General features: G+C 67.6%; 55 protein-coding genes and 2 pseudogenes. 27 read left to right on the top strand and 30 right to left on the bottom strand.

Going from position 1 to position 55,504, the window contains the following annotated elements:
* Nucleotides 1–724, top strand: a 724-nt coding sequence (locus A5673_RS18820) for an acyl-CoA dehydrogenase family protein (protein ID WP_255396650.1), incomplete at its 5' end; no start/stop codon positions are given.
* On the opposite strand, the gene A5673_RS18815 is transcribed toward A5673_RS18820, so the two are convergent.
* Genes A5673_RS18815 through A5673_RS18805 form a run of 3 tightly spaced genes read right to left on the bottom strand, consistent with a single transcriptional unit; the run spans nucleotide 725 to nucleotide 3,369 of the window.
* Entirely contained in the window at nucleotides 725–1,681 is a 957-nt protein-coding gene (locus A5673_RS18815; protein ID WP_068235651.1) for an LLM class F420-dependent oxidoreductase, read from the bottom strand.
* A gap of 12 nt (nucleotides 1,682–1,693) precedes the next feature.
* Nucleotides 1,694–2,437, bottom strand: a complete 744-nt coding sequence (locus A5673_RS18810; RefSeq protein WP_068235647.1) for a hypothetical protein — start codon at nucleotides 2,435–2,437, stop codon at nucleotides 1,694–1,696.
* 11 nt (nucleotides 2,438–2,448) lie between these two features.
* A complete protein-coding gene (locus tag A5673_RS18805) occupies nucleotides 2,449–3,369 on the bottom strand; it encodes an NAD(P)-dependent oxidoreductase (protein WP_068235642.1) in 921 nt (306 codons plus the stop codon).
* 182 nt (nucleotides 3,370–3,551) lie between these two features.
* Here A5673_RS18805 and A5673_RS18800 point away from each other — a divergent pair, with 182 nt between their 5' ends.
* The 6 genes and pseudogenes from A5673_RS18800 to A5673_RS18775 all read left to right on the top strand — a co-directional run bounded on the left by A5673_RS18800 (nucleotide 3,552) and on the right by A5673_RS18775 (nucleotide 9,233).
* A complete protein-coding gene (locus A5673_RS18800; RefSeq protein WP_068235639.1) occupies nucleotides 3,552–5,207 on the top strand; it encodes an OB-fold domain-containing protein in 1,656 nt (551 codons plus the stop codon).
* Nucleotides 5,204–6,100: an alpha/beta hydrolase gene (locus tag A5673_RS18795; protein WP_068235636.1), complete on the top strand. Its 897-nt coding sequence runs from the start codon at nucleotides 5,204–5,206 to the stop codon at nucleotides 6,098–6,100. Before A5673_RS18800 ends, A5673_RS18795 begins: the two co-directional genes overlap by 4 nt.
* Entirely contained in the window at nucleotides 6,097–6,912 is an 816-nt protein-coding gene (locus A5673_RS18790) for an NAD(P)-dependent oxidoreductase (protein ID WP_068235633.1), read from the top strand. The genes A5673_RS18795 and A5673_RS18790 overlap by 4 nt, the downstream gene beginning before the upstream one ends.
* Before the next feature lie 38 nt (nucleotides 6,913–6,950).
* Nucleotides 6,951–7,719: pseudogene (locus tag A5673_RS18785) on the top strand (NAD(P)-dependent oxidoreductase).
* Between the two features lie 105 nt (nucleotides 7,720–7,824).
* Entirely contained in the window at nucleotides 7,825–9,030 is a 1,206-nt protein-coding gene (locus tag A5673_RS18780) for a cytochrome P450 (RefSeq protein ID WP_068235629.1), read from the top strand.
* 11 nt (nucleotides 9,031–9,041) lie between these two features.
* A complete protein-coding gene (locus tag A5673_RS18775) occupies nucleotides 9,042–9,233 on the top strand; it encodes a ferredoxin (RefSeq protein WP_068235625.1) in 192 nt (63 codons plus the stop codon).
* Nucleotides 9,234–9,236: 3 nt separating this feature from the next.
* On the opposite strand, the gene A5673_RS18770 is transcribed toward A5673_RS18775, so the two are convergent.
* The 8 genes from A5673_RS18770 to A5673_RS18735 all read right to left on the bottom strand — a co-directional run bounded on the left by A5673_RS18770 (nucleotide 9,237) and on the right by A5673_RS18735 (nucleotide 16,176).
* Nucleotides 9,237–9,542 (bottom strand): DUF1330 domain-containing protein, encoded by a 306-nt coding sequence (locus A5673_RS18770; protein WP_068235622.1) that lies wholly within the window; start codon nucleotides 9,540–9,542, stop codon nucleotides 9,237–9,239.
* Complete coding sequence (locus A5673_RS18765; protein ID WP_068235619.1) at nucleotides 9,542–9,742, bottom strand: ferredoxin; 201 nt, start codon at nucleotides 9,740–9,742, stop codon at nucleotides 9,542–9,544. Before A5673_RS18765 ends, A5673_RS18770 begins: the two co-directional genes overlap by 1 nt.
* Nucleotides 9,739–10,989 (bottom strand): cytochrome P450, encoded by a 1,251-nt coding sequence (locus A5673_RS18760; protein ID WP_068235667.1) that lies wholly within the window; start codon nucleotides 10,987–10,989, stop codon nucleotides 9,739–9,741. The genes A5673_RS18765 and A5673_RS18760 overlap by 4 nt, the downstream gene beginning before the upstream one ends.
* A gap of 140 nt (nucleotides 10,990–11,129) precedes the next feature.
* Entirely contained in the window at nucleotides 11,130–11,645 is a 516-nt protein-coding gene (locus tag A5673_RS18755) for a hypothetical protein (RefSeq protein WP_068235616.1), read from the bottom strand.
* Nucleotides 11,642–12,256, bottom strand: coding sequence for a TetR/AcrR family transcriptional regulator (locus tag A5673_RS18750; protein ID WP_068235613.1), 615 nt, complete (start codon nucleotides 12,254–12,256; stop codon nucleotides 11,642–11,644). Before A5673_RS18750 ends, A5673_RS18755 begins: the two co-directional genes overlap by 4 nt.
* A 97-nt stretch (nucleotides 12,257–12,353) precedes the next feature.
* Nucleotides 12,354–13,499 carry a thiolase family protein gene (locus A5673_RS18745; protein ID WP_068235664.1) on the bottom strand — a complete coding sequence of 382 codons (1,146 nt, stop codon included), beginning with the start codon at nucleotides 13,497–13,499 and terminating at the stop codon, nucleotides 12,354–12,356.
* 105 nt (nucleotides 13,500–13,604) lie between these two features.
* Nucleotides 13,605–14,771 carry an acyl-CoA dehydrogenase family protein gene (locus A5673_RS18740; protein WP_068235610.1) on the bottom strand — a complete coding sequence of 389 codons (1,167 nt, stop codon included), beginning with the start codon at nucleotides 14,769–14,771 and terminating at the stop codon, nucleotides 13,605–13,607.
* Between the two features lie 106 nt (nucleotides 14,772–14,877).
* Nucleotides 14,878–16,176: an amidohydrolase family protein gene (locus tag A5673_RS18735; RefSeq protein ID WP_068235606.1), complete on the bottom strand. Its 1,299-nt coding sequence runs from the start codon at nucleotides 16,174–16,176 to the stop codon at nucleotides 14,878–14,880.
* Nucleotides 16,177–16,607: 431 nt separating this feature from the next.
* Between A5673_RS18735 and A5673_RS18730 the strand changes: the two genes are divergently transcribed.
* The 8 genes from A5673_RS18730 to A5673_RS18695 are packed head-to-tail and all read left to right on the top strand — an operon-like array spanning nucleotide 16,608 to nucleotide 22,593.
* Complete coding sequence (locus tag A5673_RS18730) at nucleotides 16,608–17,141, top strand: carboxymuconolactone decarboxylase family protein (RefSeq protein ID WP_068235603.1); 534 nt, start codon at nucleotides 16,608–16,610, stop codon at nucleotides 17,139–17,141.
* Between the two features lie 4 nt (nucleotides 17,142–17,145).
* A complete protein-coding gene (locus tag A5673_RS18725; RefSeq protein ID WP_068235600.1) occupies nucleotides 17,146–18,438 on the top strand; it encodes an SRPBCC family protein in 1,293 nt (430 codons plus the stop codon).
* A complete protein-coding gene (locus A5673_RS18720; protein WP_068235597.1) occupies nucleotides 18,419–18,745 on the top strand; it encodes a hypothetical protein in 327 nt (108 codons plus the stop codon). Before A5673_RS18725 ends, A5673_RS18720 begins: the two co-directional genes overlap by 20 nt.
* Before the next feature lie 3 nt (nucleotides 18,746–18,748).
* Nucleotides 18,749–19,981, top strand: coding sequence for an amidohydrolase family protein (locus A5673_RS18715; RefSeq protein ID WP_068235594.1), 1,233 nt, complete (start codon nucleotides 18,749–18,751; stop codon nucleotides 19,979–19,981).
* Nucleotides 19,953–20,387, top strand: coding sequence for a nuclear transport factor 2 family protein (locus A5673_RS18710; protein WP_068235591.1), 435 nt, complete (start codon nucleotides 19,953–19,955; stop codon nucleotides 20,385–20,387). Before A5673_RS18715 ends, A5673_RS18710 begins: the two co-directional genes overlap by 29 nt.
* Nucleotides 20,388–20,397: 10 nt before the next feature.
* A complete protein-coding gene (locus A5673_RS18705) occupies nucleotides 20,398–21,495 on the top strand; it encodes an acyl-CoA dehydrogenase family protein (RefSeq protein ID WP_068235588.1) in 1,098 nt (365 codons plus the stop codon).
* Nucleotides 21,496–21,520: 25 nt separating this feature from the next.
* Nucleotides 21,521–22,294: an acyl-CoA dehydrogenase family protein gene (locus A5673_RS18700; protein WP_068235661.1), complete on the top strand. Its 774-nt coding sequence runs from the start codon at nucleotides 21,521–21,523 to the stop codon at nucleotides 22,292–22,294.
* Between the two features lie 35 nt (nucleotides 22,295–22,329).
* Entirely contained in the window at nucleotides 22,330–22,593 is a 264-nt protein-coding gene (locus tag A5673_RS18695) for a DUF4190 domain-containing protein (RefSeq protein WP_068235585.1), read from the top strand.
* Here the strand turns inward: A5673_RS18695 and A5673_RS18690 are convergent.
* Nucleotides 22,590–23,765, bottom strand: coding sequence for an acyl-CoA dehydrogenase family protein (locus tag A5673_RS18690; RefSeq protein WP_068235582.1), 1,176 nt, complete (start codon nucleotides 23,763–23,765; stop codon nucleotides 22,590–22,592). The two genes, A5673_RS18695 and A5673_RS18690, sit on opposite strands and share 4 nt — an antisense overlap.
* A 218-nt stretch (nucleotides 23,766–23,983) precedes the next feature.
* Between A5673_RS18690 and A5673_RS18685 the strand changes: the two genes are divergently transcribed.
* The 4 genes from A5673_RS18685 to A5673_RS18670 all read left to right on the top strand — a co-directional run bounded on the left by A5673_RS18685 (nucleotide 23,984) and on the right by A5673_RS18670 (nucleotide 27,765).
* Complete coding sequence (locus A5673_RS18685) at nucleotides 23,984–24,634, top strand: TetR/AcrR family transcriptional regulator (RefSeq protein WP_068235579.1); 651 nt, start codon at nucleotides 23,984–23,986, stop codon at nucleotides 24,632–24,634.
* A 210-nt stretch (nucleotides 24,635–24,844) separates the two neighbouring features.
* Nucleotides 24,845–26,047: a cytochrome P450 gene (locus A5673_RS18680; RefSeq protein ID WP_068235576.1), complete on the top strand. Its 1,203-nt coding sequence runs from the start codon at nucleotides 24,845–24,847 to the stop codon at nucleotides 26,045–26,047.
* Between the two features lie 27 nt (nucleotides 26,048–26,074).
* Nucleotides 26,075–26,923 (top strand): mycofactocin-coupled SDR family oxidoreductase, encoded by an 849-nt coding sequence (locus A5673_RS18675; protein ID WP_068235573.1) that lies wholly within the window; start codon nucleotides 26,075–26,077, stop codon nucleotides 26,921–26,923.
* An 11-nt stretch (nucleotides 26,924–26,934) separates the two neighbouring features.
* The gene (locus A5673_RS18670; RefSeq protein ID WP_068235570.1) at nucleotides 26,935–27,765 is read left to right on the top strand and encodes an SDR family NAD(P)-dependent oxidoreductase; all 831 of its coding nucleotides are present in this window, start codon (nucleotides 26,935–26,937) and stop codon (nucleotides 27,763–27,765) included.
* Here the strand turns inward: A5673_RS18670 and A5673_RS18665 are convergent.
* The 10 genes from A5673_RS18665 to A5673_RS18620 all read right to left on the bottom strand — a co-directional run bounded on the left by A5673_RS18665 (nucleotide 27,698) and on the right by A5673_RS18620 (nucleotide 38,255).
* The gene (locus tag A5673_RS18665; RefSeq protein ID WP_068235568.1) at nucleotides 27,698–28,168 is read right to left on the bottom strand and encodes a hypothetical protein; all 471 of its coding nucleotides are present in this window, start codon (nucleotides 28,166–28,168) and stop codon (nucleotides 27,698–27,700) included. The two genes, A5673_RS18670 and A5673_RS18665, sit on opposite strands and share 68 nt — an antisense overlap.
* A gap of 50 nt (nucleotides 28,169–28,218) precedes the next feature.
* On the bottom strand, nucleotides 28,219–30,654 hold the full coding sequence (locus A5673_RS18660; RefSeq protein WP_369806500.1) for a CaiB/BaiF CoA transferase family protein: 2,436 nt from the start codon (nucleotides 30,652–30,654) through the stop codon (nucleotides 28,219–28,221).
* Nucleotides 30,654–31,637, bottom strand: a complete 984-nt coding sequence (locus tag A5673_RS18655) for an enoyl-CoA hydratase/isomerase family protein (protein WP_068235566.1) — start codon at nucleotides 31,635–31,637, stop codon at nucleotides 30,654–30,656. Before A5673_RS18655 ends, A5673_RS18660 begins: the two co-directional genes overlap by 1 nt.
* Before the next feature lie 72 nt (nucleotides 31,638–31,709).
* Nucleotides 31,710–32,828: a Xaa-Pro peptidase family protein gene (locus A5673_RS18650; protein ID WP_068235563.1), complete on the bottom strand. Its 1,119-nt coding sequence runs from the start codon at nucleotides 32,826–32,828 to the stop codon at nucleotides 31,710–31,712.
* The gene (locus A5673_RS18645; RefSeq protein WP_082958831.1) at nucleotides 32,818–33,987 is read right to left on the bottom strand and encodes a Xaa-Pro peptidase family protein; all 1,170 of its coding nucleotides are present in this window, start codon (nucleotides 33,985–33,987) and stop codon (nucleotides 32,818–32,820) included. The genes A5673_RS18650 and A5673_RS18645 overlap by 11 nt, the downstream gene beginning before the upstream one ends.
* A gap of 59 nt (nucleotides 33,988–34,046) precedes the next feature.
* On the bottom strand, nucleotides 34,047–35,219 hold the full coding sequence (locus A5673_RS18640; protein ID WP_068235557.1) for an amidohydrolase family protein: 1,173 nt from the start codon (nucleotides 35,217–35,219) through the stop codon (nucleotides 34,047–34,049).
* Nucleotides 35,220–35,268: 49 nt separating this feature from the next.
* The gene (locus A5673_RS18635) at nucleotides 35,269–36,513 is read right to left on the bottom strand and encodes a cytochrome P450 (protein WP_068235554.1); all 1,245 of its coding nucleotides are present in this window, start codon (nucleotides 36,511–36,513) and stop codon (nucleotides 35,269–35,271) included.
* 1 nt (nucleotide 36,514) lies between these two features.
* The gene (locus A5673_RS18630; RefSeq protein ID WP_068235551.1) at nucleotides 36,515–36,709 is read right to left on the bottom strand and encodes a ferredoxin; all 195 of its coding nucleotides are present in this window, start codon (nucleotides 36,707–36,709) and stop codon (nucleotides 36,515–36,517) included.
* A 10-nt stretch (nucleotides 36,710–36,719) separates the two neighbouring features.
* Entirely contained in the window at nucleotides 36,720–37,385 is a 666-nt protein-coding gene (locus A5673_RS18625) for a TetR family transcriptional regulator (RefSeq protein ID WP_068235548.1), read from the bottom strand.
* A 57-nt stretch (nucleotides 37,386–37,442) separates the two neighbouring features.
* Nucleotides 37,443–38,255, bottom strand: coding sequence for an SDR family NAD(P)-dependent oxidoreductase (locus A5673_RS18620; protein ID WP_068235545.1), 813 nt, complete (start codon nucleotides 38,253–38,255; stop codon nucleotides 37,443–37,445).
* Between the two features lie 141 nt (nucleotides 38,256–38,396).
* Between A5673_RS18620 and A5673_RS18615 the strand changes: the two genes are divergently transcribed.
* From A5673_RS18615 to A5673_RS18600, 4 genes are all read left to right on the top strand, one after another.
* Nucleotides 38,397–39,164 carry an SDR family oxidoreductase gene (locus A5673_RS18615; RefSeq protein WP_068235542.1) on the top strand — a complete coding sequence of 256 codons (768 nt, stop codon included), beginning with the start codon at nucleotides 38,397–38,399 and terminating at the stop codon, nucleotides 39,162–39,164.
* A gap of 30 nt (nucleotides 39,165–39,194) precedes the next feature.
* Nucleotides 39,195–39,938: an SDR family NAD(P)-dependent oxidoreductase gene (locus A5673_RS18610; RefSeq protein WP_068235539.1), complete on the top strand. Its 744-nt coding sequence runs from the start codon at nucleotides 39,195–39,197 to the stop codon at nucleotides 39,936–39,938.
* Between the two features lie 7 nt (nucleotides 39,939–39,945).
* Nucleotides 39,946–40,809 carry an ABC transporter substrate-binding protein gene (locus tag A5673_RS18605; protein ID WP_068235536.1) on the top strand — a complete coding sequence of 288 codons (864 nt, stop codon included), beginning with the start codon at nucleotides 39,946–39,948 and terminating at the stop codon, nucleotides 40,807–40,809.
* Nucleotides 40,810–40,891: 82 nt separating this feature from the next.
* Complete coding sequence (locus A5673_RS18600; protein ID WP_068235533.1) at nucleotides 40,892–42,532, top strand: multicopper oxidase family protein; 1,641 nt, start codon at nucleotides 40,892–40,894, stop codon at nucleotides 42,530–42,532.
* Between the two features lie 2 nt (nucleotides 42,533–42,534).
* Here the strand turns inward: A5673_RS18600 and A5673_RS18595 are convergent, their stop codons facing one another.
* From A5673_RS18595 to A5673_RS18560, 8 genes and pseudogenes are all read right to left on the bottom strand, one after another.
* Entirely contained in the window at nucleotides 42,535–43,356 is an 822-nt protein-coding gene (locus A5673_RS18595; protein ID WP_068235530.1) for an alpha/beta fold hydrolase, read from the bottom strand.
* Nucleotides 43,356–44,348, bottom strand: a complete 993-nt coding sequence (locus A5673_RS18590) for a cyclase family protein (protein WP_068235527.1) — start codon at nucleotides 44,346–44,348, stop codon at nucleotides 43,356–43,358. Before A5673_RS18590 ends, A5673_RS18595 begins: the two co-directional genes overlap by 1 nt.
* Nucleotides 44,336–45,160 (bottom strand): coniferyl-alcohol dehydrogenase, encoded by an 825-nt coding sequence (locus A5673_RS18585; RefSeq protein WP_068235655.1) that lies wholly within the window; start codon nucleotides 45,158–45,160, stop codon nucleotides 44,336–44,338. Before A5673_RS18585 ends, A5673_RS18590 begins: the two co-directional genes overlap by 13 nt.
* 28 nt (nucleotides 45,161–45,188) lie before the next feature.
* Complete coding sequence (locus A5673_RS18580; protein ID WP_068235525.1) at nucleotides 45,189–46,490, bottom strand: LLM class flavin-dependent oxidoreductase; 1,302 nt, start codon at nucleotides 46,488–46,490, stop codon at nucleotides 45,189–45,191.
* Between the two features lie 3 nt (nucleotides 46,491–46,493).
* Nucleotides 46,494–48,243: pseudogene (locus A5673_RS18575) on the bottom strand (FAD-binding protein).
* Nucleotides 48,240–49,157: a 3-carboxyethylcatechol 2,3-dioxygenase gene (locus A5673_RS18570; protein WP_068235519.1), complete on the bottom strand. Its 918-nt coding sequence runs from the start codon at nucleotides 49,155–49,157 to the stop codon at nucleotides 48,240–48,242. Before A5673_RS18570 ends, A5673_RS18575 begins: the two are co-directional and overlap by 4 nt.
* Complete coding sequence (locus A5673_RS18565; protein ID WP_068235516.1) at nucleotides 49,105–50,820, bottom strand: bifunctional 3-(3-hydroxy-phenyl)propionate/3-hydroxycinnamic acid hydroxylase; 1,716 nt, start codon at nucleotides 50,818–50,820, stop codon at nucleotides 49,105–49,107. The genes A5673_RS18570 and A5673_RS18565 overlap by 53 nt, the downstream gene beginning before the upstream one ends.
* Nucleotides 50,820–51,683, bottom strand: coding sequence for an alpha/beta fold hydrolase (locus A5673_RS18560; RefSeq protein ID WP_068235513.1), 864 nt, complete (start codon nucleotides 51,681–51,683; stop codon nucleotides 50,820–50,822). Before A5673_RS18560 ends, A5673_RS18565 begins: the two co-directional genes overlap by 1 nt.
* A gap of 126 nt (nucleotides 51,684–51,809) precedes the next feature.
* On the opposite strand from A5673_RS18560, the gene A5673_RS18555 reads away from it, so the two are divergent.
* From A5673_RS18555 to A5673_RS18540, 4 genes are all read left to right on the top strand, one after another.
* On the top strand, nucleotides 51,810–52,487 hold the full coding sequence (locus A5673_RS18555; protein ID WP_068235510.1) for an IclR family transcriptional regulator: 678 nt from the start codon (nucleotides 51,810–51,812) through the stop codon (nucleotides 52,485–52,487).
* 14 nt (nucleotides 52,488–52,501) lie between these two features.
* Nucleotides 52,502–54,118 (top strand): FAD-binding protein, encoded by a 1,617-nt coding sequence (locus A5673_RS18550; RefSeq protein ID WP_068235506.1) that lies wholly within the window; start codon nucleotides 52,502–52,504, stop codon nucleotides 54,116–54,118.
* 4 nt (nucleotides 54,119–54,122) lie between these two features.
* On the top strand, nucleotides 54,123–55,079 hold the full coding sequence (locus tag A5673_RS18545) for a dipeptidase (RefSeq protein ID WP_068235504.1): 957 nt from the start codon (nucleotides 54,123–54,125) through the stop codon (nucleotides 55,077–55,079).
* Nucleotides 55,080–55,160: 81 nt separating this feature from the next.
* The coding region (locus tag A5673_RS18540; protein ID WP_156748371.1) for a DUF222 domain-containing protein at nucleotides 55,161–55,504 on the top strand (344 nt) is incomplete at its 3' end.

Raw genomic sequence — 55,504 nt, 5'->3', positions numbered from 1 at the left:
ATCGTGGGCGCCGGATGTCCAGATCTTCTGCCCGTTGACGATGAACTCACCGTCGACCAACTCGGCCTTCGTCCGCACCGACCCGACCGCCCCCAGGCACAAGGGGATCAGCGCGCTGCTCGTCCCCACCGATACGCCTGGCATGGTCCGCCGCCCGTTCGCGTCGGTCTATGACCGCGACGAGCTGGACTTCAACGAGGTCTTCTTCGATGACGTCCGGGTGCCCGCGGAAAACCTTGTCGGCCCGCTCAACGGCGGGTGGCAGGTCGCCAACGGCTCGCTCGGCCACGAGCGGACCCTGATGTGGATGGCCTTCGCCAACCGGCTCGAGCAGCTACTCGAGGACTACCTTCCGGCGGACGAGGTGAATCGGGACCGCTACGCCACGATCGTGATGGACTACCACGCGCTGCGGCTGCTCGGCTCGGCGGCGCTCGGGCGAGCCGCCCGCGGCGAGGTGGACGTTGCGGCCTTGTCGGTGCTCAAGGTCTTCGGTTCGGAGGCCGAACAGTGCGCACTCAGGCACGCGCTGGACGCCGCCGGGGTCGGCGGGTTGCGCGACGAAGCGTTGACCGCCCCGTACAACCCTTACGCCCCCGACCTGTTCACCGCGAGCTGGTTCGCCCGCTACATCAGCAGTTACGCGGGCACCATCGCCGGCGGCACTTCCGAGATTCAGCGCAACATCATCGCCCAGCGTGTCCTGGGTCTGCCGTCGCGCTGATCAGAGAGCCGGGCACAGCGAGGACAGGAACTCCTGGGTCCGAAGCCGCGACTTGGTCCGTTCGGTTGCGTCCTTGCCCAACGGGACAATTCGTGTCGCCAGGTCGGTGGCGCCGGCGTCGCGGTAGCGGCGCAGTCGGGTGAGGATCGCCGACTCGTCGCCGGCCGCCATGGTGTCGCCGACGTCCTCGGCGTCGCCGTGCGCCAGCAGTCGCACGTAGTTCGGGGAGAAATCCGCGTGGCCGAGCACCTCGCTGGCATAGGCGCGGGCATCGCCCGTCTCGTTCTTCGAGCAGAGCGCGACGGGCACGCCCGCGACGATGCGTGGCGCGGGCTTCCCGGCCCGTCCCGCGGCCGCGCTGATGCGCGGAACGATGTGGTCACCGATCGCCCGCTCGTCCGCCATCCAGAGAACGGTGCCGCCGGCTCGCTCGCCCGCGAGGCGCAACATGGTCGGCCCGAGCGCAGCCAACAAGACCGGGGTCTCGAACGTGTCCGTGACATCCACCGGCGCATGAACGCAATAGCTTTCATTGTCGATGTCGACGGTGCCCGGTCCGGCGAACGCCGCCTCGAGCACGTCGAGGTAGTCGCTCATCAACCGCGCCGGGCGGTCGTAAGGCAGTCCGAGTTGGCCGTTGACGATCCAATGGTGCGACGGTCCGATGCCCAGGGTGAACCGGCCGCCGCAGGCGACCTGGGTGGTCAAGGCCTGTTGCGCCATGATCATCGGATGGCGGGTCTGGAGCGGAACGACCGCCGTTCCGATCTCGATGCGCTCGGTGGCCTGCCCGATCAGCGCTACGGCGGTCATCGCGTCGAGATAGCCCGGGACCTGGGGCATCCAAAACGTTGCGAAACCGGCGCTTTCGGCCGCAGCGCCGTCGGCGATCAGGCCGGCCAGCCGCTCGGCGCGCGACCGCTCCTTGTCGGAGCCCACCATCAGGCCGATACGCATGCGTCCGACTTCCTATGGCACATACCGGTCCCACTCGTACGGCACCACCGCGAAAAACGGTGCGGCAAACACGGGTTCGGCCCTATGTGCGGCCCAACGGGCCGCCAGCACCGGCCGCAGCCGTTCCGCTGCGGCGATCGGGTCGTCGTCGAGGAAACAATAAGTGATCGACTGATTCGCCTCGGCGCTCGCTAGCCGGGCATCGACCTCCCGCGACAGCGCAGACCAGACGCCGGCCACACCGTCGACGTCGAGCAGCGGCGCCACCGCCGCCGATCCCCGCTCGACCAACAGGAACGCGCCCCGCACGGGCAACCAGGGAAGCACGTCCGCGCCGACCTTGACGCGCGGCGCAGCCGCTTTGTCCCGCACCTCGTACACGCCGCGCTCCACGGGCGGCAGCAAGGGGAGCTTGCGGCCGGCGTTTCCCAGCGCCGTCGAAAGCTCGTTGAAGCCGCGCAGTCCGGCGGCGTCGGTGAAGAAGTACGTCATCACGTGATCGACCGCGTCCAGCGGCCCGCCGGTCACCGTGCGCGCCGAGCGGCACGCCGGGGTGGATACCAGCCGCAGCGAGGCGCGCACCGCGGCCAGCCGGTGTTGCTCCGGGCGGTGGTCGAGAGTGTGCCAGCGCAGGTATTCGGCGTCGGTTCCCTCGGGATGGCGAGTCGCCATCGACACGAACAGCGTGGTGATCTCGCCTCGCCCGGTGGCGAGGACCTCGGCGACCTCGTCCGATGGCGTGCCGGGAAGCTGCATCGCGTAGTTCCCTAGGATCTCGTCGAATTGGGCACGGACAGCGGCAGTTCGGGGTGGCGGGCCTCGATCATGAGCCGAAAGCCCTCGCGCCAGGGCACCTTCGTCTTGCCGAGCACTTCATGCATCCGGGTGACGTCCGGCCACAGCGGCGTGTGCGCCTGGGTGGTGTATTCGAAGATCGGCTCGACCCCGACCAGCTCGCCCATGAATGCGCAGTAATCCTCGACGCTGACGGTCTCGCTGCCGGCCCAGTTCACCACGACCGGCGGCGTCGCGGCGACTTCCATGGCCCGGATGCCCAGTTCGACGTAGTCGTCTTCATAGATCGGGTTGTAGTTGTTCGGCTTGTCGGGGTGCAGCCGAATTGGCTTGCCCGCCAGCATCGCATCGAGGCGATCGGCGGGCGCACCGCCCTCGGGCCCGTACGTGGAACAGATCCGGATGATGGTCAAGGGAATCCGGTAGCGCCGGGCGATCCACGTGCAAACCGCCTCGGCCGCAACCTTCGAGATGCTGTAGTTCGCGCGCAGCGGCACCCCCGGCGGATCGCTCTCGGTCAGCGGTCGCTGTCCCTGGTATGCGTAGATCGAGCCGGTCGAACAGAACACGAAACCCTTGGCAGCGCGGCAGTGGTAGAGCAGTTCCCCCGACATCTGCGCGTTCGTTTCGACGCAGCGGTGCCAGTCGCCTGCGCCGGCGTCCACGGCGGCATGAAAGACGTACGTGAAATCCTCGGGCAGCCCGCAAAGGTCGCCCGCGCTGATGTCCAGCGCGACGGGTTTGACGCCGGCGCGGACAAGCCTTTCGCGGTCCGCGGGCTCCTTCAGGCGCGCCACGCCCCATACCTCGTTCCGCGCCGCCAGGGCGCGCGCGATGGGAAACGCGATCTTGCCGGTCGCCCCGGTGATCAGGATCTTCTCCGCGTCGAGCAACCAGCCCTCCGATCGTGACGAGGACCCAACGCCTGGCCGACAACCGACCCGACGAACAAAGGGCCCGAAGGTGCGGCCTGGCTCCTGGGCGCTTGGAAATGATAACGTAATTCTCCGATTTGTATAACGGGCGTACCACACCGGTGGGCTCCCGGGCGAGCCGGCCGATTTCCGGAGGTGACGTGTCAGCAGCACCCGGACGACCGCTGCCCCTGCTCACGCTGGACAACGAATTCTTCTGGACCTCAGGAGCCGACGGCACGCTGCGGTTTCAGGAATGCAAGGCCTGCGAATCGCTGATCCATCCGCCGGCGCCGGTGTGCCGGTATTGCCGCTCGCAGGACATGGGCGTGCGGGCCGTCTCCGGACGGGCCACGCTGGCGGGGTTCACAGTGAACCATCGGTTCAGCCTGCCGGGGTTGCCGGCGCCGTACGTGGTTGCCCAGGTGGCGATCGCCGAAGACCCGCGGGTCCGGCTGACCACCAACATCGTTGACTGCGAGGCGGATCGGCTCGAGCTGGGTCAACAGGTGGAGGTCGTCTTCGAGCAGATCGAGGACGTCTGGCTGCCGCTGTTCCGGCCCCTCCCGGACGCCCCACCCGGCCGGCTGCCCACCGACGAGATCGAGCCCGAGCGCTTCGGGGAGCACGTCCGCCCGATGCTGGCGGCGGACAAGTTCGAAGACAAGGTGGCCCTCACGGGCATCGGCATGTCACCGATCGGGCGGCGGTTGATGCGCCAACCGCTGTCGCTGACCGTGCAAGCCTGCGAAGCCGCCGTCGCCGACGCCGGGCTGACGCTCGCCGACATCGACGGCCTGTCCACCTACCCCGGCGCGATCAATGTCGGCGGCTTCGGCGAGGGCGGGGTGACCGCGCTGGAGGCGGCGCTGGGAATCCGCCCGACCTGGCACAACGGCGCCATGGAGACCTTCGGTCCCGGCGGTTCCGTCATCGCCGCCATGCAGGCCGTCGCCTGTGGCCTGGCCCGGCACGTGCTGTGCTTCCGAACGCTGTGGGAAGCCACCCACAACGAGCTGATGAAGCAGGGCAAGATCACCCCATCGATGGGCCGCGTGGCCGGCTGGACATACCCGTTCGGCGCCACCTCGGCCGCACACACCCTGGCGATGAACGCGCAGCGGCACTTTCACCGTTACGGCACAACGAAAGAGACGCTCGGCTGGATCGCCCTGAACCAGCGCGCCAACGCCGAGCTCAACCCGACCGCGGTCTATCGGACCCCGATGACAATGGACGACTACCTCGACGCGCGGCCCATCACCACGCCGTTCGGCCTCTACGACTGCGACGTTCCGTGCGACGGCGCGATCGCCGTCATCGTCTCCGCCGTCGACGCGGCGCGCGACTTGGCCAAGCCGCCCGTCCTGGTCGAGGCGGTAGGCACGCAGATCATCGAGCGAATCGACTGGGACCAAAGCACTCTCACCCATGAGCCGCAGGTGCTGGGCCAGGCCGCGCACGTGTGGACCCGCACGTCGCTGCGCCCCACCGATGTCGACGTCGCCGAACTGTACGACGGCTTCACCATGAACTGCCTGTCCTGGATCGAGGCGCTGGGCTTCTGCGGCATCGGCGAGGCCAAGGAGTTTCTCGACGGCGGCAAGAACATCGCCCGCGACGGCCTGCTGCCGCTCAACACCCACGGCGGCCAGCTGTCGCATGGCCGTACCCACGGCATGGGTCTGCTGCACGAGGCGGTCAGCCAGCTGCGTGGTGAGGCCGGCGACCGGCAGGTCACCGATGCCCGCGTCGGCGTGGTCAGCAGCGGCGGCCTGACCCCAAGCGGCGTCCTGCTGCTGCGGGTGGACGCATGAGTTCCCCACCCCGTCCGCGCCTCGTGATCGTCGACGGCGTGCCGATGTCGGCGCTCGTCTGCGAAGCGCCCGAGCCCAAGGCCGTGATCGTGGCCATCCACGGCGGCGGCACCACCGCCGTCTATTTCGACTGCCCGGGTCACCCGTCGTACTCGCTGTTACGGACCGGGGCGGCAGCGGGATTCACCGTGGTGGCGCTCGACCGGCCCGGCTATGGCAGCTCGGCGCCCTATCCCGAGGCGATGGTCGAGGGCGAGCAGCGGGTCAACCTGGCTTACGGTGCGATCGACCGCATCCTCGGCGAACGGCCAAGCGGCGCAGGTCTATTCGTGATGGGCCACTCGGGCGGCTGCGAGCTGACGATGCGGATGGCCGCTGACGAGCGCGGCGCCGATCTGCTGGGCATCGAGCTCGCCGGGACGGGCCGGCATTATCACCCCGCCGCCCGGGAAATACTGAAAACGGCGACCCGCGAAAGCCGGCCGCCGGGCATGCGCGGCCTGCTGTGGAGCCCCGCGGAGCTGTACCCACCCGAGGTCCTCGGCGGTGCGACGGTTTCCCCGTCGGCGCCGCCCTACGAGGACCAGATGGTGTCGAACTGGGCCCGCCAAACCTTCCCCGAGCTCGCGCCCGCCGTTCGCGTCCCGGTGCACTTCAGCATCGCCGAGCACGAAAAGGTCTGGCAGGCCGATGATTCGGCGATAACGGAGATCACCGGCCTGTTCTCCGGGGCGACTCGGTTCGTCGTGCACAGACAGCCGGACGCGGGCCACAACATCAGCCTGGGCCACACCGCCGCGGACTATCACGCGGAGGTTTTTGCGTTCGCCAACGAATGCGTCGCGGCCCGAGCGAAAGCGGTTGACACGCAAGACGATCTGGAGGCCGGATGAGGGTCGGATTCATCGGGCTGGGCAGCCAGGGCGGCCCCATGGCGCGTCGGATCGTCGAGGCCGGCTACGAGACGACGCTGTGGGCACGCCGGCCCGCGACGCTCGAGCCGTTCGCCGACACCCCGGCCAAGATCGCCGCGTCGCCGGCCGACCTCGCGGCGGCCAGCGACCTGGTCTGCCTGTGCGTGGTCGGCGACGCCGACGTCGAGGAAATCACCTGCGGCGAGGGCGGCCTGCTGGCGGCGATGGAACCGGGCGGCGTCATCGCGGTGCACAGCACCGTGCATCCCAACACCTGCCGCGGGCTCGCGAAAAAGGCCGGCGCTCGCCGCGTTTCGGTCGTCGACGCGCCGGTCAGCGGCGGCGGTGGGGCGGCCTCGGAGGGCCGGCTGCTGGTGATGGTCGGCGGCGACGCCGACGTCGTCGAGCGTTGCCGTCCGGTGTTCGAAAGCTACGCCGATCCGGTCGTTCACCTCGGCGACCTGGGCTCCGGGCAAACCACCAAACTGCTCAACAACCTGCTGTTCACCGCCAACCTGGGCACCGCGGCCGCCGCCCTGTCGCTGGCCGACGCGCTGGGCGTCTCCCCCGATCGGTTCACCGAGGTCGTCTCCCGCGGCAGCGCAAACAGCTTCGCCCTCAACGCGCTTGGCGGGGTCGGGGGCCTCGAACGCCTGGCCGGCCTGGCGGGGACCCTGCTGCGCAAGGATGTCCGCTTGATCGCCGAACTCGCCGAACGGGCCGCCGCCGACCCCGGCGCCGTGCTCGAGGCCGCCGACGCCACGCTGGCGTCGATGGGCCACCCGCGATGAAAGTCGGCTTCATCGGGGCGGGCCGGATGGGGCGCCCGATGGTGGCCCGCCTCGTCGGCGCCGGCCACGACGTCCGGGTGCTGGGCCGCACGGACGAGCAGCGTCACGACCTCGAGGGGCTGGGCACCCGCCCGGTGGGCGACGCGGCCGAGGCCGGCGCGCAGGCCGACGTCGTGCTGGTGTGTGTGTTCACCGACGACCAGGTGCGGCAGGTCTGCCTGGACGGCGAGCTGCTGTCCACCATGCCGCCGGGTTCCATCCTGGTGGTGCACACCACCGCGAGCCCGGCGACGATCGAGTCCATCGCCGACCGCGCCGGCGATGTCGGCGTGGTCGACGCACCGGTGAGCGGCGGCCCGCACGACATCGCGGCGGGCCGGCTGACGCTGTTCGTCGGCGGCGCCGACGAAACCGTGGCACGGGTGCGAACGGTGCTGGGCTGCTACGGCGATCCGGTCCTGCACGTCGGGCCGCTCGGCGCCGGCCAGAAGGTGAAGCTGGTCAACAACGCCCTGTTCGCCGGCCACATCGGGCTGCTCGCGGAGTCGATCCGGCTGGGCGAACGCCTCGGCGTGCCGGAATCGACCCTGCTGGACGCGCTGCCGTACGGCAGCGCCACGAGCCGGGTGCTGGACATCGTCGCGGCCAGGGGTTCGGTCGCCTCGTTCGTCCAGGTAGCCGGCGAATTCGTGGGCAAGGACGTGGCCGTCGCGCGCGGCATCGCCGCCGAACTGGGCAGACCTGGGTGCGCTGGACGCCGTCATCGACGTGGTCGGTCCCGTGTTACATGCGGCCAGGAGGGGCTGAGGTGGGGGCGTTTTGGTCTTTCCGGTTTCACACGAAAGCGCTACCGTTAGCGTTACAGTCAGGCAATCCGCTGTAACGGTTCAGCCCGCCGATGAGGAGCATGCAGTGACCAAACCGAAGGTTGTCTTCGACCCGTACTCCGAGGACTACTTCAACAACCCGTTCGAGACGTACCGGCGGATGCGCGAGGACGCGCCACTGTATTACGACGAGAAGGAAGACTTCTACGCGCTGACCCGCCACGAGGACGTCGCGGCGGCGTTCAAGGACTTCGAGACCTATTCCTCGGCGCGCGGCTGCGACCTCGCAATGGTGCGGCGGGGCTTGTCCCCCGAGCAGAAGTCGATCATCTTCATGGACCCGCCGGAGCACCGGCACATGCGCAGCCTGCTCAACAAAGCGTTCACCCCGCGGGCCATTCAGTCGCAGCGCGACACGGTCGTCGAGGTGATCGACAAGTACCTGGGCGCGGCCGATCCCGACCACTTCGACGTCGTGCAGGACTTCTCGGGACCGTTCCCGGTGGAGGTCATCACCCGGATGGCCGGTGTGCCCGAGGAATACCGCCAGCAGGTGCGGCACTGGATCGACACCAGCCTGCACCACGAACCGGGCCAGATCGAGATCAGCGAAGCCGGGATGCAGGCCAACATCGACACCGCGATGTACTACTTCGGCCTCATCCAGGAACGCCGTACCGAGCCGCAGGAGGACATGATCAGCAGGCTGATCGCGGCCGAGGTCCCGGGCGACGACGGTCAGCCCCGCCAGCTCGACGACATCGAGATCACCGCGTTCGCCACGCTTTTGGGCGGGGCGGGCGCCGAGACCGTCACCAAGTTGCTCGGCAACGCCGCCGTCATCTTCGCCCGCCACCCCGAGCAGTGGCAGAAGCTGCAGGAGGACCGCGACAAGATCCCCGGTGCGGTGGAAGAGCTGTTGCGCTACGAGGGGCCGGTGCAATACAACGTCCGCTACACCCTGAAGGAGGCGCACGTCAGCGGCGGCGTGATCCCCGCGGGCAAGCCGGTGTTCCTCTGCGGCGCTGCGGCGAACCGCGACCCGGACGCCTTCACCGACGCCGACACGTTCGACATCGAGCGCGACCAGACCGAGGCGCAACACCTCGGCCTCGGGTACGGGATTCACAGCTGCCTCGGCGCGGCGCTGGCCCGCATGGAAAGCAGGATCGCGCTGGAGAGGCTGCTCGACTTCATGCCGCGCTATGAGGTGGACTGGGCCGGGTGCAAGCGGGTGAACATGCAAAACGTCGCCGGCTGGAAGAACGTGCCGGTGAAGGTGCTTCGGTAGAGGGGGCCGCGATGAGAATCGAAGTCGATTGGGGTCTATGCGAGAGCAACGGCGTCTGCATGGGCATCAACCCCGAGATATTTCAGCTCGGCGACGACGACATGCTGACCGTCCTGAAGCCGGAGGTCACACCGGAGACCGAGGCGGACGTCCGCGAGGCCGTGCGTCAGTGCCCCCGCCAGGCGATCTCCATCGTCGATTAGCGCTCAGCCGCTGGCCGAAGGGATTTCGAACCCGGCGAGGATGACCGCGTTGCAGTCGGCCGCCGCTTGGCGAAGCTTCGCCGCCTTCTGGTAAGCCTCGGACTCGTACCACGCCCGGGCCGCATCCACCGACTCGAACTCCAGCACGACGGTCTGGTCGCCGTGCCAGCTGCCCTCGAGGACCTTGGGCGCGGTGTCCACCGCCAGGATGTTGACGCCGCCCATCGCCGCTCCCGCGGCTTGGCCGTAGGCCTTCATGCCCTCCGGATCCTTGATGGCCTCGGTGAGGATGACATATCCCTTTGCCACTACGTCTCCTTCGATAGATCGCTGATCGCCTGCTCGGGACAGCACTGGATGGCCTCCCGGGTGGCGGCCTCGAATTCCGTTGGAATCTCGGAGGTTATCGCCTCCGCGTAGCCGTCGTCGGTCAGGCTGAACACTTCCGGGCACAGCGTCGTACACACGCCGTGACCGCGACAGCGTTGGTCGTCGACCGAAACCCTCATGCCGGCGTGAACTCCAGGTGCAATTCCGTCAGCCCGCGCAGGATGTAGGTCGGAACGTATTGGTAGCGGCGGTCATTCGCCGGACCGTGCACGCTCTCGTCGATCCTGATGTCGGACGTCCGGTCCAGCAGGCGCTCGATCGCCACCCGGGTTTCGGCGCGCGCCAGCGGCGCGCCGGGGCAGCTGTGGATGCCGCGCCCGAACGAAATGTGCTGGCGGGCGTTCTTGCGGGCCGGGTCGAACGTCGCAGGGTCGTCGAACCGGCGCGGATCGCGGTTGGCGGCCGCCTGCACGATCATCACGGTGGTGCCCGCGGGCAAATCCACCCCGCCGACCTTGACGGGCACCCGGTTCAACCGGAAGTCGCCCTTCACCGGGCTCTCGTGGCGCAGCGACTCTTCGATGAAGTTGGGGATCAGGCTGCGGTCCTTGCGCAGCTGCGCCTGGATGTCCGGGCGCTCCCCGAGCGTCTGGAGCGCGGCGCCGAGCAGCCGGACGGTGGTCTCCTGGCCGGCCGAGAAGACATTGCTGGCGACCCGGGCCACGTCTTCGACCTCGGGGATCGAGCCGTCGGGGTAGGTCGCCGTGGCCAGGCCGGTCAGCACGTCGTCGCGGGGTTCGCGCCGGCGGTCCCGGACGTAGTCGGAGAACAGGCCGTACAGGAACTCCAGCGGGCTGTGCGCCAGCGACCCCTTGGTGCCGCCGATGCCGCCACCCGCGTGCTCGGCGATGCCCTTGACGAACTTGTCGCGGTCCTCCATCGGCACGCCCAGCAGATCGGCGATCACCAGCAGCGTGAACGGGCCGGCGAAGCCCTTGATCCATTCGCCATGGCCGGGGGCCAGGAAATCGTCGAGCGCCTGGTCGGCGAGCGCCCACATCGCGTCCTCGTTCTCCTTGAGGCGCTTCGGGGTGATCAGCCGCATCATCAGCGAGCGGTGATTGGTGTGGGTCGGCGGATCCAGCGTGGGCAGCTGGTCGCTGAATGGCAGCTCGTCGCGGTGCTGCTCGATCAGCTCGGTGATGTCGTCCCCTTCGATCGGCACCGGAAAGCCCGGAAACGGGCCGGTCACCGAGATGCAGGAGGACCACGTCTCGGCGTCGTTCAGCACGGCGCAGGCCTCGTCCCACCCGGTGATCATCGTGACGTCGTGATGGCTCTCCCGGGTGACCGGGCACTGTTGACGCAGCGCCTCGTAGTAGGGGTACGGGTCGGCGATGAGCTCTTTGCCGCGGAAGAAGTCCATCTTGGCGAAGTCGTTCACCGTATTGCTCCGTTCGAATCTCAGCAGTGAGAATGAGCCTCTCAGAGATGAATATTACATTTCCACACCGCCCGGTGGTCGTCAAACGACGGGCCCGCCCCCGGCCGGAAGACGGGCGGCGATCAGCTCGCGGGAACCAAATCGGCGGCGACGGACGGGCATGCCAACAGGCCGCTTCGGAACGTTTCGAGGTAACCGATCGAGCCGTGTGGCGCGGCCGCCGCCGCAAGCGCCTGGGTCTTGAAGATCTTCGCGGCCATGCTCAGCCGGTGCTGGACCAGGCCGACGCTGTCGTCCAGCTCCGCGGGCCAGCTTTCGCCCCACAGCGTCACCTCCGTGACCCCGTGATCGAGGGCCTGCAACACGCCCTGCCGCACCCGCGAGTCGCATCCGAACAGGTCCGCCGCGGCGGCCAGGGCCTGGGGCCGGGGCCGTGAGTCCACCGCGGCCAGGGCGTCTTCGAGGTCGAGCGGCCTGGCGCCGATGATCTGCAGCGGCCGGGTGTCGGGGTGGTCGGCCAGGTCGGTCAGCAGCACGGTGACGTCCCACCCCGCCATCGCCCGGTCGAAGAGCCAGCCGCCGGCGTACCGCACCACGTCGACGACGCTGGAGGCGACCACGTCGAGCCGGTACCTCATGTCGGGTCGCCCGTCTTCGGCGGCGCGAAGTCCCGTGCCAGCGCCTCCGCGTACTGTTTGAACGCGTCGGTCAGCGGTATCGAAGGATCGAGCAACCATATTGTTTCCATTCCGTGGACGAAGGCGAGAATTTCCACTGCCTTGACGGCGGGTTCTATGTCGGTGCGATAGCGGCCGTCCGCCTGGCCCAGCCGGATGAGCTGGGCGACGATGTCGATCGCTTGCCGCTGACGGTCCAACATGCGGTCGTGCAGCGGGGCGTCGGGATCGATGTTTTCGATCAGCAGCACGGTGAACGTGCCCACCATGTCGGGTGCCCGCGTGAAGCGATCGGCGACCCGCGCGATCTCGACCAACAGGTCACCGGTCCGGTTGGCGTGGGAGTCGTCGTCGGCGTCCCGGGCGTCGAGCACGGCGTGCAGCAACTGCTCCTTGGATTCGAAGTGGTGCAGCAGCCCGGCCGGGGTCACCCCCGCCGCACCGGCGATCTGGGCGAGCGTGGTGCTACGCCAGCCGTTGCGGGTGAGCAGGCGCTGCGCGACGTCGAGGATCCGCTGCTTGCGGTCCTCGCCTTTGGCGAGCAGCGTGTCGTACCGCCGAGCGACGGGCAAAACGGACTCCCTGGGTGCCGATAAACCTACTGAACACACAGTAGGTTGGTTTGCCGGCTGTGACAAGGGTCTCAGCAAGCACCGTTTGCCGTCGGCGCTAGGAGACCAGCTCGACCAGGGTGGCGTTGGCCGTGCCGCCGCCTTCGCACATCGTCTGCAGGCCGTACCTGATCCCGTTGTCACGCATGTGGTGGGCCATGCGCGTCATCAGCACCGCGCCGGACGCGCCGAGCGGGTGCCCCAGCGCGATGGCGCCGCCCAGCGGATTCATCCGGCCCGAGTCCGCGCCCGTCTCCGCCAGCCAGGCCAGCGGGACCGGCGCGAACGCCTCGTTGACCTCGAAGACGCCCACCTCCGCCAGCGAGACGCCCGCCTTGGTCAGCACCTTCTCGGTCGCCGGAATGGGGCCGGTGAGCATGAGCACCGGGTCCGCCCCGGTGACGGCACCGGCGCGGTAGCGCACGAGCGGCGTCAACCCCAACTCGACCGCCATCTCCGACGTGGTCACGAGCAGGGCCGCCGCCCCGTCGGAGATCTGCGACGAATTGCCCGCGTGAATGACGCCGTCGTCGACGAACGCGGGCTTGAGCCCGGCCAGCTTCTCGATGGTGGTGCCGCGGCGCACGCCCTCGTCGGCAACCACGGTCGCGTCGTCGGTGAACACGGGAACGATCTGCTCGGTGAAGGCGCCGCTGTCCTGGGCCGCGGCCGCCCGCTCGTGGGACTGGGCCGAGTACTCGTCGAGCTGCTCGCGGGAGAACCCCCACTTCTTGGCGATCAGCTCCGCCGACAGGCCTTGGTTGAAGGAGAAATCGTCATAGCGCGCAAGGACTTTCGGGCCATAGGGCATGCCGGTGGCCCTCGCCGCACCGAGCGGAACGCGGCTCATCACCTCGACACCACCGGCCACGACGACGTCCTGCTGGCCCGACATCACCGCCTGGACCGCGAAATCCAGCGCCTGCTGGCTGGAACCGCATGCCCGGTTGACCGTGGTCCCGGGGATGGTTTCGGGCCAGCCGGCCGCGAGGACGGCGTAGCGCCCGATGTTGCTGGATTGGTCGCCGACCTGCGACACGCATCCCCAGATCACGTCGTCGACGATCTCCGGGCCCACCCCGGCGCGTTCCAGCACCTCGTTGAGGACGACGGCGGACAGGTCGGCGGCGTGCATGCCGGACAGCCCTCCGTTGCGCTTCCCTACCGGCGTCCGTACCGCCTCGACGATGACAGTCTCACGCATCTTCACTCCGTTGTTTGGCGTCCAGATGTTCCATGATCGCCGAGCGTGCCATCAGCGCGAAAAAATCGCCCAGAATTCGCTGCGACTGCACGCTCGGCGTTAGGCCTAGTAGCTCCTCGGCAGTCTCAACACATTGGATCCCAGGAAATTGAGGATCATCTCCTGGCTGACCGGCGCGATCTTCATCAGCCGGGCCTCACGGAAGTAGCGGGTGATGTGGTACTCCTCCGCGTATCCCATGCCGCCGTGGGTTTGCAACGCCCGGTCCGCGGCGGTGAAGCCCGCGTCGGCACACAGGTATTTGGCGGTATTGGCCTCGCGGCCACAGGGTTTGCCGTTGTCGTACAACCACGTGGCCTTGCGCAGCATCAGTTCGGCGGCGTCGAGCCGGGCCAGCGAGTCGGCGAGCGGGAACTGCAGGCCCTGGTTCATGCCGATGGGCCGGCCGAAGACCTCGCGCTCGTTGCCGTATTTCACCGCCTTGTCCAGCGCCACCCGGCCGATGCCGAGCGCCTCGGCGGCGATCAGCATCCGCTCCGGGTTCAGGCCGTCCAGGATGTACTGAAACCCCTTGCCCTCCTCGCCGATTCGGTCCTCGACCGGCACCTCCAAGTTGTCGATGAACAACTCGTTGGAGCTGACGGCGTTGCGGCCCATCTTGCGGATGGGGCGGATGTCCACGCGGCTGCGGTCCAGATCGGTGATGAACAGCGTCATCCCGTCGGTCTTCTTGCTGACTTCCTCGTAGCTCTGGGTGCGGGTCAGCAGCAGGATCTTGTCGGACTCCATGGCTTTGGAGATCCACACCTTGCGGCCGTTGACGATGTAGCGATCGCCGTCGCGTTTGGCGAAGGTGGTGATGCGCGACGTGTCCAGGCCGGCGCCGGGTTCGGTCACACCGAAGCAGACGTGCACTTCGCCGGTCGCCACCTTGGGCAGCGTGCGTGCCTTGAGTTCGTCGGAACCGTGCACCACCACGGGTTGCATGCCGAAGATGGACAGGTGGATCGAGCTGGCGGCGTTCATGGCGCCGCCGGACTTCGCGACCTCCTCGAGCAGGATGGTGGCTTCGGTGATGCCGAGGCCGTGCCCGCCGTATTCGGTGGGGATCGTCATGCCCAGCCAGCCGCCGTCGGCGATCGCCCGGTAGAACTCGGTGGGAAACTCGTGCGCGGAGTCTTTTTCCATCCAATACTGGTCGTCGAACTTGCGCGCCAACTCGGCGACCGACCGGCGGATCAGCTCCTGGTCATCGGTCAGCTCGAAATTCATTCCACCCACCGGTGGCACCTTTCTTCAGCGCGAGCAGACGCAAAATCGCACGCTCGCGGTTCGAACAATGCGATTTTGCGTCTGCTCGTCGTGAGCGGGTGGCGTGTCAGTCCGTATTTCCGGTGAGGGCTTTCGCGTTGGCCGCGAAGTCCGCGAAGGACGAGCCGCCCCGGGAGTCCTTGTCGTGGCCCTTCGCCTTGATGGACACGTCGTGCCCCTCGGCGGCTTTGCGCAGCGCACCGACGGTCGCCTGTTCGCGGGAAATGTGAGTGAACGGGTCGAACGAGTACCAACGCATGGCGTTCTCGTAGGCCATCTTGTTGATCTCGTCGTCGGGAACGTTGTTGATGGACAACACGTCCCACAGTTCTTCGGGCGCGCCCGGCCACATCGAGTCGCTGTGCGGGTAGTCGGCCTCCCAGGCGATGTTGTCGATGCCGATCATGTTGCGCAGCGCGACACCCACCTTGTCGCTGATGAAGCACGTCAGGAAGTGCTCGCGGAACACGTCGCTGGGCAGCTTGCCGCCGAAGTTCTGGTGGGTCCACGCCGAGTGCATTTCGAACGTGCGGTCGGCACGCTCCAGGAAGTAAGGGATCCACCCGGTCCCGCCCTCCGACAGCGCGATCTTGAGGTCGGGGTACTCCTTGATCGGCCGCGACCACAGCAGGTCCGCGGCGGCCTGCACGATGTTCATCGGCTGCAGCGTGATCATCACGTCCATGGGCGCGTCGGGCGCCGTGATCGCGAGCCGGCCCGAGGACCCGATGTGCACGTTCATCACGGTGTTGGTGTCGCACAACGCCTTCCACAGCGGGTTCCAATACGGGTCATGGAAGCTGGGGTAGCCCATCGCGGCCGGGTTCTCGGTGAAGGTCAGCGCGTGCACGCCCTTCTTCGACACCCGGCGCACCTCGGCGGCGCACGCCTCGGCGTCCCAGATCACCGGGATCGCCATCGGGATGAACCGGGCGGGGTACGCCCCGCACCACTCGTCGATGTGCCAGTCGTTGTACGCCTGAACCAGCGAGATCGAGAAGTCGTGGTCTTCGGTGGCGAACAGCCGCCCCGCGAAGCCCGGGAAGGACGGGAAGCAGATCGAGGCGAGGATGCCGCCGGCGTTCATGTCCTTGATCCGCTCGTCCACGTTGTAACAACCCGGCCGGATCTCATCGAGCCCGGTCGGCTCGATGCCGTACTCCTCCTTGGGCCGGCCGGCGACCGCGTTGAGCGCCACGTTCGGGATCACCGTGTCGCGGAACTTCCACATGTCGGAGCCGTCGGGGTTGTGCACCAACCGGGGCGCGTCGTCGATGTACTTCTGCGCCAGGTGGTTCTTGAACATGTCGGGCGGCTCGACGGTGTGGTCGTCGACGCTGATCAGGATCATGTCTTCTTTGTTCATGGCCAGTCCTCTCCAAGTCTGATCCAGCTGAGCGATTCGGACGCGCCGCTCCCGCACAGCATCGGCGAATGATCGCCCGGCGCCAAGATCACTATTTTGAAAACTATCTTCTCGCGCAGCGAGAATCAACATCCACGGGTGATGCCCGCGCACCGCGCCCGCCTGACCAGCGACTAAGCGACCGGGCCGGTTGCGGACCCGGAAGTGGCGAAGCGCCAGCAGAAATGCCGGACTTGCTCGGCCGATGCTCCGCCGCGCCAGGCCCGCACCGCCGGTGCCGCTCGCCGGGCAGCGGGGCTGGTGGGCGGGTGCGCATCTTCGCCGCCGCCATTGACCCGCCGACCGAATCGTGCAACTCTATTGGTTAGAAATGAGAATCTGATTCTCTTTGACCGAGAGTTGGTCGGGAGGACGCCGAGAGGAGACCGCGGATGCGCCTGCAGCCGCTGCCTGCCGACCAATGGGACGACGCCGTCGAGCAGGCGCTGTCCGGCATGCTGCCACCCGAACGGCGTAACCCCGAGGACGCCGGCACGCTCATGTCGACGCTCGCGCGCCACCCGAAACTGGCCCGGGCCTACCTGCGGTTCGGCTCGTACCTGCTGCTCGATTCCTCTCTCCCGGCGCGCGTCCGCGAGCAGGCGATCCTGCGCATCGCGCACCGGCGCGAATGCGCCTACGAGTGGGAACACCACGTGGACATCGCGAAAAAAGCCGGACTGACCGACGCCGAGATTGCCGCCGCGCGATCCGGCGAAGCCGACGACGAGTTCGAGCGCGCGGTGTTCACCGCCGTCGACGAGCTGGACGAGAAATCGAACGTCTCGGACCAGACGTGGACCACCCTGTGCGAACGGCTTGACGAACGCCAGCGGATGGACCTGGTGTTCACCATCGGCGGCTACATCGCGCTCGCGATGGCCATCAACGCCTTTGGCGTACAGCTCGAGAACGAGAAAGGTTAGAGCCTTGCCCCACTTCCCCAAGCCGGCCGCCGGCAGCTGGACGGAAAATTATCCCGAACTGGGCACCGCGCCCGTCGATTACACCGATTCCATCGACCCGGCATTCTTCGAGGCCGAGCGCGAGGCGATCTTCAAGAAGACCTGGCTCAACGTCGGTCGGGTCGAGCGGCTGCCGCGCACCGGCAGTTATTTCACCAAGGAGCTGCCCTCGGCGGGCAAGGGCATGTCGGTCATCGTCGTCAAGACCAAGGAGGGAGCGGTCAAGGCGTACCACAACGTCTGCCGCCACCGCGGAAACAAGTTGGTGTGGAACGACTTCCCGCACGAGGAGACGGCCGGCACCTGCCGGCAGTTCACCTGCAAGTACCACGCGTGGCGCTACAACCTCGACGGCGACCTCACGTTCGTCCAGCAGGAGGATGAGTTCTTCGGCGTCGACAAGAGCCAGTACGGCCTGGTGCCGGTCCGCTGCGAAGTGTGGGAAGGCTTCATCTTCATCAACTTCGACAACAACGCGGCGCCGCTGGTCGACTACCTCGGGCCGCTGGCCAAGAGCATCGAGGGCTACCCCTTCGGCGAGATGACGGAGACCTACTCCTATCGGGCCGAGGTCGGCAGCAACTGGAAGCTGTTCATCGACGCGTTCGTCGAGTTCTACCACGCGCCGATCCTGCACCAGGGGCAGTACACCAAGGAAGAAGCCGCCAAGATCCAGAAGTACGGCTATGAGGCGCTGCACTACGAACTCGCCGGCCCGCACAGCCTGCAGTCGACCTGGGGCGGTCAGGCGCCGCCCCCGGACATGTCCATGGTCAAGCCGTTGGACCAGGTGTTGCGCAGCGGTCTGTTCGGACCGTGGGACAAGCCGGAGATCATCGAGAACCTCGAGTTGCCGCCGGGTGTGAACGTGAAGCGGGTGCCGCAGTGGGGCATCGACTCGTGGCTCTTCTACCCGAACTTCATGCTGCTGATCTGGGAGCCGGGCTGGTTTTTGACCTACCACTATTGGCCGACGGCCGTCGACAAGCACATCTTCGAGTGCACGCTGTATTTCGTTCCGCCGCGCAACGCGCGGGAACGACTGGCCCAGGAGCTGGCCGCCGTGACCTTCAAGGAGTACGCGCTGCAGGACGCCAACACGCTGGAGGCGACCCAGACCATGATCGGCACCAAGGTCGTCAGCAACTTCCTGTTGTGCGATCAGGAAGTGCTGATCCGTCACCTGCACAAGACGACCGGTGACTATGTAGCTAATTGGGCGAAGGAGTACCAGGGCAATGGCAAAGTTACCGTCTGAATTCGCCGACCTGGAGCCCTTTTTGGCGTGGGACCTGGCCACCGAGCCCGAGCGCTACGCCAAGCGGCTGGCGTCTACCATGACCGAGATGCAGGCGTTCTACGATGCGGCATTCCCCCGCCTCAACGACGTCATCGCCTACTGCGACAAGTTCCCGCTGGACGACCTGCCCGAGGACGCCCGCACGCTCATGCACGTCATGCAGTCGCTGGTCATGGTGTCGTTCCCGATCGAGGCGTGGAAGCAGCCGCGCGTACCCGACAGCGGCGCCGCGTGGGTGGAACTGCTCTCCGAACCGGTGATCTAAGAGGTGCTGACGCTCAAGGCCGCCGGGCTGCTCGACGTTGACGCCGGTGAGATCGTTCGGCCCGGCGTCCTGCGCATCGACGGCGACCGCATCGTCGGAGTCGGCGGCGAGATCGAGGGCGACCTGATCGACCTGGGCGAGGTAATCCTGCTGCCCGGGTTGATGGACATGGAGGTCAATCTCCTGATGGGCGGGCGCGGGGAGAGACCCGGCCTGTCGCAGGTGCAGGACGACCCGCCGACGCGGGTGTTGCGTGCGGTCGGCAACGCTCGCCGCACGCTGCGCGCCGGGTTCACCACGGTGCGCAACCTCGGGCTCTTCGTGAAGACCGGTGGCTATCTGCTTGACGTGGCGCTGGGCAAGGCGATCGACGCGGGCTGGATCGACGGGCCGCGGGTGGTGCCGGCCGGCCACGCCATCACGCCGACCGGCGGGCACCTGGATCCGACGATGTTCGCCGCGTTCGCGCCGCACGTCCTGGACCTCACAATCGAGGAGGGCATCGCCAACGGGATCGACGAGATCCGCAAGGCAGTGCGCTACCAGATTAAGCATGGCGCCGAGCTGATCAAGGTCTGCTGCTCGGGTGGGGTGATGTCGCTGACGGGACCACCTGGCGCGCAACACTATTCGGACGACGAACTGCGCGCCATCGTCGACGAGGCACACCGGCGCGGGCTGCGCGTCGCCGCGCACACGCACGGGGCCGACGCGGTCAAGCACGCGGTCGCCGCCGGCATCGACTGCATCGAGCACGGCTTTCTGATCGACGACGAGGCCATCGCGCAGCTCGTGAAACACGGCACCTTCCTGGTCAGCACCCGGCGGCTGGCCGACGGCGATGCGATGGACGTCTCGCACGCCCCGCCGGAGCTACAGGCCAAGGCGGCCGAGATGTTTCCGAAGGCGCGCACCTCGATACTGGCCGCCTACCAGGCCGGCGTGAAGATCGCGGTGGGCACCGACGCCCCCGCGATCCCGCACGGCCGCAACGCCGACGAGCTGGTCACCCTGGTGGATTGGGGCCTGCCGCCCCTGGCGGTGCTGCGCGCCGCCACGGTGACCGCCGCCGAGTTGATCAATGCCACCGACCGGGGGCGGCTCGCGCCGGGCCAGCTCGCCGATGTCATCGCGGTTCCGGGAAACCCGTTGGAAGACATCCGGGTTACCCAGAACGTAAGTTTCGTCATGAAAGGCGGCAAGGTTTATGTCGACAAGTCAACCCACCAGAACTGACGACCTGGTCGAGATTCAGCAGCTGCTGGCCCGCTACGCGGTCACCATCACCCAGGAAGACATCGACGGGCTCATCGGTGTCTTCACGCCGGACGGAACCTACAGCGCCTTCGGTTCCACCTACAAGTTGGACAGGTTCCCCGAGTTGGTCGCCGCGGCCCCAAAGGGCTTGTTCCTCACCGGAACTGCGTTGGTCGAAAGCATCGACGGCGACTCCGCGAGCGGCACCCAGCCGCTGTGCTTCATCGACCACGCCACCCACGACATGCGGATCGGCTACTACCGCGACACCTACTCCCGCACGGCCGACGGGTGGCGGCTGAAGACCCGGGCCATGACGTTCATCCGCCGCAGCGGCGTGCACGATTCCGGGCGCCCGCACGCGGTCGGCCGCCCGCAGCCCTGAAAGCCGAGCCGTGAATGTCGAGGAGTTCCGGGCGGGCCTGCGCGCGTGGCTCGATGAGAATGACCTGACCCCCGGGGCAGACCACTCGCTGCAGGGCCATATGCGGCAATTCGCCCGGGTGAGCCGGGCGCTGTATGACGCCGAGTGGATGCGCTACGGCTGGCCGGAGGAAGTCGGCGGGCTGGGCGGGCCGGCCGTGCTGCGGGCGATCGTCGGCGAAGAGGTCGTCGGCCGGCGGCTCGCCGAACCCGGCCCGTACTCGATGCTCGAGGTGCTCGCGCCCACGATGATCGATTACGCGCCGGCCGAGCTCGCCGCCGAAATGGTGCCGCGGCTGCTGAGCGGTCGCGAGCAATGGTGTCAGGGGTTTTCCGAGCCTGGCTCCGGCAGCGATCTCGCCTCGCTGACCACCCGCGCCACCTCCGACGGCGACAACTGGATCGTCAACGGGCAGAAGGTCTGGACCAGCTTCGCGCAGTTCTCGACGCGCTGCGTTTTGCTCACCCGCACCGCGCCGGGCCACGACGGAATCACGGCGTTCTTCGTCGACCTGGACACCCCCGGGATCACGATTCGTCCGCTGCGCACCATGCACGGCGTCGACGAGTTCTGCGAGGTGTACTACGACGACGTGGTGGTCCCGGCGAGCCGGATGCTGGGCCGTCCGGGCGACGGTTGGCGACTGGCGATGGACCTGCTGCCCTACGAGCGCTCCACTTGTTTCTGGCAGCGAATCGCCTATCTCTATTCGCGGTTCGATGAACTGATCGCCGAGGCGTCGGCGGCCGAGGACCCGGACGAATCCGCGCTCGGCGCCGCCTATCTCGCGTTGCACACGGTGCGCTGCCGATCCCGAGACACCCAGCGCCGGCTGGGTGAGGGTGGGCGCCTCGGGGCCGACACCTCGATCGACAAGGTGCTGCTGGCCACCGCCGAGCAGCGGCTCTACGACACCGTCCGCGATCTCTTGCCCGCGACGCTCGAACTCGACGACACGCCATGGCGCGCGGAGTACCTGTATTCGCGCGCGGCCACCATCTACGGCGGAACCGCCGAGATCCAGCGCAACATCATCGCCCGCCGGCTGCTCGACCTCGGGAAGGAGTGAAATCGTGGATCCCGAGGCGCTGCGCATGCTGACCGATTCCCTGCGCACCACCATGACCGCCGCGAGCGGCGCCAAGCTCGACGGCGCGCTGTCCGAGGTCGGCTGGCGTGACATGCTCGATGAAATACCGGATATCGCAATACCTTTGGTCTTCCGGCTACTCGGCGAGACCGGCGCGCACGCCCCGGTGCTCAACGACGTCGTGCTGAGCGCCGCCGGCGCGCCCCTGCCGCTGCCGTTCGCCGGCGGCGGCTGGGTGGTGTGGGAGCGCAGCGACGGTTCCGGCTCGGCGCTCGACGACGAGCTGCCGATACACCGCGTGGCGCAAGGGGATCCCATCCCGAAGGCCGCGCTGGCCGCCGGCCGCCGAGCGGTTGGCTGGTGGCTGATCGGAACCGGCCGGGCGATGCTCTCCCTGGCGCGCCGGCACGCCCTGGATCGCGTTCAATTCGGCCGGCACATCAGCTCCTTTCAGGCGATCCGCCACCGGCTCGCCGAGACGCTGGTCGCCATCGAGGGCGCCGAGGCGACGCTTGGCGTCGCCGCGGAGTCCGACGATCATGACGGGCTGGCCTCGCTGCTGGCGAAGGCGGCCGCGGGCCAGGCCGCGCTGACCGCCGCGCGCCACTGCCAGCAGGTGCTCGGCGGGATCGGCTTCACCGCCGAACACCCGCTGCACCACCACGTCAAGCGGTCGCTGATCCTGGACGGACTGCTCGGTAGCAGCCGGGAACTGACCCGCGAGGCCGGAGCGGTGTTGAGGTCCAACGGTTCTGCGCCGCGGCTGGCCCAGCTGTAACCTCACAGCCCGTCGCGTGTCTAACATGGGAAACCGTGAGTCAGCCCGATGCACCCCGAAACGAGGTCGGCGTTGCCTCGCTGATCGTGGGTCTCGTCGCGCTCCTCACCTGCTGGCTGCTCGTGGGGGTGCCCTTCGGCGTAGCCGCGCTGATAACCGGCGATCTCGCCCGCCGGCGAGTGCAGCGCGGCGAAGCGAACAACCCACGAATCGCCCTCGCGGGCATGGTATTAGGGGCCGTGTCGATCGCCGCGGGGCTCGTCGCGATCGGTTACTACGCCTGGTCGGACGCCCGCTAGTTGCGCGGCAGGCCGAGCACCCGTTCGGCAATGATGTTCCGCTGAATCTCGGACGTGCCGCCGGCGATGGTCGCGGCGAAGCTGCGCGCGTACCGGTCGAACCAGCTGCGGTAGTGGCTGTCGAGGTTCAAGGCAGCGAACGGGGCGGTGACCGCGTGATACACCAGCCCGTCGGCTTCCGCGGCACCCAGCGCGTCCTCGGAGGCGCGTTGCAGGGCCTCGGAGCCGAGCAGCTTGAGCACCGATTGCGCGGGCACGTCCTCTTCCCCGCGGGCCGCGCGCGCCAGGGCCGCCGACCCCAGCAGCCGCAGGGCATAGGAATCCATCACCAGGGTCGCGTAGCGGTCGCGCTCCAGCGATCCCGACGGGCTGAAATCGATGGTCAGCTCGTGTAGTAAGTCGACATAGCCCATCCAGAGCATGACCCGTTCGTGGCCGAGCGAACCGGTAGCCACGCGCCAGCCCTCGTTGAGTTCACCCACCAAATTCTCGGCGGGCACCCGCGCGTCGGTGAAAAACACCTCGTTGAAATCGATCTCGCCGTCGTCGCACATCGAAGCGAAGGGGCGGCGCACCACACCCGGGGTATCGGTGGGAATCATCAGCGCGCTGATGCCCTTGTGTTTGGGCTTGCCCGGGTCGGTGCGCACGAACGCCAACAGCACGTCGGCGTCGTGCGCGCCCGACGTCCACACCTTCTGCCCGTTGACGACGAAGTGGTCCCCGTCCAACACCGCCCGTGTCTTCAACGACGCCAGGTCCGAGCCCGCGCCGGGCTCGCTCATCCCCAGCGAAGCGGTGATCTCGGCCCGCAGAATCGGCACCGCCCATCGGCGCTTCTGCTCGTCGGTGCCGAACGTCAACAACGACGCCGCGATGATGCCCACTCCCTGCGGGTTGAAGCTTTGATAGATGCGCCGGCGCCCCAATTCCTCCAGGTACACGTATTGCTGCAACAGCGTGGCGTTGCGGCCTCCGAATTCCGGTGGATTGCCGGGCAGCAGCCAGCCGCTGTCGAAGAGCAGCCGCTGCCAGCGCCGCGCCCACTCCGGGATGTGCGAACTCGAGCGCGGCCGCTCCACCGCCTCGGCATCCGAGGGAAGGTGTGCGTCCAGAAAGGCCACGAACTCGGCGCGGAACGCCTCGACGTCGGCGTCAAAGGTCAGCTGCACTGTGCTCCTCGGATGGCGGTTTCCGGATTCTCCGGCACGGCGCGTTATGCTCTTGCGATTGCGCTTCCATACACGCGTCTAAGAGAATAGTATTCTCGTCGTGAGAAAGTTACAATCTCCGACACGGCGTCCATAGGGGGTCGAGCGCACCGATGGCACGGCGTTCTCCGGTAGAGTCCAATCATGTTCTCCCCACGCGGCAATCCTCTGAGCCGGCCGTGACGAGCCCCAGCGAAGAGCCCGCCTGGAAGCAGCGCGCCGTCGAACGATCCATCAAAACCGCGAAATTGCGGGCGGCGCAGCGCGTTCAGCGCTTCCTCGACGCGGCGCAGGCCATCATCATCGAAAAGGGCAGCACGGACTTCACCGTCCAAGAGGTCGTCGACCGGTCCCGCCAGTCGTTGCGGAGCTTCTACCTGCAGTTCGACGGCAAGCACGAGCTGCTGCTCGCGCTGTTCGAGGACGCGCTGAGCCGTTCGGCCGACCAGATCCGGGCGGCCACCGAGAGCCAGACCGACCCGCTGGAGCGCCTGAAGGTCGCCATCGAGCTGTTGTACGAGGCGTCACGCCCGGACCCGACGGCCAAGCGGCCGCTGTTCACCGACTTTGCGCCACGCTTGTTGGTGACGCATCCGGCCGAGGTCAAGGTCGCCCATGCGCCGCTGCTGGCGTTGCTGACGGAGCTCATGGAGGCGGCGTCCGACGCCGGCAAGCTGCGCGCTGGCGTTAACCCGCGGCGGGTGGCCGCCATGGCCATGCAGACCGTCATGTTCATCGCCCAATCCAGCGGCGGTTCCGATGACGCGACGGTCCACCCCATCACCGCCGATGAGGTGTGGGATTTCTGCTCGCGCGGATTCGTCGGCTGACCCTTCCGGCGGCGCCCACTCGGCACGAGGAAGCTGAGCAAATAGCGCACGTCGTTTGCCCATGAGAATCGGATTCTCTAATATCTAGAACCACAAGTAGCTGAAACGGATTCGTCGTTGACGCCCGGTGGTGGGCGTCGACAGAGTCACATGCGGCACGATCCGCGATTCCGGGGGAACGCGGTTCCGGCGAGAGGCGATTGACCACCCGTGACACTCAGCGCGCCCAGCGAGATCCACTTCGACCCGTACGACGTTGGGCTCAACGCCGACCCCTACCCGATGTTTCGGCGGCTGCGGGAGGAGGCGCCGCTGTACTACAACGAGCAGCACGACTTCTTCGCGCTGAGCCGGTTCGACGACGTGGACCGCGGGCTGGTCGACTACCAGACCTTCAGCTCGGCGAAGGGCGCGATCCTCGAGCTGATCAAAGCGAACATCGACATCCCGCCGGGCGTTATCTTGTTCGAGGATCCGCCGATCCACGACGTCCACCGCAAGCTGCTGTCCCGGATGTTCACGCCGCGCAAGATCAACGACCTCGAGCCGAAGATCCGCGAATTCTGCGCTCGCAGTTTGGATCCGCTGGTCGGCACGGACCGGTTCGACTTCGTCGCCGACCTCGGCGCGCAGATGCCGATGCGGGTGATCGGCATGCTCCTGGGCATCCCCGAGGAATACCAGGAAGCCGCGCGCGATCGCGCCAACGCGAACCTGCGCACCGAAGCGGGCAAGCCGATGGACGCCACGGCCGACCACATGATGAACGGCGAATTTTTCGGCCAGTTCATCGACTGGCGGGCCGAGCATCCGTCCGACGACATCATGACCGAACTCCTGCGCGCCGAGTTCGAGGACGAGACGGGAACCGTCCGCCGACTCACCCGCGAGGAACTGCTCATCTACATCAGCGTGGTCTCCGGCGCCGGCAACGAGACCACCACCCGGCTGATCGGGTGGACCGGCAAGGTGCTGGCCGAGCACCCCGAGCAGCGGCGCGCGCTGGTCGCCGAACCGTCGCTGATCCCCGCGGCGATCGAGGAGTTGCTGCGCTTCGAACCGCCGGCACCGCACGTTGCCCGCTACGTGACCCGCGACGTCGAGTACTACGGCCAACGCGTGCCGGCGGGCAGCGTCATGATGATGCTCGTGGGCGCGGCCAACCGCGACGACCGCCAATTCCCGCCGGACGGCGACGTTTTCGACATCCGCCGCGAACCGCACCAACACCTGACGTTCAGTGTCGGCACCCACTACTGCCTCGGCTCGGCGCTGGCCCGCCTCGAGGGCCGCATCGCGCTCGAAGAGATCTTGAAGCGCTTCCCCACGTGGGACGTCGACCTTGCCGCCGCCAAGCTGTCCCCGACTTCCACCGTGCGGGGATGGGAGACCATGCCAGCCGTTCTCGGCTGAGCCGTTGAGGAAATGAGGTAGGAGCCAATGACTGGACGTGTTGAGGGCAAAGTCGCTTTCATCACCGGGGCGGCGCGCGGTCAGGGCCGCAGCCACGCGGTGCGGTTGGCGCAAGAGGGCGCCGACATCATCGCGGTCGACATCTGCAAACCGATCCGCGACGGACTCCAGGACACGGCAATTCCCGCGTCGACGCCCGAGGATCTGGCGGAGACGGCCGATCTGGTCAAGGGCCATAACCGCCGGATCGTCACGGCGGAAGTCGACGTGCGTGACTACGACGCGCTAAAGGCCGCCGTCGACAGCGGCGTCGAGCAGCTCGGCCGGCTCGACATCATCGTGGCCAACGCGGGCATCGGCAACGGCGGTGAAACGCTGGACAAAACGAGCGAAGAGGACTGGACGGAGATGATCGACGTCAACCTCTCCGGGGTGTGGAAGTCGGTGAAAGCCGGTGTCCCCCATATCCTTGCGGGCGGCCGCGGCGGGTCGATCATCTTGACCAGCTCGGTCGGCGGGCTCAAGGCCTACCCACACACCGGCCACTATGTCGCCGCCAAACACGGCGTGGTCGGCCTGATGCGGGCGTTCGGGGTTGAGCTGGGGCAGCACATGATTCGCGTCAACTCGGTGCATCCCACCCACGTGAGCACCGCGATGATCATGAACGAGGGGACCTGGCGGATGTTCCGACCGGACCTGGAGAACCCGGGCCCCGACGACATGGCCCCGATCTGTCAGATGTTCCACACGCTGCCGGTGCCGTGGGTGGATCCGGTCGACATCAGCAACGCGGTGCTGTTCTTCGCCTCCGACGAGTCCCGCTACGTCACCGGGGTGACCCTGCCCATCGATGCGGGTAGCTGCCTGAAATAGGGTCCCGTCCTATGGACGGATTCGAAGGACGGGCCGCGGTCGTCACCGGCGGGGCGAGCGGCATCGGTTTGGCCACCGCCACCGAGTTTGCCCGCCGCGGAGCACGGCTGGTGCTCGCCGACGTCGACCAGCCCGCGCTGGAACAGGCCGTGGCCCACCTGCGTGGCGAGGGCTTTGACGCGCACGGGGTGATGTGCGACGTGCGGCATCTCGAGGAGATGGTGCATCTCGCGGACGAGGCTTTTCGCCTGCTGGGCCAGGTTGACGTGCTGTTCAGCAACGCGGGGATCGTCGTCGCCGGTCCACTCGCGCAGATGACGCACGACGACTGGCGCTGGGTGATCGACATCGACCTGTGGGGTTCGATCCATGCCGTCGAGGCCTTCCTGCCGCGGCTGCTCGAGCAGGGCACCGGGGGCCACATCGCGTTCACCGCGTCGTTCGCCGGCCTGGTGCCCAACGCGGGCCTGGGCGCGTACGGCGTTGCCAAGTACGGCGTGGTGGGCCTGGCGGAGACGCTGGCCCGGGAGGTCAAGGACAACGGCATCGGCGTATCGGTGCTGTGCCCGATGGTCATCGAGACCAAGCTGGTGTCCAACTCGGAACGCATTCGCGGCGCGGATTACGGGTTGTCCTCCTCTCCCGAGGGGGCCTTCGGCCCGCTGCCCGCGCAGGACGAGGGCGTGAGCGTCGACGCGGTCGCCAGGCTGACGGCCGACGCGATCGAGGCCAACCGGCTGTACGTCCTGCCGCACGAGGCGGCGCGCGCCTCGGTCAAGCGTCGGTTCGAGCGGATTGACCGGACGTTCGACGAACAGGCCGCCGGGGGCTGGGCCCACTAGAGACCCGCACCGGAAGGAACAGTGCCGCCGCCGCCAACACGGCCAGGGGCAACAGGATTCCGTTGATTGTCGCGTCCCGGGTGTTGTACATCTGCAGCATCGACAGGTGATAGACGCAGTGCAGTGAGTTGAAGACGAGCCACATCAGCGCTGCGGTCCTGACCAGGGTTTGGTTGGCGACGAGGACGAACGTGACGGCGCTGACCGCCGCCATCGCCAAAAACATCGCGCCGACGTCTTTGGCGAGGTGCTCGTTGTACGGGCCGAGCGGCGGCAGCCAGGTCATGCCGAACCCGGGATAGTTGTCGTACCAGTGGCGCGGCGCCGCGTAGGCCCACAGGCCCGTCGCCGCGCCGCCGACGCCCAACAGTGCCAGTACGCTTCGATGCAGTAGTGCGTTCATACCCTCTAGACGCCGCAGCGGTCACAGATGTGACACCTCGCCCACGCCGGTCAGGTGGCGGCGCGGACCGCCGGCGCCCGCCCGATGACGCCATCGGCTTCCAGATCCGCGATCTCCGACTCGGTCAAACCCAGCTGCATCAGCAATTCGCGGTTGTGCTCGCCCAGCAGCGGCGCGTGCCGGGTGTGAAACGCCCTGGGTCCGGCGGAGAACCTCATCGGCACGGTGCTGAGCCGCGCCGGGCCGGCCACCGGGTGATCGACCTCCTCGAAGAAGCGTCGGAACGCCAGCTGTTCCAATTCCGTTTGGCGATGCGGTTGCATGACCTTGGCCACCGGCACGCCGGCCGCCCAGAGGGCGGCGACGATCTCGTCGCGGCCGCGGGGCGCACACCAATTGGCCAGGTGCTCGTCGATGACATCGTGGTGTGCCGCCCGGCCCGCCGCGGTGGCCAGCGTGGGATCGGTTGCCCACGAGGGTGATCCGAGGGCCTTGCCCAGGCGGGTCCAGTGGTCGTCGGTCGCGACCGCGATCGCGACCCAACTGTCGAGGCGGCCGAATTCGTCGAGATCGGCGCTGCGGTACAGGTTTTGCGGCGCCGCGGTCGGTCCGCGGTTGCCCGCCCGTTCCAGCAGCGCGCCGTAGGCGGAGTACTCGATGACCTGCTCGGCGGAGATGCTGAGCGCGGCGTCCACCATCGCCGCTTCCACCAGCACGCCCTGGCCGGTGCGGCGGCGATGCTCGAGCGCCAGCAGCAACGCGTTGAGCGCGTGCATGCCCGCGTTGGGATCGCCGATCGAATACGGGTCATACGGTGTGCGGTCGGGATAGCCGGTCAGCCAGCTCACGCCCGCCGCCGCCTCGATGACATAGGCGAACGCCGGGTTGTCGCGCCACGGGCCGTCCAGGCCGAACCCCGGCATCCGCAACAGGATTGCGTCGGGCTTGATCGCTTGGATTGCAGGGAAATTCAGTCCGACCTGGTCCAGCACCCGCGGCGTGAAGTTTTCCGCGACGACGTCGCACGTCGCGATGAGCCGCCCTAACAGCTCCCGGCCGCGCGGGTTCTGCAGGTCCAGGGTCAGCCCCTTCTTGTTGGTGTTCAGCGCCGCGAAGATCGGCGACTTCTCCCACCACTGTGCTTCGGTGATCGGTAGGCCGGCGATCAGGCGGGTGCCGTCGGGGCGGCGGCCGGATTCCAGGTGAATGACTTCGGCGCCGAGCATCGCCAGGAAGTGGGTGCCGCACGGGCCGGCCCAGAACGTGGTCATGTCCAGCACGCGAAGCCCGCTCAGCGGCAATCTGTTTGGGCGCTCTTCCGAAGGTCTGGACGCCGGCCGGGGAGTGGGCGGGGCGGTCCGGTAGCGCGACGTGTGCTCCCCCAGCCGCGGCGCGGGGCCCGGCGGACGGAGCCGGGCCGGTCCCATGCGGTACGGATGCCCCGGCTGCTGAAACCCGCGGGGGTTGCGCACGAACGATCCGCGTTCGCGGAAGTGGTCGAGCGTTGTGATGTTGGCGCCGTTGGCAACCGGCGCGTTCGGAATCCGGAACGCCGTCGCCAGCTCCCGGATATCGTCGACCGTGTTGCTCTCGACCCAGGCGTAGATCTCATCGGCGTGAATGTTGGCCTGCTCGGTGATCGTCAGCGGCGACTCCTCATCGATCCACTCGGGGTGTCCCACCATCGCGCAGAGGTCGAACCACTGCTGTGCGGTGCCACAGCCGAGGTCCACCAGTCCGTCTTTGGCGCGGGCCACACCCGGCACGGTGAGTCGTCTCGCGTCCCGCCATGGGCGTCCGAGCATTTCGAAGTAGGTGACGGGATAGTAGGTCAGGCAAAGGATCTGGGTCTCCAGCATGGACAGGTCCAGCAGTTGGCCCGGGCCGCCGTTGTCCCGGCCGTACCGCGACGCGAGCAACGCGGCGCTGGCGTAGACGCCGGCCAGGTATTCCCCCACCTGCCCGCCGACGAACACCGGCGCGCGGTCGGGCTCGCCGCGTCCGAGCCCGATGATTCCCCCGGACCAGGCCTGCAGCGTGAACTCGGTGGCCGCCCGGTGTCGCCAGGGCCCCTGGAGCCCGAAGGGCGTGATCGACAAGACGGTGAGGTGCGGATGGCGGTCGTGGATGGCGGCCGGCGTGAAGTCCGGGCTGTCGGCCAGTCTCGAACCAGCCGACCACACCACAGCCTCCGCTGTGGCCAGCAGCCCGTGCAACAGGGCCGCGTCGTCGCCGACGTCGGGATCCGCGACGACGCTGTGCTTGGATCCGGCAAGGAAGCTGAACAAGGCGCCGTCCTCATCGGGCGGGATGGCGGTGCCCGACGCCGACCAGACCCGCAACGGGTCGCCTTCTGGCGGTTCGACTTTGACGACGTCGGCGCCGCCGTCGGCCAGCAGCTTCGTGCAGTAGGCGCCCGCTATCTTGGTGGACAGGTCGACCACGGTGTAGCCCGCCAGCGGGAATTCGGGGAGGGGTTGCGCCACTAGTGCTTTCTCTTCGGTTTGGAGTCTTTCTTGCCGCGCCCCTTCTTGCTGAGGCGCCATTCCGGCGGAAACTTGTCGTCGTTGTCCTTGACCGCGTCGCCCAGTCCGCGTTGGATCGCGTCGCCGAGTGTGAAGTCGCCGTCGGCGTCCCGCTGGGCTTTACCGCCCACCGACTCGAAGAAGCCGCTGAGCATGCTGCCCAGGTATTCGCCCTGAAACTGCTTCATGATCTCGAAGAAGACCTTCTGCATGAACACGGTGTCGGTGGGCCTGTTGCGCGCGCAGGCCAGCGCGTATTTCTGCACTGCGGCTTCGAGTTGATCCCGTGGGACGACCTTGTTGAGAAAGTTGCAGTCGTACATCTCGGCGGCGGTGAAAGCCCGCCCGGTGAACACCATTTCCTGGAATTTGCGGATGCCCATGGTCTGCGCCCACCACCACATGCGGGGGCCCCAGCCGAAATACCGGAAGGAGGGGTGGCCGAAAAGGGCGTCGTCGCTGGCGATCACCAAGTCGGCGTCGGCCGCCTGGTAGAAGTGCCAGCCGTAACAGTAGCCCTTGACCTCGAGGATGCTGATCTTCTTGAAGTCCTGTAGCCCGCGGATGCCGGAGTTCGGGTTGGCGTACCACTGCCCGAGGGTGGCGCCGCGCCGAAACGAGCCGGCGGGCGGAAAGTTGACTTCGTCCGCCCCGATTCGGTACTCGGCAAGGCGCGGTCCCGGGTCCGGCGAATCCTGCACCCGCATTTCCTCGGTCAGGTCGGCGCCGGAGCCCAGGTCCTCGCCTTCGCCGCGCACCACCAGCACCTTGACGTCGTCGTCGACCCCGGCGCGGTGCAGCAGGTCGGCATAGCGCAGCCGCGCCGCGATCGTCGGCGCGTTCAGGTGGCTCGGCCGGTCGAAGGTGATCGTGGCGATGCGGGTCTTGGCATCCTTCTCGTACCGGATGACCTTCTCCACCTTGTCATCGGGTTCGGAGGGCATGTCAGGACCGCGAGACATAAGTGGTTGCGAAGGTCATCGGGGCATTGTCGCAACGGTTTATGTGTCGCGGCATCATTCCTGCCAGTGCGGGCTCGACGTCAGCACTTCGGGGCCGCCGGCGGTGATCAGCACGGCCTCGCGGCCGAACACGGCACCGACTCCCTGCTGCCAGACGTAGCCCGTCAGGGCCAGCACCATGCCGGGCTCCAGTCGTTCGCCGGCCGCGGTGCGGGGCAGGTGCTGGGACACCACCGGCGGGTCGAAGCCCATGCCCAGGCCCCGGGCCACGGGCATCGGCGGCGCCGGCTCGCCGGCGCCCTCGTAGGCGGCCAGCAGGTCGCCGGCCGCGGCGCCGGGCTGGCATGCCGCTAACAGCCTGGCGCAGAGGTTGTCCCAGCGGCGGTACAGGGCGGGCGCGCCGCCGGCGGCGCCCGCGGGCCAGGTCCGGCCGACCTCACCCATGTAGCCCCCGGCCAGCACGCCAGCCGAGAACGCCACCAGGTCACCGTCTTTCACGCGGCCGTCACCGTCGACCCGCCGCCACGGGTGATCCGGCGAGGTGATCCAGGCGAACTCCTGATTGGCCGGCGTGCTCACGCCACCGGCCGCCATCGCCTCCAGCATGACGCCGGCCAGCGTTTGTCCGCGCACCCCTGGCTGCAGCTCGGCCACCGCGGCGGCCAGGCCGGATTCGGCCACCGCGATCGCCTCCCGCAGCGCCGCCACCTCCTCGTCCGTCTTGATGCGCCGGGCGGCGCGCATGGCGAGTTCCCCGTCGACCAGCTCGGCGCTGGGAAATGCGGTAGGCAATAGCTGCGCGAAAGCCGGTGAGAGCGCGTCGGTTCCGACGCGCCGCGCCGAGGCCGCACCGTCGATGCGCCGCAACGCGAACATCGTGTTCATCGGATTCCACGAGATGCCGTAGAGGTTCTCGTGCGGGATGTCGTCGGGAACTCCTTCGTCCCAGGTGCTGAGGAGGTGGATCGCGCCGGTTTCGCGCACCAGCACGCAGGACGGACCGAACGGCCGGGTTCCTGCGACCCACAGCTGCGGGGCGCCGGTGACGTAGCGGATGTTGGCCTGGCGCCCGAGGACCAGGACGTCGAGGTCGTGTGCCGCCATCTGCTCGAGCGCGCGCTGGCGACGCCCGGAGCGCAGCGCCCGATCGTCGGCGAGGACTTCAGTTGCCATAGGGGGCGTAGGGGTAGTCGGTCAATCGAATCGTGCCTTCCTCGGTGATCACCACGACCTCTTCGCTGCGGTAGCCGCCGGTGCCGTCCTCCCAGACCACCGGCTCCAGCACCAGCACCATGCCCTGTTGCAGGACGAAGTTGTCGTCGAACTCCTGCCCGAGATCGGTTCCGATCATGGGCATCTCGGCCGCGTTGACGCCGATGCCGTGGCCCAGATAGAAGTGCGGAAGCCAGGGCCGGCTGCCGCCGTTGGCCGCAATGGCGGCCCGGCCGAGATCACCGGCCGTGGCGCCGGCGCGGGCCACGCCCTCGACGGCGGTCATGATCTCCTGCCACTTGTCGAACTGCGCCCGCTGCCGCGGCGCCGGGTCGCGGCCCACCAGCCAGGTGCGGCCGAAGTCCGAGCAATAACCGTGGTAGGTGATGCTGACGTCGGTCCACAGCACGTCACCCTCGGCCAGTTCGCGCTCCGTGCTCAACAGCGGCAGGGCCAAGTCGCCGTGCGTCGTCCACACGCCTTGCGCCTTGCTGGGCGGCATCACCTGCCAGATCGGCTCCAGCATGCTGGCCATGGCGCCCAGTTCGAAGGCCCGCCGCAGGAATCCGGCCGACAGGTCGCTCTGGCGGACGCCGGGAGCCAAGGCCTTCTGGACGTCGACCATCGCCTCGTCGCTGATCCGAACCGCGGTACGGATGCAGGCGAGCTCGTCGGGGGTCTTGACGACCTTGGCGGCGCTGACGATGGCGGACGCGTCGGCCGGAACGCCGTTGGGGAACAACGACTTCGCGGCACGCGACATCGCGCCGGTGCACTCGTCCACCGCGATCACGGCGCCGGGCGGGATCAGGCCGGCCAACTGGCGCGCGAAACCGGCTACGCCCTCGTCGAATTCGAGGTAGACCGGCCCGTGCAGGTGGTCGGCGGGCAGCTCCGACTCGTGCGCGACGCCTGCACGGAACGGCAGGAACAGATGCGGCCACTCGTCGCCGGCGACCACCACGGCCACGGGCCGCTCGACGTACGACATCCCGGCGTCGCCCAGCGGCCAACTCGTCCCGGTGGCGTAGACGACCGCGCTGTTGCCCAGCAGGATCAGCGCGTCGACGCCGCGGTCGGCCATCGCCGCCCGTAGTCGGGTTCCGGTCTCGCGCCGCATCCGCGTCAGATCGGGTGCTTCGGGAATCGCCAGCCCGCCCGCCGGCGCGACAGCCGTCACTACAACCCCAGGAAGTTGGTCACGTTGCCGCTGACTATGCGGGCCGCGTTCTCGGGCCCGACGGCGTCGACGACGGCGGCCAGCGACTTTTCGGAATAGCCGTAGGTGCTTTCGTTGTGCGGGTAGTCGCTGGACCACATCACCTTGTCCACACCGATCTTGTCGATCAAGTGCAGACCCAGGGGATCGACCATGAACGAGGCGCTCATGTGGTTGTCCCAGTAGTAGCGCACGTCGTGCTCCAGCGGCCGGTTGAACATGTGCTGGTACGAGGCCACCAAGTGCTCGGCGTCCTGCAGCGCCCACGGAACCCACGAGATCCCGCCCTCGAACCAGCCGAGGCGCAACGTTGGGTGCCGGTCGAGGATGCCGCCGAAGATGTACTTGGCGAACGTCTCCCGGAATCCGTCGATGTTGATCATCATGCCGACCACGACGCTGTTGAATTCGGTCGGGCTCTTCGGCGGCGTCTCCCCGATGTGGTGGGTGATCGGCAGGCCGGCGGCTTCGATCTCGTCCCACACCGGGTCCATCGACGTGCTCGAGTAATCGATCGGGTTGCCGTCGTCGTCCTTCCCCGGGTTCAGCGGCATCAGGAACGTCTTGAGCCCCAACGACTTCAGCTCCTCCAGCGTTTGCCGGGTGCCCTGCGGGTCCCACCAGTTGATCAGCCCGGCGCCGTAGAAGTGGCCGTCCGAGCGCTCCTGTAGCTCCGCGATGTACTCGTTGTAGATGCGGAACGCGAGTTCGCGCAGCTTCTTGTCCGGGTAGTGGAACAGCGCCAGCACCGCGTTGGGGAACGCCAGTTCCTTCTCGACACCGTCCTCGTGCAGCTCCTGGATGCGGGCCTCGATGTTGGTGCTGGCGGCCCCGGGCAGGTCGTCGTATTGCATCAGCACCGCGCTGAAGTCACCCGGCAGGAACGACTGGCCCTTGCGCCCCACCTGGTAGGCGCCGTCTTCGTACCAGATCCGCGGCGCCTTGTCCTTGAGCTCCTCGGGGAAGCGCTCGTAGAAGATGTCGGCGGCCAGGGAGATGTGGTTGTCGGCGGAAAAAACGACGGTCCCTTCCGGCAATCCGACGTTGCTGCCGCTGGCGTGCCCGCGGCGATCCTTCGGTGCGCCAAAGCCTCCCGGCGGATAAAGCGAAACGGTGCTTGTTTGAGTCGTCATCGTTGACCCTCCATTCGAGATCGGCTTTTTCGAGAGTAATCAGGTTGGCTCACCAGGTCACCGGCAATTCGTAGACGCCGTAGGCGAGCCGGTCGTGTTTGAACGGCACCTCATCGAACGGGATGCCCAGCTCCAGCGTCGGGATCCGGCGGAACAGCGTGCGATAGACGATCTGCAGCTCCGCGCGGGCGAGCTGTTGCCCGACACACTGGTGCCTGCCGTAGCCGAACGCGACGTTGCGGTCCGCCCCCGACCGGTGCAGGTAAAGCCGATCCGGCTCGGTGAACACGCGCGAATCCCAGTTCGCCGGGGCCAGGTCGATGATGATGCCCTCGCCGGCGCGGATGACCTCGCCGGCGATGGTGATGTCTTCGAGGGCCACCCGGCGCTGGCCGTTCTGGATGATGCTGAGGTAGCGCAGCAGTTCCTCGACCGCGTTCGCGACGATCTTGGGGTCCTCCGCATCGCGGATGACGGCCAACTGGTCCCGATTCCGCAGCAGCGCAAGCACACCCAGCCCGATCATGTTCGAGGTGGTCTCGTGGCCGGCGATCAGCAGACCGGTGCCCAACTGCGCGGCCTCCTTGACGCTGAGTTCTCCCGCTTTGACCCGCTCGGCCAGGTCGGACACCGCGTCTTCGGCCGGGTTTTCCATCTTGGCCTCGACCAGCTGGGCGAGGTATTTGTGCAGGCTCATCGCGCCCTTGACGGTGTCCTCCCCCGTCGCGTAGCGCGCGAGCCCGACGTTGGCGTGGTGCTGGAACATGTCCGCGTCCTCGTACGGCACTCCCAGTAGCTGGCTGATCACCAGCGACGGGACCGGCAGGGCCAGCGCGGTGATGAGGTCGGCCGGCTGCGGGCCGGCGAGCATCGCGTCGACGTGGTCGTCGGTGATCTGTTGGATGCTGGGCCGCAACCCTTCCACTCGCTTGAACGTGAAGGGCTTCGACAACATCCGCCGAAAGCGGGTGTGTTCCTCGCCGTCGGACGTGAAGACGGATCGCGGCCGCTTGTGCACGGTGGACAACATGCCCTCGTTCCAGTGCGGGAAGCCCGGCGTGCGGTCGTCGACGCTGACCCGCGAATCGGAGAACAGCTCTCGCACCTGGTCGTAGCCCGTGATGAGCCAGGGTTTGCTGCCGTCCCAGATCCGAACCCTGCTCAGCGGCTTGGCTGCGGCGAGCGCCATGACGTCCGGCGGCGGCGCGAACGGGCAGCCCGCATCCCGCGCCATCGGGTAGTCCGGGATCTGCGGGCCCGCTTCGGTCCTGGTGCTCGTCAGTGTGTCCGACATGTCATTCCTCGATGTGGATGGCCAGGGCGGGGCACGCCGCGGCGGCGCGTCGTGCGCCGTCGGCCTGCTCGGGCGTTGGATGGGAATTCAGCAAAACGACCACCCCGTCGTCGTCGCGCTGGTCGAACACTTCGGGTGCGTTCATGACGCAGTTGCCCGATGACGCGCAAATGTTTTGGTCGACAGTGACTTTCATCCACGCCCCCCTAGTCGTCCTGCGTCACGGGCGCCAGCCAGAGGCCCACGATCGCGTCGATGAGGCCGGATGCGGCCGCGCGCCAAGATGATTGGTGCATCGACGAACCCGCCGCCAGCGCGCGTTCACGGTCGGCGCAGGTGTGCATCAAGAGGTTGCGGGCCATGATGTTGCGTTCGAATCGCACCTCGGCCGGCAGGTTGGGCAGGCAATCGTTGATCCCGTCGACGACCTGAACCAGCGACGGCGAGCTGAGCGCCCCCTTGACGATGATGTTGTAGTAAGCCGGGTCGGTCATCGCCTGCGCCGCGAAGCGCGCGTACCAGGTGGGGTTCCCGAGCTGCTCGAGGTGGTCGGTGAGCGGGCGCACCAGGCAGCCCACCCAGCCCCGCATATCGGCAGAGCCGTCCGCTTCCAGCAGCTCCGACACCATGCGTTCGCGAAGCTGCTCGACTGGTCCGCGGTGCTTCTGCTCGATCGCGCGCACCAGGTCGGCCTTGGTGCCGAAGTGATAGCCCACCGCGGCGTTGTTCCCTTGACCGGCGGCTTCACTGACCTGCCGGTTGGACACTGCGAACATGCCGTGCTCGGCGTACAGGCGTTCGGCCGCCACCAGGATCGCCTCCTGGGTGGAGCTCGCACGCTCGGTGCGCACGGTCCTGCCTGCGGTAGTCATGCCGCCAGTCAACCCCGTCCCTCACTTTAAGTCAAGCGCTTGATTTAATTGCGGGGGTCATCCCTCACGCGTCCTGGATCGGATCGCCTTGCCCGCCGAGGTCCCGCCGTCGACCGGCAGCACCGTGCCGGTGACGTAGCGCGAGCGATCGGTGGCGAAATACAGGGCCGCCTCGGCGACGTCGTCGGGCGTGCCCTCGCGCTTGAGCGGGCGGTCCTCCCGCATCGTCTGGCGGATCCGGGCCTCGAACCGGCCGATCTGCTCGGGGTCCATATCCACCGCCGACTTCGACACGATCGGCGTGGGGATATTGCCCGGCGCGATGGCGTTGACCCGAATTTCGTAGTGCGCCAATTCGATTGCCGCGCATTTGGTGAACTGGATGACCGCGGCCTTGGACGCGCGGTAGGTCATCACGCCGGCTCCGGCCTGGATCCCGCCGATCGAGGTCACGTTGATGATCGATCCCCCACCGTGTTCGGCCATGTGCCTCCCGGCTTCTCGGGTGCCCGCCATCAGGCCCAGAACGTTGACCGCCATGACGCGGTGAAAATCGGCCAGGTCATCATCGAAGAACCGGCGATGCATCTTGCTCGAGATGCCGGCGTTGTTCACCATCACGTGCAGACCGCCGAACTTCTCGACAGCCGCTGCCACCAGCGCACCGGCCTGTTCGGGATCGGATACGTCGGTAGGCCGGAAGAATGCATTCGGGCCCAAGTCCGCGGCAAGGGCTTCGCCGTGGTCGATTTCGACATCGGCGATGACGACGCGCCCGTCCTCGGCTACAAATCTCTCGACCATGCCGCGACCCAGACCCGACGCCCCGCCGGTGACGATGGCTACCTTGCCCGCAAGTTCGTTGACCACACGACGAGTTAATCGGCGCGGGCGGCATTAAGTCAAGCAGTTGATTTAAGCCCGTCCGCGGAACTGACGCTATATCAATCCACTTTCGAAAGTGGAAGGCTGGGTGCACCGCTTTATCGGCTACTTCGGGAGGGCTCGACTATGAAGGTTTTGGTTATCGGGGGCACCGGACTCATCGGCTCGCAGGTCATCGCCAATCTGACCGCGCTGGGACACGAGGCGATCTCGGCCTCGCCGCGCTCGGGCGTCGACTCCGTCACCGGCGAAGGTCTCGCGGAGGCGGTGGCGGGCATGCACACGGTGGTCGACGTGTCCAACTCGCCGTCCTTCGACGACGACCCCGTTATGCACTTCTTCACGGCGTCGACCAAGAACCTTCTCGCCGCGGAGCGCGCGGCCGGTGTGCAGCACCATGTCGCCCTGTCGATCGTGGGCGCCGACCGCGCGCCGGACAGCGGCTACATGCGGGCCAAGGTCGCCCAGGAGAAGCTGATCGAGGAATCGGGGAACCCGTATTCCATTGTGCGAGCGACCCAGTTCTTCGAATTCGTCAACGCGATCGCCGATTCGGCGACCGAGGGCGATACCGTCCGCCTGCCGGTCGGGGCGTTCCAGCCGATCGCCGCCAAGGACGTCGCCACCGCGGTCGCCGGCGCAACGATCAGCGATCCGACCAACGGCATGACCAACATCGCCGGCCCCGAAAGGCGCGGCATGGACGACTTCATCCGGGCCGCGCTTTTGGCAGCCGGCGATCCACGTCAGGTGATGGGGGATCCCGAGGCGCGCTACTTCGGCACCCGGCTCGACGAGCACACCATCGTCCCCCTCGACAGCGAGGACCCGACGATCTACCCCACCCGCTACAGCGATTGGGCGGCGGCCCAGGCAACCAGCGGTGCGCGCTAAGCGCCCGCCGGGCTGACCGGTGGAGCACTGATGCCAAGAGTCGCCCTGATCACCGGGGCCAGCCGGGGCATCGGCGCGGCGACCGCGCGGGTCCTTGCCGAACGCGGATTTCGGGTCGTGGTCAACCACCGCGCCAGCGGCCAGCAGGCCGAGGAGGTGGTGGCCGGCATCGCTTCGGCCGGCGGCGACGCGGTGGCGGTTCAAGCCGACGTCACCGTGCCCGGGGACGTCTTTGCCATGGCCGACGAGATCGCCCAGCGCTGGGGCGGCGTCGACGTACTGGTGCACAACGCGTTGATACCGTTCGTCGTCACCTCGTTCGCCGACCTCACCTGGGAGCAACTCGGCGGCAAGGTGGAGGCGGAACTGCGCGCCGCATACACGCTGACGAAGGCCGTTGTGCCGGAGATGATTTCGCGCCGTTACGGCCGGCTGATCTATCTCAGCACCGGACTGTCCCGGCGTCCGCGCGACGGGATGATCGCGCTCGGCACGGCGAAGGCGGCCCTGGACCAGTTCGTCCGATACGTCGCGCTCGAGTTGGCCCCGCACGCAATCACCGCCAACCTCGTCGCGCCGGCGACCGTGAGCGGGACGGCGGTGACCGGCCAGCTCACGCCGGATCGGGTGCGTGAGCTCGGCGAGGCCGCTCCGATGGGACGGCTGGTGACGCCGGACGAGGTCGCCCACACCATAGCCTTCCTGGCAAGCGAGGAGTCCGGCTTCACCACGGGGCACTATCTGCCGGTCAACGGCGGCATCGCGATGGACTGAACGCCCCATGCCCACGATCGATCTGGCCTACGTCGGGCGCGGCATCCACGAGGAGCTGGTCGCCTATGTCGCCGACCAGGAGGGCTACTTTCACGACGAGGGCGTCCACGTCGCCGTGCGGGACGGGATCGCTTGGGACACAGAGCGGCTGCGCTCTTGCGCGACGATCGGCCTGGGTCGGGCTCTGTTGTCGCGACTGACCGACGGTATCGAGTGGACGGTGCTGAGCGTGAACACCCACCGCCCATTGTTCTGGTTCCTCGGCGGCGCCGGCGTCAGGACCATGGCCGACCTTCGCGGCCGCCGGCTCGCCGTGCACGCGGCGCACACCGCCCCCGGCTGCTTCGCACGAATCGTGCTGCGCCAGCACGGCCTTGATCCCGATGGCGACCTGAACTGTGTGACGCGGACCCCGGGTGACTATCAGATGGATCTGCGGCGGTTGCGCGACGGCTCGATCGATGCCGCCTACGTAGGCAGCACGCTGGCACCCGAGCAGGTCGCCGCGGAGGAAGGCTTCCACGTGCTGGCCTGGGTGGGCGATCACTTCCAGATCCCCACCGTCGGAGTGGCGGTCGATGCGGCCCGCCTTCGGATCGATGCTCCCGCGGTGCAGGCGGTGGTGCGGGCCAACCAGCGCGCCCTCCGAGCGCTCGCCGACCGGCCCGACCTGACCATCGATTACCTGGCGTCGTTTCTGAACCGGCTGACCCGTGATGAGGTGCGACGCCACTACGAGCGGTACATCGGCCCGCACTTCACCTCCGACGGTCGGGTCGACCTTGACATCGCCCGCCGCGCGGTCGACGCCGTCGCGGCCGAACTCGGCGTCGTCTCCGCGCCGGCCGACCAGATCTACCGGCCCACCTGACAACTCGGCACTTGCGTTCCGGGCATCGGCCGAGCACGGTATAAGGCGCGGGGGCGATTCGACCCGAGACGAGGAGCGCGCAATGCCCGTGCCACCCACCGGCGGGTTCCCCTTCGACCGGGCCCCGCTGACCAGGCGCGGCTTCATCGCCGCCGGCATTGCCGGCGGACTCGCGCTGGCGGGCTGCAGCCAATCCAAGTCGCAGGTATCAGGCGCCGCGGCGCAAATGAACGCCGCCATCGCCGCCGCCGAGAAGGCGCGCCCGCACAGCGGGCGCACGGTGACCGCCAGCCTGACGGCCCAGCAGACGCAGGTCGATCTCGGCGGACCGATCGCCCGTACCTTTGTCTACGGCAACAAGATCCCGGGACCGCTGATCCGGGCCAACGTTGGCGACGAGCTCGTCGTCACCGTCTCGAACCGGCTGGACCATCCGACGTCGGTGCACTGGCACGGCATCGCGCTACGCAACGACATGGACGGTGCGGCGCCCGCCACCCCGAACATCCCGGCCGGCCAGGACTTCACTTACCGCTTCTCCGTGCCGAATTCGGGCACCTACTGGGGTCACCCGCACACCGGACTGGACGCCGACATGGGCCTTTACCTGCCGGTCATCGTCGACGACCCGAGCGAGGGCGACTACGACGCCGAATGGATTGTCGTCCTTGATGACTGGACCGACGGCATCGGAAAGAGCCCGCAGCAGATCTACAACGAGCTGACCAGTCCGAACAAGCCGAGCCGCTCGAGCATGCCGACGACATCGACGACGTCGCCGACATCGACCGCCCCCGCCACCTCGACAACCTCGACAACCTCGACAACCTCGACAACCTCGACAACCTCGACGACGCCGACCTCCGGCATGCCGGAGATGCCTGGCATGTCGGACAACGGCGGCACTAAGAGCGATCTACTCGGCGGCGACGCCGGGGACATCGGCTATCCCTACTACCTGATCAACGGGCGGATCCCGGCGGCGCCCACGACGTTCAACGCGAAGCCCGGCCAGCGCATCCGGATCCGTTTCATCAACACGGGCTCCGACACCGCGTTTCGCGTCGCCCTGGCCGGGCATTCGATGACGGTCACCCACACCGATGGATTTCCCGTAGTGCCCACGCAGGTAGACGCTCTGTTGATCGGCATGGCCGAACGCTACGACGTCATCGTGACCGCGGCCGACGGCGTCTTCCCACTGGTCGCGCTCGCGGAAGGAAAGAACGACCTGGCGCGCGCGCTGCTTTCCACCGGAACCGGCGGCCCACCAGACCCGGGGTTTCAACCGGCCGAACTGGGCAAGCGGGTGGGCACCATCGAAAGGTTCACGGCCACAACGCCCGTGAACCTGGGTCGGCCCCAGACCGATCTCAACATTCCCGTGGTGCTGGGCGGCGACATGATCCAATACAACTGGATGATCAACGGCCGGCCGTACAGCAGCACGGATCCGTTACACGTCCGCGAGGGCGAACGGCCCACCATCACGTTCGACAACCCCACGATGATGTACCACCCGATTCACCTGCACGGGCACACTTTCCAGTTGATCAACGCCGACGGCGGTCCGGGCGCCCGCAAGGACACCGTCATCGTGTTGCCCAAGCAGAAAATGCTCGCCGTGCTGGTCGCCGACAATCCGGGCGTGTGGCAGTTGCACTGCCACAACACCTATCACCAAGATGCCGGCATGCAGACCCGGCTCGAATACACCTTCTGACGTCAAGCCGTCGCGAGAAACTCCAGCAGCAATTCGTTGACCGCCGATGGCTGCTCGATCTGCGGGCAGTGACCGGCGCGGGGAACCACCTCCGAGCGGCCGCCCTCGATCTGGTTCGCGATCTGCTCGGCCCAGCCCGCGGGGAGGAGCTTGTCGTCTCCCCCCTCGATGACAAGCGTCGGAACCCCGATGCGCTCGTAGGCGCGCGCGCTCGACGGCGACGACGACGGGGCGGCGTCAGGACGACGGAATCGCGCCGCCGCCACCGCCTCCCACGCGCCGGGGGCGGTACTCGACTCGTACCGGCGCCGCACATAATCCTCGTCTGCCGGGTAGCCGGGATCGTGGAACAACGCCTCCACGATGCGGCGCATCGCCGACAGGGTCGCGTCGTACTGCTGCAGCGCGTCGAAATGCCGGTTCTGCTGGATCTCCCCACCCCCGCAGATCGCCACCAGGGTGCGGATCGGCAGCCGTGGGCTGTCGGACGTGGCGTCGGTCAGCAGGTTGATGGCTCCCATCGAGTTGCCGACGAAGTGGGCCGAGTCGATGCCCAGCAGCTCGCAGAATCGAGCGACGTGGCGGATTCGCATGCCCCGGCCGTCGACGAAGTCGATGACCTTGGCCGACTGCCCGAACCCCAGCTGGTCCGGCGCCAAAACGCGGTACCGCGTGGCGAGCGTGGCGATGTTGCGTTCCCAGCCCAATTCGGCGCTGCCGCCGAACTCGCCGCCGTGCAGCAGCACCACCGGGTCGCCCGCGCCGGCCTCCAGATAACTAGTGGCCAGCCCGTCGACCGGCATCGTCTTGCGATGAACTTCCATCACTTGATCGCGATCGGGTTCACCGGGGACCCCACGGCGCCAACGACTCTCAGCGGTGGTGCAATGAGCTGGAATTCGTACACGCCGTCGGCTGCGCAGTCGTCGGCCAATGCGGTGAGATCCCAGTACTCGCCGAACATCATTCCCATGTCCCGCAGGCAAAGACAATGCAGGGGGAAGGTAATGCCGTCGACTCCGGACACGAGGTCTTCGACCTGGAGGTTGTCGGCGGCCACCGCGGCGATCTCGTGGTCATGCAGCCACTCGGCACATCGCCAATCCAGCCCGGAATAGCCTTCCGTTTTGTTGCCGGTCATGAGAAACCGTGTCCACCAGCCCGTCCGGATCAACACGACGTCGCCCCGCCCGACCGTCACTCCTTGGGCGCGCACGACGTCGTCCAGTTCCTCGGGCGTGATCGGGTTGCCGGCTTCCAGGAAGACCTCCGCGCCGCGATGACGAACCAGGTCCAGTAAGACACCGCGCGAGGTGATGCCCTTGCCGTCGACCTTGTCGATGCCGCAGCGGAAGGCCCCCATGCTGGTCACCGAATCCGCCGGGAAGCCGTTGTAGAGGTGATCGTCGTAGTAGACGTGCGACAGCGCGTCCCACTGGCTGGCCGCCTGCAAGGGCATGATGATCATGTCGTCGTTGAAGCGGAACGGATTGTCCGCGGTCATATAGCCACTGAGCTGATGCGCCAACGGGTTACGTGGCCACTGGAGACCGTACTTCGCCAGTGTGTTCACGTCGCCGCCGTCGACGGTCATGACGTGCACGGGGTTGTGCCGAAACTCAAAGGCGCCCTGCGGGCCCGACGCGCCGAAGTCGACGCCGAGCGAAAACACCTTGCCATGCCGCACCAGGCTCGCGGCGTGTGCGACCTTGTCCGCTGTGATGAAATTCAGCGTGCCCAGCTCGTCGTCGTCCCCCCACCGTCCCCAATTGGAGACGTCACGTGCGACCCGCCGAAAATCAGTCAAGTCGGCCACGGGGCTCCTTTCTCGAGCTCACGGGCGATCGCGGCGCCCACGTTTCCGCCGTCGACCCAGATGATCTGTCCCGTGATGTAGCTGGCTGCACGACTATTCAAGAAAAGCAGCACCGCTGCCTGCTCGGCGGGGTCGGAAATGCGGCCCAAGGGCTTGGGGATGTCATCGAGGAAAGCCTGCCCGTACGCCGTGCGCAGCTGTTCGAGGATCGGGGTCTCGGTGACCCCGGGGCCGGAGCAGTTGATGCGGATGCCCCTTGCGCCCAAGGGCGTAGCGCTGCGCATCGTATAGAAGATGATGGCTTCTTTGGACAGCTGATAGCCGTTGCCCAGCGCATCGGGATGGCTGTGACACCAGTCGAGGCCCTGTTGCATTGTCGAAGTATTCAGCAGTGGTGCCACCACCCCGGCATGCTCCCGGTAGCCCGCGGCCGCGAGCGAGGATACGCTGACGATCGACGAACCCGAGGGCATCTTCGCGATCAGCGCCTCGGTGACATGCCGTAGCCCGAGGAAGTTGATGGTGACCACCAGCGCGGGGTTGCCGATCCCGGAAGACACCCCGGCCACGTTGAACAGCGCGTCGACCGGCCCGTCGACCGAGGCCACCGCGCGGTCGATCGAATCGGGGTCGGCCAGATCGATCTCGTGAAACACGTTGGGCTCGAGGGAGGGCCGGCGCTTATCCAGGCCGACCACCTCGGCGCCAAGTTCGCTGAGGTGGCGCACCACGTGCTCGCCGATGCCCGACGCGCATCCGGTCACCACGGCGCGGCGGCCGTCATAGCGCCACAGCTCGTCGAGTCGTCCCACCACTGTCCCTAGCTAAGGTCGCCGGGTCTCACTTGCCTCGTTGCTCCTTGAGGCGCTGCGCCGCCTGGACGCGTCCCTCGTTGATCTCCGCCATGGCCTCGGGGATCTCGCTGGCGGTGAACTTGTCGCGGCCGGTGGGCAGCCCGCCGAATGCGTAGGTTTCGTCGAACAGCGGTGCGCTCGACGTCGGCCGGCGCGCCTCGACCTTCTCGATGACCGGCGCCAGTCGCTTGGCCTTGTCGGCGACCGCCTTGGCGTCGCGCTCGATGAACTCCGGCAGCACCTCTTTGCCCATCAGCTCGATGGATTCCATCGTGCCCTCGTGGCTGCGCGGATTAAGCAGCAGGATGATCTCGTCGACGCCGCTCTCCTCGTAGCCGCGCAGGAATTCGCGGACGGTGGCGGGAGATCCGATCGCGCCGCGCCCGGGGCCATAGGCCAGCGTCGGGTCCTTCTCGACCTCCTCGAGGTAGCGCTTCCACACCCCGGTCCGCCCGGGCGTGTGCACACCGGTCATGTAGTAGTGCATGATCCCGAACGAGAAGAAGCCGCCGCCCTGCCCGAGTAGCCGCAACGCCTGCTCGTCGGTCTTGGCGACCATCATGGACAGGTCGCCGCCGATGGCCAGGATGTTCGGGTTGATTGCCGGCGTGACCGGGGCACCGTTCTCCTCGAATTCCTTGTAGTAGCCGTTGACCCGCTCGGTCAGTGGTCCGGGCCCGGTGTAGGCGAAACTCAAGGCCCCGATTGCCTTTTGGGCGGCCATCTGCACGCTGGCCGGCCGGGTGCAGGCGACCCAGACCGGCGGGTGCGGCTTCTGCAGCGGCTTGGGAATCACGTTGCGGGCCGGCATCTGGATGTGCTCGCCCTTGAAGCCGGCGAACGGCTCCTCGATCATGCAGCGGATCGAGACCTCGAGGGCCTCCTCCCACTGCGCGCGCTTGTCGGCGGGATCGATGTTGAACCCGCCGAGTTCACCGACGGAGGAGGACTCGCCGGTGCCGAACTCGACTCGCCCGTTGGAGAGCAGGTCGAGAGTGGCGATGCGCTCCGCCACCCGGGCCGGGTGGTTGACCGCGGGCGGCAGGTGCATGATCCCGAAACCCAGCCGGATGTTCTTGGTCCGCTGGCTGGCCGCGGCCAGGAAGATCTCCGGCGCGGTGGAGTGGCAGTACTCCTCGAGGAAGTGATGCTCGGTGAGCCAGACAGTCGAGAACCCGGCCTTGTCGGCGGCCTCCACCTCGTCCAGGCAGTCCTGCAGCAGGACGTGTTCGTCGTCCGGCGCCCAGGGCCGCGGCAGGGCGAATTCGTAGAACAGCGAGATTTTCATTTGCTACCTCCTATGAGAACTACAGGGTCTGTTTCGCGGCGTGGGCTGCAACGTGTTTCGCTGCGACGAAGCCGAAGGTCATGGCCGGGCCGATGGTCGCCCCGGCGCCGGCGTAGCTGCGGCCCATCACCGGTGCCGCGGTGTTGCCCACCGCGTACAGTCCCCGGATCACCGTGTCGTCGTCACGCAACACGCGGGCGTATTCGTCGGTGCGCAGGCCGCCCGAGGTGCCGAGGTCGCCGAGTACGATGCGGAACGCGTAGTACGGCGGACTGCCCAGCGGGTACAGGTTGGGGTTCGGCAGGGTGGGGTCGCCGTAGTAATTGTCGTACACGCTGTCCCCGCGGTTGAAATCGTCGTCGTGGCCCGTGTGCGCGAGTTCGTTGAAACGACGGGCGGTTTCGGCGAGCTGGCGCGCCGGAACGCCGATCTTGGCCGCCATCTCGTCCCAATTCGCCGCGGCCTTCACGACGCCGGACTCCAGCCACGCCCGCGGGACCTTGCGCCCGGTCGGGACCGGCGCCCCCGGGATCTTCGGGATCGGCAGGTGCCCGCCGACGACGTAGCGGTTGAACGACCGGTGATCGGTGATGAGCCAGCACGGGATGTGGGTAACCCCGGATTTCTGGCCGTCGATCATGGCGTGACCGAAGTCCATATAGGGTGCCGCCTCGTTGATGAAGCGCTTGCCTTCGCCGTTGACGATGAACTGCGCCGGCATCATCCGTTCGTTGAGCATGAATTGCATGCGGCCGTCGGGCCACTGGATCGCCGGGAACCACCACGCCTCGTCGAGCAACTCCGTTGCGGCCCCCACCTTTTGGCCCGCGCGGATCCCGTCACCCATCGCGGCCGGATTGCCGAAGCTCCAGTCCTGATCGACCACGGGTAGCTGCTCCTTGCGCCACGCGAGGTCGTGGTCGAAGCCTCCCGACGCCAGGATGACCCCAAGGCGCGCACCGACGCGCTGTGTTCTGCCGTCCCGTTCGATCACCGCGCCGGTCACCGCGCCGTCGGCGTCGGTGAGCAACTCCGCCATCGGCGCCTCGAGCCACAGCGGGATGCCGCGTTCGGTCATGGCCAGCCGGAGCCGGGCCGCCAGTGACTGTCCGATCGCCGCCATCCGCTCGCCGAGCACCCTGGCCCGGACCATCCGCGCGATCAGCTTCAGCAGGACGCCCTTGCCGGCCCACGACTGCCTGATCCGATAGAACGTCCGCAACTCCTTGGGCCCCAGCCATATTCCCTTCGGGGCGAGCGCCAGGGGCTGGAGCAGCTTCTGCTCGTGGGCGCCGAGCTTTCGCAGGTCGATGGGCGGCACGTTGATCGTGCTGCCCAACTCCGAGCCGCCGGGCAGCTCCGGGTAGTAGTCGGCATAGCCGGGCTTCCAGACGAACTCGAACCACCCCGAGAGGTTCTCGAGGAATTCCAGCATTTGCGGCGCGGCCTCGACGTACTTACGTATCCGCGCCTCGCTGACCAGACCGTCGGTGATCCTCAGCAGGTATTTGACGACCTCTTCGGGTGAGGGGTGGTAGCCCTCCCGGCGCTGGGCGGGCGCTCCGGGCACCCAGATGCCGCCGCCCGAAAGGGCCGTGGAGCCGCCGAAATAGGGCGATTTCTCCACCACCAACGCGTCCAGCCCGGCGGCCTGGGCGGTCAACGCCGCGGCCATCCCGCCGCCACCGGACCCGACGATGAGCACGTCGACCACATGGTCGAAGCCGTCCGCTGTCAATGAGGCGGCGCTCATTTCGGCACCGCCGTTCGGATGGCGAACCCGGCGATCAGTTCGGCCGCCGGCTTGTAGTAGCGCACGGTCGTCTGGTAGGCCCCGGCGGTCTCCAGCGCCGCGAAAGCCGCCACCCACGTACGGATTTCGTGTGCCGAGCTGCCGCCCTCGTAGGTGACGAACGAGTTCGACCACTGGTCGAGATCGGCGAGGTTTCCGTCGTCGATGATTTCGAGCAATCGGTGGTCCCACGCCGGGTTCAGCGGCTGCAGGGCACTGTGGCCGCCGGCGAAGTCTTTGGCCGCCTCGATCACGGCCGCCTGCCGCGCCTGCCGCTGCTCGGGCGTCATCGGGCGGCCGTCCACGATCCGCTCGAGCACCGCCGGCGGCGCGGTCTCCAGCGTCGGCACGGGCGGGCTGTGGGAAAGCCCACCGGAACCCAGCACCAAGACGCGCTTGTCCAGGGTGGCCAGGTAGGCGCCGACGGCGGCACCCAGCGCGCGGCAGCGATGCAACGGCCCCAGCGGCACCGCGATGGCGTTGACGAAGATCGGGATCACCGGGCAAGCGGTCGCGTCGCCGAACAGCTTCTCCAGCGGCTGCACCGTGCCGTGGTCGACGTCCATGCCGGCCGACACCGCGATGTCCACGCCGGCATCGAGGATGGCCTTCGCGCAATCGGCCGCCAGGTCTCCGGGAACGTCGAGCGGGCCGGCGTGGCTGCCGTAGTCGCCAACCCCGTTGGCGCGCATCCCGATACAGAACGGCGGCATCACCTTGTAGAAGAACCCGTTGTAATGGTCCGGGGAAAAGGTGACGACGAGTTCGGGATCGTAATCTGCGACGAAATCGCGCGCCTGCGCGATCGCGCCTTCGATGTCCTCAAGCAGGTCCCGCGACGGCCCCGGAAGATTCAGCAGCGGGCTGTGCGACATACAGCACAGAGCCAGTGTCACTGTCGAGATCACCCCCTCCCGGCGTGAGAGTCAGGGTGTCCAACAGCGACGCGCTCAACTCGGGTGCGAGCTGAGCGATGCAGGCGCCGGCGATACACCGATCGGGCCGCAGGAACAGCACCGATTCCTGATGAGTGTCGAACCAGGATTTGACCGCGCCACCGCGATCCCCGACCACCACGACATCGGGATCGTCATCGCCGGTCCAGTGCAGCTGGGTCTGGGACCGCAGCGCAACGAAGCGCGCGCCCACCGCTTTCCATTGCGCGAACGCCGCGTCGTCGAGGATCTTGCGCGGGTTGTTGTTCCAGCACAGCACGGCGAACCAATCGCCCAGCACGTCGTCCAACAGCACGTCCCGCTCCGTGCGGGTGTCCACCCGGGGCTGGATGAAAAGCGTGCCCACCGGGGACTGGGCGCGGCGCGGCCCCTTCGGATTCACCGAATGCACGACGGCGCCCTGCTCGTAGCGGGGCATCGGCTTGAACCGCATCTCCAGCACATACCGCTTGAGGGAGGGCACAATTGACGCCGACCGCACCAAGAGGTCTCGCGCGGTGGTGATCCTGCGGTCGGTCGGCGAGATCACCCGGCCCACCATCGTGGACAGGTCGATCATCGCGCGGGCGTGCTTGCGCCGCTCGATGTCGTAAGTGTCCAGCAACCGGTCGTCGGCCCGCCCCGTCACCACCGCCGCAAGCTTCCAGCCCAGGTTGGCCGCGTCCCGGATCCCGCTGTTGTAGCCCTGCCCCTGCCATACCGGCATGAGGTGGGCCGCGTCGCCCGCCAACAACAATCGGCCGCCGCGGAACGCGCCGGCGATCCGCGAGTGATGGGTGTAGACGCGCCGCCGGATCACGTCGACCCGGTCGGGGTGCGGCACCATCCGCGCCAGCATCCGCGTCAGAAACGCCGGATCCTCGGCCTGTTCATCGGTCTCGTCGGCGTGAATCATGAACTCGAACCGGCGAATTCCGTGGGCGATCGAGATCGAGGCGTACGGCCGTTCCGGGTCGGCACCGACCTCGCTGTTCGGGTGGCCCAGCGGGTCGTTGGCGACGTCGACGACCAGCCACCGCGTCGACGACGTCGTCCCGTCGAAGGACACCCCCATCATCCGGCGGGTCATGCTGCGCCCGCCGTCGCATCCGACGACGTAGCGCGCGCGCACGCGGGTGGCATCGCCGTCGGCGCCGCATTCGACGCTCACCGCGTCGTCGGTTTGTACGCACGAGGTCATCGGGCGGCTCCACCGCACCTCGACGTGATCGAATCTGTCCAGGCCGCTGAGCAATTCGGCGTCGACGAGCGGCTGCACGAAACCGTTGCGCTTTGGCCAGCCGAAACGCGCGTCGGGCGGGGCCATTTCGGCCAGCACGCGGCGCTTGCCGTCGACGAAACGCAAGATCTGGTTGGGCACGGTGTGCGGCAGGATCCGGTCGACCAATCCGATGGATTGGAAGGTGCGTAGCGCCTCGTCGTCCAGCCCCACCCCGCGGGGGTAGTCGATCAGGCTGTCGCGTTCATCGACGACCAGCGTCCGAACACCTTGCCGGCCAAGGATGTTGGCCAGGGTCAGGCCCACCGGTCCGGCGCCGACGACCACGACGTCGAAGTCCGGGCGCTGATCGTCGCTTCCCATCACCGCCCCAGCAGGAAGTCGAGATGCAGGCGGTTGAAGGTCTTGGCGTCCTCGTACTGCGGCCAGTGGCCGCAGCCGGGCATCACCTCGAAGCGCGCATCGGGGATCATCGAGGCGATGCGGCGGCCCTCGGTCACGTCGGCGGTGGGGTCGTCGCTCGTCCACAGCACCAGCGTCGGGGCGATGATGGCGCCGTACTCGTCCGGCCCCAGCAGGTTGCGCGCACGAATCTCGGGATCCTGCAACGCCATGATGTCGCGCATGGCATCGACGAAGCCCGGCTGGCGGTACACGCGTTGGCGGCTCGCGACCAGATCGTCGTAGCCCTTCGACTTGTCGGCCATCAGCCATTTGATCCGCGCCTGCACCGTCTCCCAGCTCGGGTTCGCGGCGGCGGCCATGGACAGCGTGATGATCCGCTGCATCACCACCGGATCGGCCTGGGACCCGCCGGCGGTGTTGAGGACGAGCCGGTCGACCACGTCGGGATGGTCGACCGCGGCGCGCGCCGCCACCCAGCCCCCGAGCGATTCGCCGCTCAGGCAGGCGCGGTCGACGCCGATGGTGCGCAGCACGGCCATCAGGTGCTCGACGTAGTGGTGAACCTCCAGCGGGTGGCCCGGCTTGTCGGTGTAGCCGTGGCCGAGCATGTCGATCGACCAGGTCCAGAAATGTTCGCCGTGCGCCGCCAGGTTGCGAACGTAGGCCTCGGCGTGGCCGCCCGAACCGTGCAACAGCACCAGCACGGGCTTGCCGGGATCGCCGGCGCGCAGGTAGCGAGTCCGCACTCCCCCCGCCTCGAGGTAGCCCTGCTCAAACGCAACGCCCTGGAGATCGCTCCAGACGCTCTCGAACTCCGCCACGGTCCCTCTCTGGCCTCCAACGGTGGAAATCTTGTTCTCGATTTCGGCTTATCTCATGTGCTAATATCGCACACTGATGTGCGATATATATAGAGCTTCGCTCTCGTGCCCTGGTCTGTCAAGGCCATGACGGGGTCCGGGGCGGGTTCTCAAACGCTGGCCCGGGGACTCACCGCGCTGCAGATGGTGGCCGACGCCCCTAGCGGCCTGACCGTGCAACAGCTCGCCGACCAGGTCGGGGTGCACCGCACCATCGCCTACCGATTGCTGTCGACGCTGGCCCAATTCCGGCTGGTGGCCAAGGGAGAAGACGGGCGCTACCGCCCCGGGGCCGGGCTCGCCGTCCTCGGCGCGTCGTTCGACCGCAACGTGCGGCAACTGAGTTTGCCGACGCTGCGCGCCCTGGCCGACGAACTCGGCACCACCGTGTCGCTGCTCATCGCCGAGGGCGACCAGCAGGTGGCGATCGCGGTGATCGTGCCGAGCCATGTCGCCTACCAACTTTCGTTCCACGAGGGCAGCCGGTATCCGCTCGACCGCGGCGCCGCCGGCATCGCCTTGCTCGCGAGCATGCCGCCGCGCCCCGGGGAACGAGAGCTGGTCGCGCGCACCCGCGAACGCGGCTGGGTGATGACCTACGGGGAGATCGAACCGAACACCTACGGCCTGGCCGTGGCGGTCCGCCGCCCGGCTCCGTCACCGCCCACCTGCATCAACCTCATCTCGCATCGGGAAGACGTCGTGCTGCGCGGCAGGGACGCGGTCGTCAGGGCCGCAAAGCAGTTGTCCGAGTTATTGAGCTGAAGGGATCGCAGTCCATGCCTTGGGACCAAGAAGTCGACGTCGTCGTGCTGGGCAGCGGCGCCGCCGCGCTCACGGCCGCGCTGACCGCGGCGGTGGCCGGCGCCTCGGTGGAGGTCTTCGAGAAGGCCCCCACCGTCGGCGGGACCACCGCCGTGTCGGGCGGCATCGCCTGGATCCCGGCCCACAACCGTTCTGCGGACGGGGAATTGACGGTTGCGGACGCCTTGCGCTACCTGCGCGCGCAGTCGCTGGGTTCGATGGACGACGCCCTGGTCGAGACGTTCGTGCGGACCGGCGCGGCGATGCTCGAGTTCGTCGAGGCCCACAGCGGCGTGCGCTTCGAGATCGCGACCGGCTTCCCCGACTACCAGCCGGAGCTGCCCGGCGGACGCCCGACCGGCGGACGGTCGCAGAGTCCGGTTCCCTTTGACCTGACCGAGTTGGGGGAATGGGCCACGCGGATCACCTCGTTTCCGGCCGACTGGTCCAACGTCGGTTTCGACGCCGAGACCAGGGCACGCCTGCACGCGGCGATCGACGAACGCACCAGCCACCTGTGCGTGGCCGGCACCGCCCTGATCGCGGGCCTGCTCAAGGGTCTGCTGGACGCCGGCGTGTCACCGCGGGTGAACGCGCGGGCCGAAGAACTCATCGCCGATTCAGGTGAGATCGCCGGCGTACGGGTGGAGCTGTCCGGCAAGAGCATGCGCGTGCGGGCGCGTCGGGGGGTCATCCTGGGCACCGGCGGCTTCGAATGGGATCCCGCTCTGGCGCAGGCCTTTCTGCGCGGCCCGATGCACGGCGCGGTCTCCCCGCCGTACAACACCGGCGACGGGCTGCGCATGGCGATGGCACACGGCGCCGACCTGGCCAACATGGGCGAGGCGTGGTGGGTGCCGATCGTGCAGATCCCCGGCGACACCATCGAAGGCAAACCGCGCAGCCGCAGCGTCCGGTTGGAGCGCACGCGCCCGCGGAGCATCATCGTCAACTCCGCCGGGAAGCGCTTCGTCAACGAGGCGTGCGACTACAACTCGATGGCCGGTGCGTTCCAATACCTGGATCCCCGTGGCGGCTACGTCAACGACCGCGCCTGGATGGTGTTCGATTCAGTTCACCTGCAGCGCTATGGATTTCTCGGGGGCGAACCGGGACAGCCCGCACCGGAGTGGTTCTGCGAGTCGGCGGACCTGGCCGAGTTGGCGGCCAAGACCGGCATCGACGCCGACGGCCTCGCCCACACCGTCCAGCGGTGGAACCACCAGGTGGCCGCCGGCGCCGACCCCGACTTCGGGCGCGGTTCCAGCGCCTACGACGGCTATTGGGGCGACGACACCGCCACCACTCTAGCCGGCAAGACCCTCGGCCCGATCGACACCGCCCCCTTCTATGCGGTCCCCGTGTGCATCGGCTCGATGGGCACCAAGGGCGGACCACGCACCGACCCCGACGGCCGTGTCCTGCACGTCAGCGGGGAGCCGATACCGGGCCTTTTCGCCGCCGGCAACGCGATGGCCGGGGTGACCGGACGGGCCTACGGCGGCGCCGGTGGGACGATCGGTCCGGCAATGGTTTTCGGTTATCGGGCGGGCCATGCGGCCGCCACCGGGAAGTCGGTCGATCTACAGTAGTTCCATGACGTCGTTGCTGTGGGATCAGCACACCTGCCTGCCCCTGCAGGCGGACACTGACGTCGATCCCCTGACCCGCTACCGGCGCCCCGCGGGGGCGTTGGTGTCCGTCAACGCGGGGTATTCGCCGCACGCCTTCGACGACGCGATCGCCCTGCTGCGGCACTATCGTTCGGCGGTGGCCGCTCACCCGCAACTGGAGCTGGCCGGCAGCCTCGACGACGTCGACGCGATCACCCGCGGCGGCCGGATCGCCGTGGTGTTCGACCTCGAGGACTCCGGACCCCTCGACGGCGATCTCGACAACCTGGCCGCCCTGCGCGGGCTCGGCGTGCGCACCCTGCTGCCGACCTACAACCACGCCAACCGTGCCGGCAGCGGTTGCCTGGACGCCACGGACGGCGGCCTCACTGCGTGGGGCCGTTCGCTCGTCGGCGAAATGAACCGAGTGGGCGTCGTCCCCGACGGATCGCACTGCAGCGCCCGCACCGGGCTCGACATGTGCGAAGTCTCTGGCGGCCCAGTGATTTACAGCCATTCCTGCATGCGCACGGTCTGGGATCACCCGCGCAACATCACCGACGACCAGGCCCGGGCCTGCGCTGCCACCGGCGGCGTCATCGGGATCACCGGCGTCGGCATCTTCCTGGGACCCAACACGCCAACTCTGGAGGCGATGGCACGCCACCTGGAGTACGCCGTCGAGCTCGTCGGCATCGACCACGTCGGTGTCAGCACCGACTTCTCTTTTGATTTCGCCGATTTCCAGGACGAAGTCGCCCGCAATCCGCACCTGTTCGACGACAGTTACACCCGCTGGGGGCCGATTCAGTGGATGCCGCCCGAAACCTTCCTGGGGCTCGAGCAGCACCTGCGCGGGCGAGGGTGGCGCGCCTCCGAGGTCGCTGCCGTCCTCGGCAGGAACTTCCATCGGGTGGCGCGGGAGACCTGGCGCGCGTAGTCCGTAATCCCTTGTGTTACTGTGGTTTCAGTGGTCACATCGCGGCCGTTTGTGTCGGTGGCGGTTCGTAGAGTCTGGGGCATGGGCGCGAGCAGTCGTGAGGAGATCGTGGAGGTCTTCGATGCGTTGCGCGCCGACGTGGACCGGTTGTGCGGCTTGTCGTTTGAGGTGTTCACCACCCCGGAGCGGTTACGGGCGCTGGAACGCCTCGAGTGTGAGGCGCGCCGGCTGCGCTGGGCCCAGCACGACTTGATCAATCAGCTCGGAGCGCAGGCCAGCAAGGCCGAGTTGGGCGGCACGCTGCGCTCGGCGCTGGCTGATCGGTTACGTATCACCAAAAATGAGGCGGGCCGGCGCGTCGATGAGGCCGAGGATCTCGGCGAGCGCCGGGCACTGACCGGCCAGCCGCTGGCACCCAAGCTGGC

Origin of the sequence: Mycobacterium sp. E3198, from assembly GCF_001667015.1 — a bacterium.
In the GTDB taxonomy this organism is placed as follows: domain Bacteria; phylum Actinomycetota; class Actinomycetes; order Mycobacteriales; family Mycobacteriaceae; genus Mycobacterium.
Note: the sequence above shows the minus strand (reverse complement) of the source record. Positions and strands in the feature narration are given on the sequence as shown.

Bases quoted from the DNA above. Each gene is read 5' to 3' on its own strand.
- A5673_RS18745 (WP_068235664.1), bottom strand. From the start codon at position 13,499: ATGCGTGAGACTGTCATCGTCGAGGCGGTACGGACGCCGGTAGGGAAG.
- A5673_RS18740 (WP_068235610.1), bottom strand. From the start codon at position 14,771: ATGAATTTCGAGCTGACCGATGACCAGGAGCTGATCCGCCGGTCGGTC.
- A5673_RS18810 (WP_068235647.1), bottom strand. From the start codon at position 2,437: ATGCAGCTTCCCGGCACGCCATCGGACGAGGTCGCCGAGGTCCTCGCC.
- A5673_RS18645 (WP_082958831.1), bottom strand. From the start codon at position 33,987: ATGCGGCGCGAGACCGGAACCCGACTACGGGCGGCGATGGCCGACCGC.
- A5673_RS18760 (WP_068235667.1), bottom strand. From the start codon at position 10,989: ATGGACTTCTTCCGCGGCAAAGAGCTCATCGCCGACCCGTACCCCTAC.
- A5673_RS18615 (WP_068235542.1), top strand. From the start codon at position 38,397: ATGAAGGTTTTGGTTATCGGGGGCACCGGACTCATCGGCTCGCAGGTC.
- A5673_RS18550 (WP_068235506.1), top strand. From the start codon at position 52,502: ATGCCTTGGGACCAAGAAGTCGACGTCGTCGTGCTGGGCAGCGGCGCC.
- A5673_RS18765 (WP_068235619.1), bottom strand. From the start codon at position 9,742: ATGAGGGTTTCGGTCGACGACCAACGCTGTCGCGGTCACGGCGTGTGT.
- A5673_RS18570 (WP_068235519.1), bottom strand. From the start codon at position 49,157: ATGTCGCACAGCCCGCTGCTGAATCTTCCGGGGCCGTCGCGGGACCTG.
- A5673_RS18625 (WP_068235548.1), bottom strand. From the start codon at position 37,385: ATGACTACCGCAGGCAGGACCGTGCGCACCGAGCGTGCGAGCTCCACC.
- A5673_RS18650 (WP_068235563.1), bottom strand. From the start codon at position 32,828: ATGGCAACTGAAGTCCTCGCCGACGATCGGGCGCTGCGCTCCGGGCGT.
- A5673_RS18600 (WP_068235533.1), top strand. From the start codon at position 40,892: ATGCCCGTGCCACCCACCGGCGGGTTCCCCTTCGACCGGGCCCCGCTG.
- A5673_RS18605 (WP_068235536.1), top strand. From the start codon at position 39,946: ATGCCCACGATCGATCTGGCCTACGTCGGGCGCGGCATCCACGAGGAG.
- A5673_RS18710 (WP_068235591.1), top strand. From the start codon at position 19,953: ATGTCGACAAGTCAACCCACCAGAACTGACGACCTGGTCGAGATTCAG.
- A5673_RS18720 (WP_068235597.1), top strand. From the start codon at position 18,419: ATGGCAAAGTTACCGTCTGAATTCGCCGACCTGGAGCCCTTTTTGGCG.
- A5673_RS18545 (WP_068235504.1), top strand. From the start codon at position 54,123: ATGACGTCGTTGCTGTGGGATCAGCACACCTGCCTGCCCCTGCAGGCG.
- A5673_RS18665 (WP_068235568.1), bottom strand. From the start codon at position 28,168: ATGAACGCACTACTGCATCGAAGCGTACTGGCACTGTTGGGCGTCGGC.
- A5673_RS18755 (WP_068235616.1), bottom strand. From the start codon at position 11,645: ATGAGGTACCGGCTCGACGTGGTCGCCTCCAGCGTCGTCGACGTGGTG.
- A5673_RS18775 (WP_068235625.1), top strand. From the start codon at position 9,042: ATGAGAATCGAAGTCGATTGGGGTCTATGCGAGAGCAACGGCGTCTGC.
- A5673_RS18610 (WP_068235539.1), top strand. From the start codon at position 39,195: ATGCCAAGAGTCGCCCTGATCACCGGGGCCAGCCGGGGCATCGGCGCG.
- A5673_RS18700 (WP_068235661.1), top strand. From the start codon at position 21,521: ATGCTGACCGATTCCCTGCGCACCACCATGACCGCCGCGAGCGGCGCC.
- A5673_RS18630 (WP_068235551.1), bottom strand. From the start codon at position 36,709: ATGAAAGTCACTGTCGACCAAAACATTTGCGCGTCATCGGGCAACTGC.
- A5673_RS18675 (WP_068235573.1), top strand. From the start codon at position 26,075: ATGACTGGACGTGTTGAGGGCAAAGTCGCTTTCATCACCGGGGCGGCG.
- A5673_RS18730 (WP_068235603.1), top strand. From the start codon at position 16,608: ATGCGCCTGCAGCCGCTGCCTGCCGACCAATGGGACGACGCCGTCGAG.
- A5673_RS18555 (WP_068235510.1), top strand. From the start codon at position 51,810: ATGACGGGGTCCGGGGCGGGTTCTCAAACGCTGGCCCGGGGACTCACC.
- A5673_RS18580 (WP_068235525.1), bottom strand. From the start codon at position 46,490: ATGAAAATCTCGCTGTTCTACGAATTCGCCCTGCCGCGGCCCTGGGCG.
- A5673_RS18655 (WP_068235566.1), bottom strand. From the start codon at position 31,637: ATGCCCTCCGAACCCGATGACAAGGTGGAGAAGGTCATCCGGTACGAG.
- A5673_RS18635 (WP_068235554.1), bottom strand. From the start codon at position 36,513: ATGTCGGACACACTGACGAGCACCAGGACCGAAGCGGGCCCGCAGATC.
- A5673_RS18565 (WP_068235516.1), bottom strand. From the start codon at position 50,820: ATGGGAAGCGACGATCAGCGCCCGGACTTCGACGTCGTGGTCGTCGGC.
- A5673_RS18640 (WP_068235557.1), bottom strand. From the start codon at position 35,219: ATGACGACTCAAACAAGCACCGTTTCGCTTTATCCGCCGGGAGGCTTT.
- A5673_RS18815 (WP_068235651.1), bottom strand. From the start codon at position 1,681: ATGCGTATCGGCCTGATGGTGGGCTCCGACAAGGAGCGGTCGCGCGCC.
- A5673_RS18670 (WP_068235570.1), top strand. From the start codon at position 26,935: ATGGACGGATTCGAAGGACGGGCCGCGGTCGTCACCGGCGGGGCGAGC.
- A5673_RS18790 (WP_068235633.1), top strand. From the start codon at position 6,097: ATGAGGGTCGGATTCATCGGGCTGGGCAGCCAGGGCGGCCCCATGGCG.
- A5673_RS18735 (WP_068235606.1), bottom strand. From the start codon at position 16,176: ATGAACAAAGAAGACATGATCCTGATCAGCGTCGACGACCACACCGTC.
- A5673_RS18795 (WP_068235636.1), top strand. From the start codon at position 5,204: ATGAGTTCCCCACCCCGTCCGCGCCTCGTGATCGTCGACGGCGTGCCG.
- A5673_RS18595 (WP_068235530.1), bottom strand. From the start codon at position 43,356: ATGGAAGTTCATCGCAAGACGATGCCGGTCGACGGGCTGGCCACTAGT.